Raw genomic sequence first — 57355 nt, 5'->3', positions numbered from 1 at the left:
TGTTTTCGCTTTTCTTTCGGCACCCACTTCGCTAGGAAGCTGGCTCATCAGGCTGGCGTGTTCCGCCGTGCTGGTAGGGGCGCATTATAGGGAGCGGCGCTGCGATGACAAGACTTTTTTTGAAGAAAATCACGAAAATTTCAAATTATTCAATTAGAAACAGCTTATTCAGTGTATATATACAATGTTATCCACAATCCGGTTATTTCACTCCCATTTTAGCGTCATTTATGTCGCCTTCAGTGACCTTGGGAATGCCATACAGGAGCCGATAACCTCTCCCGAGTGGTCCATGGTAGCGCCAATCAGGAAAGCTGGTTACCATGGAGGTGAATATAGTGTTGCACCTTTTTTGCTTTCATTTACAAAAGGTCTTTTAAGATGAATTTATCCAAGTTTCCCGTATATATGCAGGCCGCAATCCTTGCTCTGGTATTGGCAGTGGTTGGCTACCTGGTTGCCCAGGCCCTGCAGTTCTCTTTGAAAGCGGAAGTGATTTTTGCAGCAGGTCTGGCCATCGGCGGTTTCGTGGTACCGCTGTTCCTGAAGCGAACCCCGGCTAATGTCGCCGAGTCGATCGCCAATCAGGAGACTTGCACCTTATATGTAGGCAACCTGCCATATCGCGCCAATGAGATCGCAGTGCGCGAATTGTTTGCCGAACAGGGCCAGGTAATTTCCGTACGGTTGATGAAGGACAAGGCAACCGGCAAGCGCAGAGGTTTCGGTTTCGTGGAGATGCCCGCCGCCGATGCCGCCAAGGCGATTGCCGCTTTGAATGACAAAGAGTATCAGCAGCGCACCCTCAAGGTGCGTGAAGCGAATGACAAACGTGATAAAGAGGAAAGAGAAGGTAGCGAAACTGACGCCTAACCGCTCGTCAGTACTTCACCTCTTCCAGTGATGACAGCCCCCATGCTTGCAAGGGGGCTGTCAGTTTTTGAGCCTCCCCATCCAGCCGGGTACAGTAAGCCCTGGCAATTACCTCTTCTATATGTACAGGCTGCACGATGGCATGCCCGCCATTGTTCAGCAACCAGGCCACCCGTTTGGCAACGGCACTGCCCGAGTCAATAAGCTGACATTGCGGCATCAGTTGCCCAATCTCTTCATTGAGTAGCGGGAAGTGAGTGCAACCAAGCACCAGCGTATCCGGCTTCTCTTCCCCCTCCAGCCAATCGGCCAATACCTCGTGCAGTAGCGCCATATTGACCGGTAGGCCCGCCAGCTTGTGTTCGGCTTCTATGACCAGCTCGGTGGTGCCCTTGAGTAGCACCTGCTTGCCGGGAGCAAACTGGGCGATCAGTTCATGGGTATAGTCGCGGCTGACGGTGCCCGGCGTAGCAAGCAGACCGATACAACCGTTGCGAGTCTGTGCAGCGGCGGGCTTGATGGCTGGCACCACCCCCACCACGGGAATATCCAGTGCCTCACGCAAGGCCGGCAGCGCTATGGTGCTGGCCGTGTTGCAGGCAATCACCACCAGATCGATATGATGACGGGCTACCATGGTGGTCACCAAGCGGGTGCAGGCAGCAATCAGGGCGGGCTCGCTCAATTCACCATAGGGGAAGTTGGCGTTGTCGAAGCAGTAGAAATAGTTGTGTGCCGACAGAACGCGGCGGATCTCGCGGTAGATGGTCAGGCCACCCATACCGGAATCAAACACGAGAATATTGGCCACTTGAGCTCCCCTTTGCTGCAAGGCGGCGATCATACTCCCGCCTGCCGCCAATAGAAAAGGCCCTGCCAATGGCAGGGCCCCTGATTTTTCCGCTTGGCCGGGTCCGGCTTAGAGTGAGTAATCCATTGTCACGTAGTAAGCGCGCTCATCGGCAGGGTAACCCACCGCCGTCTGATAGTCCTTGTCCAGCAGGTTGTTGATCTTGCCAGATACTTTGAGCGCCGGGGTGACCTTGTAGCCGACAGCCAGATTCCACACGCTGTAGCCACCGAGTTTGGTGGTGTTAGCCACATCGCCATAGCGCTCACCCTGATAGATCCAGCTCAATGAACCATCAAACTGCTGCCACTGCGCCTGCGTCACCCACTTGGCCCCTTTGCGGGAGATCAGCTGCAACTGCTTGTCGGTTACCTTGTCTTTGGGATCCTTGTATTCGGCAGAGACCCGATGACTCACCCAGCCGGTATCAAACTCCCCTTCCAGCTCGATCCCTTCAATTCGCGCCTTGCCAACGTTCTGTGGTGTCCACATACCCTGACTGTTGGGTGCCCACTGGATCATCTGTTCGAAGTCGTTGCGATAACCGGTGGCTCGCCACTCCACGCCAGCGGTTTGACCGTCCAGCATCAGCTCGCTGCTCTTCGACTCTTCCGGCTTCAGGGTAGGATTGCCTGACCCCGGATAGTAGAGGTCGTTAAAGGAGGGGGCGCGGAAACCGGTGCCGTAGCGGGCACTCAGGCGGTAATCCTCGACAAAGCGCCAGCCTGCGCCGGTCTGCCAGGTGTTGTGGCGGCCAAACTGCTCGTTGTCATCGCTACGGCCGCTCAGCTCGGCCTGCCAGGTATGGCTGTCGAACTGGGCAAGGGCATAGAGGCCGGTGTTGTCGCGCTCTTTGGCATCGGCTGGGTAAGTCACACCAGAAGAGAGGGAGCGATCATCCAGTCGATCACTCTGCCAATCGGCCCCGCCTCCCAAGGTCCAGCTCTCGTTCAATTTCAAGCTGTTGACCCAGTTCAGGCTGTACTGGCGGGTATAGGTCCGGTTATCAGCCTGATCGCGGCCACTGTTGTCCTGATAGTCGTAAGCATCCTGTTTGGAGAAGGCGCCACGCAACTCACTCAGATAGCGATCATCGTGATAGCGCGACCCCAGCTGATAGCTCTGGTTTTCAGTCCAGGTCTCGTTGCGCTGATGGGTGGCAGGCCCCCAGGCGGAAGCCGCAGAAGAGCGGTCGTACTGGGCCACATTGCGGAACCAGCGGGTTGTACCGAACAGATCCCAATTGCTGCCGAGCGCCTGCTGGTAGTCCAGCATGGCGTTGTAGCCCTGATGCCCGTGACGGTCACCATCGTTGATGCCGGGCAAGGGGTGTACGTTGTAACCCTCTTCATCATCAAAACCGCCAGCCACCTTGAGCTGACCCGCCTCACCTACCTGGCTGGCACTACTGAAAGCGGCCTGACGCTGTTGATGGGAACCAGCACCGATATTGAACTTGTGCTGATTTGTCCCCTTGTCGGGACGGGTAATGATGTTGATCACCCCGCCGATGGCGTCGGAGCCGTAAATGGTGGCGCGCGGGCCGCGGATATACTCGATCCGCTCGACCTGATTGAGTGGCAGATTGTTCAGTTCGGTCATCCCGGCGGTCAGGGAGGCACTGCGCACCCCATCCACCAGCACCAGCGTCTGGGAAGAGGTGCCACCACGCACCCGCAGCGAGCTGAGCTGGCCGCGGCCACCATTGCTGACCACTTCCACACCGGGCAGGGTCTTGACCACATCGGTCACGGTCTGAGCTTGCAGGCGATCGATCTCGTCCCGGGTCACCACATTGACCGGGGCAAGCACGCTGGAGGCAGGTTGGGCGACGCGGGTAGCGGTCACCACCATGGTGGGATTGACGGGAATGGTCAGCTGCTGGGCAAACGCCGCCGTCGGCAACAGGGCAGCCGCCAGAAATTTCTTCGACATGAGAGATCCTTAAGTTCGCGTAAGTATCTACTTCGTGGCCGGTTTCTCTCGGCCCGAAATACGAACTCTGGCAGGTCTTCGGGCTCGGGGGCTGATAGCCTACGGCGACGGCTTCCCGCCTGACGGCAGTGCCCTGATGTCGCTTCGTTCCCCCTTACCGCTGCGCGCCAGCTCCGGATTCTCACCGGATTCCCTATTAAGCATGATGCGCCAAAGCGGGAGGATTATAGGCAGAGCAAAGCTGGATGTATAGCCATCCAGATTTCTATTTATTGCCAGCCAGCGCCGCCAGCCGCTGCTGGGCGCCCTCCATCACCGCCTGTACCCCGGGATGGGAGAGATGGCGCCCTGCCGAGACCAGATAGTAAGAGAGGGTGACCTCGGTGAGGGTCGCAATCCGCTCCACCCCGTAGAGGCGGCCAATCTCGTCGGCCATCGCCAGCGGCGCCGGGAAGATCCCCATCCCCGCCTTGCCGAACGACTTCATCAGGGTGGAGTCATCAAACTGTCCCACCAGATGGGGATGAATGCCCTGCTGGCGATACCACTCCAGCAGCCGATCGTGGGTGGCAGACTTCTCTCCGGGAATAAGCAACGGCAACCCCTCCAGCGAGGCGGGAAAGCCGTCCCGCGCCCGCGCCGCCAGCTCGGGACTGGCAAACAGCGCCAGTGGACTGCGCCCCAGCTCGTGGTTATAGCCACGCACGCCGCTGTCGGGAGGGAGAGGGCGATCGATCAGCACCATATCCAGCTTGTGGCGGGCCAGTTCGCTGAACAGCTGCTCGGCCCGCTCCTCGTGACACACCAGCCGCAACGGGGTCGCCAGCGCCATTGCGGGAGCCAGCAGCTCGAACGCCAGAGTACGGGGTACCGAATCGGCGATCCCCACCTGCATGGTCAGCTCCTGACTGGCGTGGCGCAGGGTGTGCTCCAGCTCGGCACCGAGCGAGAAAATGGCCCCCGCCTGCTCCTGCGCCTGCCGACCCGCAGCAGTCAGCACCAGACGCCGCCCCACCCGGTTGAACAGCGCCACTCCGAGGGACTGCTCCAGCTCGGCCACCTGACCGCTGATGGTCTGCGGCGTGAGATGCAGCTGTTCGGCGGCCTGCGTCACGCTGCCGCTGCGTGCCACATGCCAGAAGTAGTAGAGCTGTTTGTAGTTGAGCATGCCGTTCCCTATCAGTTTTTACCGAACAACCATCAGCGAAAATCTGATTTTATCGAAACATTGCGGGCTCTAGCATGCAACCATTATCTGAACTGCCCTGCGAACCATCATGCTGGACGTTGTTGTACTCTTCTTTCTGTTTGGTCTGCTGGCCGGTCTGGTGCGCTCCGAGCTCAAACTGCCTCCTGCCCTCTACGACACCCTCTCCCTCTTTCTGCTGCTGGCCATCGGCCTCAAGGGCGGCGTCGGTCTGGCCCAGCAATCCCTGCAACCTCTGCTGCCACAACTGGCGCTAGTGATCCTGCTCGGCGTGGTGCAGACCCTGCTCGGCTTTGCCGTGCTACGCCTCAAGATGAACCGGGTCGATGCCGCCGCCACCGCCGCCCACTATGGTTCGGTCAGCGTCGCCACCTTTGCGGTCGGGGTGAACTGGCTCACCGAGCGGGGCATCAGCTTTGAATCACAGCTCTCCATCTTCCTCGCGGTGATGGAGATCCCCGCCATTCTGGTGGGCATAGTGCTGGCCCGCGGCATCAGCCGCGAGACCCGCTGGCGCATGCTGGCCCACGAGACCTTCCTCGGCAAAGGGGTAACCCTGCTTCTCGGCGGTATGGCCATCGGCTATCTGGCCGGGCCGGACGGAATTGCTCCACTCAAACCGCTGTTTGTCGACCTGTTCAAGGGTGCGCTGGCGCTGTTCCTGCTGGAGATGGGCCTGATCGTCGCCCGTCAGTGTCAGGATCTGCGCCGCCACGGCCTGTTCCTGCTCGGCTTCGCCCTGTTGATGCCGCTCGCCTCGGCGGGACTGGGGCTGGCGGCTGGCCAGCTGATGGGCCTCTCTCTCGGCGGCCTGACCTTGCTGGCTACCCTAGCGGCCAGCGCCTCCTATATTGCCGTGCCGGCTACCATGCGCATCGCCGTGCCTCAGGCCAACCCGGGGCTGTCCCTCAGCGCCGTGCTGGGGGTCACCTTCCCGTTCAACATCATGCTGGGGATCCCGCTCTACCACAGCTGGGCCCGCCACTTCACGGAGTAGCCACATGCAGACCGAGACCCGCACCCTGCTGACCGTCATTACGGAAGCCAATCTGGAGCCGACCCTGCTGCGCACCCTCACCCGCGAGGGGCTGCGCGGCTACACCATCACAGATGCCCGCGGCCGGGGGGATCATGGCGAGCGCAACGCCAGCTGGAGCGAGAGCGGCAACATCCGGCTGGAGGCGATCTGCAGTCGGGAGCAAGCAGAGCGGCTGCTGGCCCACCTGCAGAGTCGCTACTACCCCGACTACGCCATGATCGCCTTTCTGCAACCGGTCGAAATCGTGCGACCCGAGAAATTCTGAGCCGGCTTGCCGGCTCTTTTTGTTTACCAAAAGCAAACGTTTAACAGCAAGGAACAAATACACATGAACACCCCTCCGCTGATCGGCCTGGTAATGGGCTCCGACTCCGACTGGCCCGTGCTGCAGGCCGCCGCCCGCATCCTCAAGGAGCACGGCGTGCCCTACGAGGCACAGGTGGTCTCGGCCCATCGCACCCCGGATCTGCTGTTCGAGTATGCCGCCACTGCCCGCGAGCGCGGCCTGCGCGCCATCATCGCCGGGGCCGGTGGTGCCGCCCACCTGCCGGGTATGGTCGCCGCCAAGACCACATTGCCGGTGCTGGGGGTGCCCATCCCCTCCCGTCATCTCAAGGGGATGGACTCCCTGTTCTCCATCGTGCAGATGCCCAAGGGGGTGCCGGTCGCCACCTTCGCCATCGGCGAGGCGGGGGCCGCCAACGCCGCCCTGTTCGCGGTCTCTCTGCTCTCGGTCGCCCGAGATGACGACGCCCCCCGCTACCGGCAGCAGCTCGACGACTTCCGTACCCACGAGCGCGACCGGGTGCTGGCGCTGCAACTGGAGGAGCCGACATGATAGTGCCACCCGCCACCCTCGGCATGCTGGGGGGCGGCCAACTTGGCCGCTACTTCGTGATGGCCGCCCACCGCCTCGGCTACAAGGTGGTGGTACTGGATCCCGATCCGGCCAGCATCGCCGGTGCCGCAGCCGATCACCATATTGTCGCCCCCTATGACGACCAGACCGCCCTGCTCGAGCTGGCCAGCCGCTGCGCCGCCATCAGCTGCGAGTTCGAAAATGTGCCAGCCGCCACCCTCGCGCTGCTCGAAAAACACAAGCCGGTGCGCCCAGGCGCCAGCGCGGTGCGCATCTGTCAGGATCGCCGCGAGGAGAAAGCCTTTCTGCGCGGTGCTGACATCCCGATCGCCCCCTATCTGGCGCTACTGCCGGAAGAGCCCATCCCCGCACAGGCCAGCGAAATCTTCCCCGCCATTCTCAAGACGGCCCGCGAGGGGTACGACGGCAAGGGGCAGTGGCAGGTGAGCGATCTGGATGAGCTGGCGACGGCGCTGGCAGCCAGTGGCGTGCCCTGCGTGCTGGAAAAACGGCTGGCGCTGGAGGGGGAGTTTGCCCTGACCCTGGCCCGCAGCCCGAGCGGCGCCATCAGCTCCCTGCCACTGGTGCAGAACTGGCACTGCGGCGGCATTCTCGATCAGACCCGCTCCCCGGCCAATGTGCCGGTGCTGGAGAGAGAAGCCAAAGGGATCGCTGAGCGACTGATTGCCGCCCTCGATTACGTGGGGGTACTGACGGTGGAGTTCTTTCTGGTGGAAGGCCGACTGCTGGTCAACGAGCTGGCGCCCCGTCCCCACAACTCGGGTCACCCCAGCATCGACAACGCCGCATGCAGCCAGTTCGAGTTGCAGGTGCGGGCCCTGTGCGATCTGCCGCTGCCGGAGCAGATTGCCGTGCGCCCAGCCCTGTTAATCAACCTGCTGGGGGATCTCTGGCAGAACGGCACCCCCGACTGGGCCGCTCTGCTGGCGCTGCCCGACCTGCATCTGCACCTCTACGGCAAGGGCGACCCCCGCCCCGGCCGCAAGATGGGCCATATCACGGTAACCGGTGACGACTGGTCAACGGTGGAAGAGAGCTGCCGTCAGGCCCGCCAGCTGCTGGGGCTAACGCCGCGCTGATCAACCATCGGAAATGCAAAGACCCGGGCAGGGCCCGGGTCTCTGTTTTTGCTTACTGTGGCAGGGAGACTTATCAGGCCCGCTCGACCGCTACCGGTGCCGGCAGGCGGATGGTGAGGGAGAGCACCAGCGCCACCACCAGCAACACCAGGATCAGGTGGAAGGTCGCCATAAAGCCGCCAAACAGGGAGGCTACGATGGAGCCGATGATGCTGCCCAGACCAAAGCCCAGATAGATGACACCGTAGTTCTTGGTCAGGTTGTTGAGACCGAAGAAGTCGCTCACCAGCGAGGGGTAGACGGTGATGGTGCCACCGAAGCTGAAGGCCACACAGGCAACCGCCACGAAGAACAGATTGGCATTGAGCGGCACGAACAGCAGCAGCGCCATGCCCGCCAGGGTAATCAGCTGGGCGATGGTGATGACCCGGATGCGGGACATCTTGTCGGAGAGGATACCCAGCACCAGACGGCCACCCAGGTTGGCCATGGCGATGATGGCGACGGCATTGGCAGCGACCACGGCAGGCAGACCCACCATCTTCTCGCCGATATCCTTGGCCACGCCGATGACATAGAGGCCGCTCATGCAGGCGGTGAGGAACATCAGCGCCAGCATCCAGTACTGCGGCTTGCGCATCGCCTCCGCCAGAGTGAAGTCACGGCTCTCGCTCTGCTGCACGGAGGCGGCCTGCTTGGGCGCATCCTTCATCAGCATGCCGCCCACCAGCACCATGGACATCGCAATCAAGCCCCACAGCTGGAAGGTGGTCTCAAGGCCGGAGCTGGAGAGCAGCAGCAGGTTGATGTATTTGAAACCGAGACTGCCGAGGCCATAGGCCCCGATGGAACAGGCGGAGATCAGCCCCTTGCGCTCCGGGAACCACTTCACGCAGTTGGAGAGGGTCATGAGGTAACCGGTACCGTCGGCAAAACCGACCAGAATGCCCGCGCAGAGGTAGAGCATCGCCAGATTGCTGGCGTGGGCGGTGAGGAAGAAGCCGATGCCGAGCAGCACACCGGCGCCCAGGGTCACGTTGCGCACCCCGAATCGCTCCTGCAGCTTGCCCGCCATGGAGGAGGCGACCGCCAGCGAGAGGCTGAGCAGGCCGAAGGCGAAAGCGACCTGACTCACCGGCTCGTCCAGCTTGTCGGAGAGCTGGGCGTTGAACAGGCTCCAGGTATAGACAGAACCCAGTGCGAACTGGGTGATGATGGTACCGATCAGTGTCAGGTACCGGGTGCGATTCATCTCTTTGGTCATGATGCGTCTCGGTCGATGGCCTTAAGGAAATTGAGGCCACTATAGGCAAGACGCAGCTCGCGCCGATCGATTAAGGCATGAAATGCAGATCGGCGGGAATGAATGACAATCAGAGCCGCATCAGCTGACGGAACGCCTTGATGTTGCTGCGACTGACCGGCACCTCGAACGGCAGATCATGGAGCCGAATGAGGTAGGTGCTGTTAAACCAGGGGACTATTTCGCGGATCTTGTTGATGTTGACGCAGTAGGAGCGGTGGCAGCGAAAGAACCCCTCGGCAGGCAGCCGGCTGACAAACTCGCTGATGGTCATGGTCATCACGTAGCGGTCATCACGGGTGTAGACATAGGTAAGCTTCTCGTCGGCTTCCGCATAGTAGATCTGCTCGCAGGGGGTGACGATGATGCGCTCCCCCTTCACCAGATTGACGGTGCGATTGTGGGAGCTGCTCCCCTCGCCGCTCGCCTCCCCCGTGGAGGCTGGCTGCGACTTGCCCGCATGCTCGAGCTTTTGCAGCAGATTGATGATGCGCGGCTCGTTGTAGGGCTTGAGGATGTAGTCGAACGCCTCCAGCTCGAACGCCTCCACCGCAAACTCCTTGTAGGCAGTGACGAAGACGATGTGGGGCGGGTGACTCGACTTGTGCAGGTTCTTGGCCAGCAGCAGGCCATCGATGGAGGGGATCTGGATATCCAGAAACACCACATCCACCTCGTGATCCTGCAGGTATTTGAACGCCTCCAGCCCATCCTCAAAACTCGCCACTATCTCGATGGTGCTGTGCTGATTCACCAGATAGATCAACTCCTCGCGAGCCAGATACTCGTCTTCCACTATGATCGCTTTCAGCATGACAACACCTCTCGCGGCACACACTTATCCTCAACCATGATGGCTCTCAGCATGGCATCGACTCCTGATCCGGCAGATAGAAACTCACTTCGGTACCCGGCTCCAGCCGCTTGAGATGCAGGCCATCGCCATAGAGCAGCTTGACCCGCTGATGCACGTTCATCAGGCCGATGCTGCGGCTCTCCACCCGACCGGCGGCCACCCCATCGATCACCGCTTGACTGATGCCGTAACCGGTGTCCCGCACCGATACCCGGATGCCGCCCGCCAGCTGCTTCACCTCGATGGTGACCCGACCCGGCGCGCTGCGGGGCTGGATGCCATGCAGGATGGCGTTTTCCACCAGCGGCTGCAACAGCAGGCTCGGCACCTGAATGTGCACGTCGTCCACCTCGAACACCACCTCCAGCTTGTCGCCGAAGCGGGCCTGCTCGATGGCCACGTAGTCGCGCACCTGCTGCAGCTCCTCCTGAATGTCGATGAGTTCATCCCCCTTGTTGAGGTTGTAGCGCAGATAATCCGCCAGATTGGCGATGAGCTGGCGCGCCTGCTGGGGCCGGATGCGGATCAGCGACGAGATGGCGTTGAGGGCATTGAACAGGAAGTGCGGGTTGATCTTGCTCTGCAGCGCGGTGAACTCCGCCTTGCGGGTCATCTCCTTGAGTTGCTCGATGCGCGACACCTCCATCTGGGTGGAGATGAGCTGGGAGAGGCCCACCGCCATCTCCCGCAGGGAACTGGTGATGCTGTGGGTGCGGCGGTAGTAGATCTTGAGGGTGCCGCTGACAGCGCCGTTCTCCCGCAGCGGAATAATGATGACCGAGTGGAAGTCGGCCAGATGGTACTGGCGCAGATCGTTGTTGATGATGATCTGGTCGAGCAGCACCGCCTGCTGGGTCATGCCGCTGATGGCGTGGTGCTCGTCCAGCTCGTAATAGTCCTTGCCCACACCGACATAAGCCAGCACGTCATGGGTATCTGTGATGGCCACCGCATCGGCGCTGATGTCGCGCCGGATCACATCACACACCTGACTGAGGGAGTGGCGATCGATGTTCTGGAAGAAGGGCAGCGTCTTGTTGGCGATATCGAGCGCCAGCTTGGCCTGCTTGGCAGCAATCAGCTCCTTCTCGTCATCCAGATCCTGCACCAGCTTGATGATGAGGCCGATGCAGAGCGCCCCGGCGATCATCGGATAGGCGATATGGTTAACGATCTCCACCCCGACTTCGTGGGGCTCAGTCAGCAGCCAGATCAGCAGCATGGTGAGCCCTTCGCACAGCATCCCAGCCAGAATGCCGTAGAGCCAGAGCCGCGACTTGCGACAGCGCAGGTGCAACCAAGTGGCGAGCAGGCCGGCGATGATGCTGGCGATAAGACAAGGGATGGAGGTGTGACCATCCATGTCGATGAGATAGCGGTGCAGGCCGGAGATGACCCCGGCCGGAATGCCGACCCAGGGGCCGAACAGGATGCCGCCGGAGATGATGGCGATGATCCGCACGTTGATCAGCGCCCCCTCCACCGGAATACCGGTGTAGGTACTGAACACCGCAAACAAGCAGAAGATGGAGGCTACCAGCACCAGCTCGGCCGGGGTGTGATCCCGCTTCTGGAACAGCCGCTGGAACGGCCGGGTGCGGGTCAGAAAGAAGAGGGTCATCAGCATCAGCGCTGCCCGCTCGAACACCGCCAACAACATCATCTGATTCTCAAGCATCTGCGCCCCCTTGCGGCAACCCGACCGATCACCATAACCCTGACCAATAAATCGGGGCCGGATAAACCAGCCCCTGTGACATCAACAGTACTGACCGGCCACCCAGCCGGAGGACCAGGCCCACTGGAAGTTGTAGCCACCGAGCCAGCCGGTCACATCCACCACTTCGCCGATGAAGTAGAGACCGGGCACCTTGCGCGCTTCCATGGTCTTGGAGGAGAGCTCGTTGGTATCGACGCCCCCCAGGGTCACTTCGGCGGTGCGATACCCCTCGGTGCCGTTGGGCAGGATCTGCCAGTCACCCAGCAGGTTGGCCACCGCTTCCAACTCCCGCTCGTTGTATTGGCGCATCGGCTTGCTGACCAGCTGACCCAGCTCCACCAGCTTGTCGACGAAGCGCTTGGGCAGCTCGCGCCCCAGCACGGTTTTCAGCTCCTGCGCCGGGTGAGCCTGCACCCACTCACGCAGGGCGGCCGGAATATCCAGCTCCGGCAGCAGGTTGATATGGATCTTCTCGCCGGCATGCCAGTAGGAGGAGATCTGCAGGATGACGGGGCCGGAGAGGCCGCGATGGGTGAACAGCATCGCCTCCTTGAAGCGAGTGCCATCCTCGGCGGTCACCGCTACCGGCAGGCTGATGCCCGCCAGATCGGCAAACGCCTCTTTCTCCGTCTGATGGAGGGTAAAAGGCACCAGACCGGCGCGGGTCGGCAGCACGTTGAGGCCGAACTGCTCCGCCAACTTGAAGCCGTAAGGGGTGGCCCCCAGCTTGGGCATAGAGAGACCACCGGTCGCCACCACCAGCGAGTGACAGCCGATCTCACCCTTGCTGGTGGTCAGCACGAAGCCCTCATCCTGCTTGCTGACGGTGAGGATCTCGGTCTGGAACTGCAGGGTCACCCCGGCCCAGTCACACTCGGTGAGCAGCACATCGACGATATCCTTGGCGCTCTCGAGACAGAACAGCTGCCCCAGGGTGCGCTCGTGATAGTTGACCCCGTGGCGATCCACCAGATCGATGAAATCCTGCTGGGTGTAGCGGGCCAGCGCCGACTTGCTGAAGTGGGGATTCTCCGACAGGTAGGCGTGAGCGCCCGCCTGATGGTTGGTGAAGTTGCAGCGACCGCCACCACTGATGAGGATCTTGCGGCCCGGTTTCTTGGCGTTGTCGAGCACCAGCACGGAGCGGCCACGGTAGCCCGCCTGCGCCGCACACATCAATCCGGCCGCACCGGCCCCGATCACCACCACATCGACCTGCTTCATCATCACTCACTTATCAAAATAGAAACGGCACCTGGCCAGAACCGAGATTGCCTCTGGCGGAACAGAACCATAGTGGCAGCCCACCAGAATAAACAACGGCCCTTAAAAGGGCCGTTATTGTACTGGCTGAACACTAAGTGTCCACGACTATCAGGCGTTGCTGTCCATGATGCTGGCTGGGGCGCCCTTGGCCAGTTCGGCCAGCTCCTTGTCGATGAAGTAGAGGCCTTTGCCATCTTCACCCACCAGACCGAGACGGTCGACGATGCTCTTGAACAGCTTCTCCTCTTCATGCTGCTCGGCCACATACCACTGCAGAAAGTTGAAAGTGGAGTAGTCCTGAGTAGTGAAGGCTACGTGGGCCAGACCATTGATGCACTTGGTGATGTGGTACTCGTGCTCCAGGGTGGTACGGAACACGTCGCCCAGCGACTTGAACTCGTGGGGAGGGGCATCGATGGCGCCCAGCTTGGGCATGGCGCCGGTCTCGCTCACGTAGGTGAACAGACGCTCCATATGCTGGCGCTCCTCGACGGCGTGCTGGCGCAGGAAGGTGGCAGCCCCCTCGAAACCCTTGTCTTCACACCAGGCGCTCATCTGCAGATAGAGATTGGAGGAGTAGAACTCCAGGTTAATCTGCTCGTTCAACTTCTCGATCATGGCTTTGGCCAACATCTTGTTTCTCCTCAGTGATTTGGTATCGATTGTCGCCACACTCCGGCCATGAATCAACCCGCCAGAGAGAGGGGGATCTCGTTCCTGCCAACTCAGGGTGTCAGCTCGCCAAGGGAGGCGACATCCACCGGCGCACCGTAATCAACGCCCGGCAACTCGAAGCCGTTGAGCTGCATGAAATCCTGCCGCAGCCCGGCAAAATCCCCCAGCCCGTGGAAATTCTCCGGCGTCACCTTGGGCCAGAGCGCCGAAACGGCGGCCTGAATGGCCGGGTCGAGCTCGTGATCATCCATCCGGATCAGCCGGTTGCCATCGGCCACCACCCCATTGGGCCCATACATCTTGGCTGCAAACAGCCGCTGCATCTGCTCGATACAGCCTTCGTGTACACCGCGCTCCTTCATCACCCCCATCAGCAAGCCGAGATAAACCGGCAACACCGGAATATAGGCGCTCGCCTTGGTCACCAGCGCCTTGCAGACCGATACCCAGGCGTGGCCGCCAATCTCGGCCAGCTGCAGGTTGATGGTCTCGGCGGTGGCGTGCAGATGCTCCTTGGCATAACCGATGGTGCCATCCCGATAGAGGGGATAGGTGGATTCGGGGCCGATGTAGGAGTAGGCGACGGTCTGCGCGCCGGGAGCGAGACAACCGGCCTGCTGCAACGCCTGCATCCAGAGCTGCCAATCCTCGCCGCCCATCACGGTGACGGTATCGCGGATCTCCTCCGGCGTGGCGGGCGCCAGCGACTGCTGCACCAGAATATCGCGCTCCAGATCCAATCCCCAACCGCTGAATGGCTGGCCGGTGGTCTTGAGCACCGAGCGCACTTGCGTGCCGTCGGGCAGCACCCGGATGCCGCTCGCGAGCGAATAGATCACCAGATCCACCTGCCCCAGCTGCTGGCGGATGGTGTCGATGGCCTGCTGACGCATGCCGTCGGAGAAGGCATCACCGATCAGGTTGATGGCGATACGCCCCTCCTGCTCCGCCTCCTTGCGAAACCAGATGTTGTTGTACCAGCCGGCGCTGCCCAATCCTTTGTCGGAAGGGCCGCGCTCAAACGAGATACCGATGGTGTCGGCACCGGCACCAAAGGCGAGCGCAATGCGCGACGCCAGTCCAAACCCGGAGGAGGCCCCCAGCACCAGCACCCGCTTGGGACCGTTGAACGGGCCAGCGGCCTTGATCCGTTCGATCTGCTGCTGCACGGCGGCGCGACAGCCGATGGGGTGACAGTTGCGGGCAACACAACCTTGAATCTGGGGATGAATGATCATGGGAAGGCCTCCAAAGAAACTGGCTACAGCATAACCAAATCGAAGGAGATTAACTTGATGCCGGATCGCTATCAGTCAGAAAAGCCGCGGGAAATGAGGCAGAAAAACAAAAGGGAGCACGTGGCTCCCCAAAGCGGTATTCAGATGCTTTTTGTTGTTTTGTGTTCATTGCGAAGCACGGGCCCATCCTATGCCTCTCCCCCCTGATCGGCAAGCCGGGGGGTGTGACCGGCGTCAAACTCTTGTTTAATTTATAGGCAAATAGTGGTTAATAACTGAGTGGCTGACCCTGTGTCACACGTCATTAAACTCATTTAAATCCCAAAACTGTGCCTGAGGCACCATTTTAGTTTCAGCAGAGATTGGTATAGTGGGCTGAAGGATCGGTAAGGAGAACCCCCATGAGTGGAACAACCTATTACAAGCATATTCTGGCCGCGATCGACCTCTCTGAAGACAACCGCAAGGTGATCGACAAGGCGGTGGACAGAGCCCGCTCCAACGGCGCCAAGCTGTCGGTTATCCATGTCGATGTGGACCTCAAGGATCTCTACACCGAGATGATCGATATCGACATCGACAACGTGCAGGATCAGGTGATCGCCGAAGCGAAAGAGAAGCTGGAGGCATTTCTGGCCTCGGTGGACTACCCCATCGAGAAGAAGCTGGTGATCTGCGGCGATCTGAGCGAGCGGGTCAATCAGGCAGTCAAGGAGTACGAGATCGACCTGCTGGTGTGCGGCCATCGCCAGAGCTTCTGGAGCCTGCTCACCTCCAGCGCCCGTCAGCTGATGAATACAGTGCCCTGCGATCTGCTGGTCGTCCCATTGCAGAAGTAATGAAACCGGCGTAGTGTGATTTGCTATGAATATGACCGCATTCAATCACAACTACTGGTGGTGCTGCTCCTAAACAGGCGGCACCGCGTTTCTATTGTAAATTTCCCAAAGAAAACACCGTGACCGCCGAGAGGCGGTCAACTGTTTTTATCCCTTTGTCGCCTCCCGGCTCACCCAACTGGAGAGAGTGACATGCACAACCCCGTAATCCTGACTGGCGATCGTCCCACCGGCAAACTGCACATCGGCCACTATGTCGGCTCCCTGCGCCAGCGCGTCGAAGCCCAGCACCACTACCGTCAATTCGTGATGATCGCCGACTTACAGGCGTTGACCGACAACGGCCACAACCCGGCCAAGGTGACCGACAACGTACTGGAGGTAATGGCCGACTATCTGGCGGTCGGCCTCGACCCGGCCAAGACAACCTTCTGTCTGCAAAGCGCCCTGCCCGCCCTCGCCGAACTCACCTGCTACTACCTCAATCTGGTCAGCGTCGCGCGGCTGGAGCGCAACCCCACCGTCAAGGCGGAGATCCAGCAGAAAGGGTTCGCACGCACACTGCCGGCCGGTTTTCTGGTTTATCCGGTGAGTCAGGCAGCCGACATCACCGCCTTTCGCGCCAGCCATGTGCCGGTCGGGGAAGATCAGCTGCCGATGCTGGAGCAGACCAACGAGATCGTCCGCCGCTTCAACTCTCTGGTAGGCAAAGAGGTGCTGACCGAATGCCAGCCGATCCTGAGCGACACCGGCCGCCTGCCCGGCATCGACGGCAAGGCCAAGATGTCCAAATCCCTCGGCAATACCATAGAGCTCGGCATGTCGGCGGAAGAGATCAAACAGGCGGTGTTCGCCATGTATACCGACCCCAACCACCTCAAGGTGAGCGATCCCGGTCAGGTGGAGGGAAATACGGTGTTCGCCTATCTCGATGCTTTCCACCCCGACAAGGCGCTGGTCGCCGAAATGAAGGCGCACTACCGGCGCGGCGGACTGGGGGACATGCGCTGCAAACAGGTGCTCAATGACTGCCTGCAGACCCTGCTCGCCCCGATGCGGGAGCGCCGGGCCGCGGCCATTGCCGACAAGAAGATGCTGCTGGAACTGCTCTATCAGGGCACCGAGCAGGCCCGCATCATCACCGATGAGGTATTGGCGGAGGTGAAAAGCGCCATGGGGCTGGATTACTTCGCCAGCATCCGCTGAGCGGGAGTCCCGAGCGCATCGTCGCCGTAGAGGTCGAACACCAGCTGGTGCAACAGGCTCTTGAACCAGCCGATCGCCTCGTCGTGGGCGGTGAGCGGGTGCCCCGCCATTAGGTAGACGATGGGGATGGCGGGGTCGAGCTGGTGCATCCGCAGCGGGTAGTAGCGGCAGAAGTGGCGTCCGATCATCTCGGGCACCACCACCAGATAGCGGCCGGTCGCCATCAGCGGCGGCACCGCCATAAAGCTCGGCAACCGCACGCCCAGCTCCCGCTCCACCCCGAAGCGGGCCAGCCAGAGCTCCACCATCGCCTGACTGTGACCCCAACTGGAGGTGTGGATGTGGGGACGGCTCACCAACTCGACCGGAGTCAGCACATCGGGCAATTCGCTGCCAAGCGGCGACAGGCAGACCAGCGGGTTGTTGAACCACTCCTCCCGCCACAAACGGGGTGAGAGGTGATTCGCCCCGGCGAAACCGATCACCAGATCCAGCTCACCCTTTTCCAACTCCCGCTCGTAGTCGCTGTCCGCCAGCTCGCACACCTCAAGCCGACAGTGAGGGGCCTGCCGATGGAGCCTGTCCACCAGCACCGGCACCAGCCCGTGCTCCACCGAGCCCGGGGTGGCGATGCGGAAAATTCGCCGTGCGGTAGCGGGATCAAACCCTTTGGCCTGCCGCAATCCCTGCTCCAGCATTGCCAGCGCCTGGCGCACCGGCCCGGCCAGCGCCTTGGCCCGCTCGGTCGGCATCATCTCGCGCCGACTCATCACGAACAGCGGGTCATCCAGCGCCACCCGCAGCCGCCCCAAGGCGTGACTGACGGTGGATTGGGAGAGATACAGCCGTTCAGCGGCACGGGTGACATTGCGCTCCTGCATCAGCATGTCGAATACGGCAAGCAGGTTGAGGTCGAGACGGGCGAGCGAGCTATCCATCGATATTAGCCATAGTTAAATGCCAACAATTCATTTTTACCATAGTAACAGATTGCCTAGAATGCGCTGGCTTAATACATCGGAGATTCAAATGCGTAGCTATCTGTTATTGCTGGCCATTGGCCTGCTGTGGGGTTCCCAATTCATTTTCATGCACCAGGCCGTTGCCGAGTTGCCCCCCATTCTGGTGGCTGCCGGTCGTGCTCTGTGCGGCAGCCTGACCCTGGGTCTGCTCTGCCTGTTCATGCGGCTCAAGAGTGAGCACACCCCGTGGCGCACCTATATGCTGATCGCCCTGCTGGATGCCACCATCCCCTTCATCATGGTCGCCTGGGGCCAACAGTATGTGGATAGCGCCATCGCCGCCGTGGTCATGGGTTGTATCCCGTTTGTGACCATTCTGGCTGCACCGCTGTTTATTTCTGGTGAAAGAATCACCAAAACCGGTCTGCTTTCCGTGATCATCGGCTTTGCCGGTGTACTCACCCTGTTCTGGCCGAAACTCTCCCAGGGCATGAACGCCGGCCTGCTCGGTGCCATGGCCATCCTGCTGGGTGCCAGCTGTTTCGCCATCGGCCTGCTGATGATCAAGCGCTTCGCCAAGGACCATCCGGTCGTGGTCGCCCGCAATATCCTGATCTCCTCGGCAATCCAGTTGCTGCTGGTCGCCCCCTTCATGGTTGACCTCGGCAGCCTGACCCTGCCGAGCACCCAGGCCCTGAGTGCGATCACCGTGCTGGGTACCCTCTGTACCGGTCTGGTCTACTTCCTCTACATGGCGCTGATCCAGAAGGCCGGCCCGACGTTCGCCTCCTTCAGCAACTATCTGGTGCCGCTGTTCGGCGTGATGCTGGGCGCCCTGTTCCTCGGCGAGCAGATCCACCCCACCACCGGCGTGGCCCTGGCCCTGATCCTCGGCTCGGTCGCCATGAACCAGTGGGCGCAGCAGCGTCGCATGCAGCGCGAGGTCTCCCTATGTCAGGCATCCTGACCACACTGTGCGGTGGTCTGGTACTGATTGCCGGCTGGCAGTATCGCCAGCGACTGGCCGGGATCCTGGGCCTGCTGATGGTACTGCTGCCCTGGTTCTTCGATAGCAAGCTGCAAGCCATGTTGAGCTATGCCCTGAATGCCTGAAGTCCATCTCTGAATGTGTGACGAGAGTCTATCTCTCCTGTTTTGGGACTGTTTTAAAAAACCTCCGATTTGTCCCCCGCTACCGGCGCTCTGCGCCGGTTTTTTTATGCCTGCCAGCCGGCGTCAGATCAGATAGCGATAGCTGAGTCGCTCGTTTTTGCGCGGCCCGGTGATATGCCAGCTCAGCAGAAAACCACCGTCGATCTCGGTCAACTCGGCGCTGTAGTGATCCGCCCCGCACAGATGGGGCTCGGCGGTCAGCCAGTGGCCATCCCCCTGCGGCAGCAGCTCGAACAGCTCAACCGGCGCTTCATAACGCAGGTGAGAAAGGCGGATCCCCCGCTCGCTGCGTTGCCACCAGAAGCGGTTGTGCATGGCGAGTTCCCTGCCATGAGGCGTGATGTAACGGCCCTGCTCGTTAAACAGCCAGCCCCCCTGATGATCGGTCACCTGCACACGCCCCTCGCCCCGACCATTCCAGTCGGTCGCCGACCCCTCGCTATTGCTGGCGGTAAAGGAAAATGCTCCGACCTGTGGCAATCGCGCCCATAAACGCTGGATTGCCGCTTCCATCTCGGCCATCATAGCCCCCTTAAAATTGACAACTGATGATAAATCAAACACATGAACTACTTGATAGGGGTCACCCTGCTCTGGTCATTCTCCTTCAGCCTGATCGGGGTCTACCTCGCTGGCCAGGTCGATGCCTACTTCTCGGTGCTGACCCGCATCGCCCTCGCCAGTCTGGTGTTTCTCCCCTTCCTGCGCCGCCGCTGGCTGCGCCCCGATCTGGCGGCCAAGCTGATGGCGCTGGGCGCCATCCAGCTCGGCATCATGTATCTCTTCTACTACCACTCCTTTCTGCTGCTGACGGTGCCGGAAGTGCTGGTCTTTACCATCTTCACCCCCATCTACGTCACCCTGCTCCACGACCTGCTGGAAGGGCGCTTCAAGCCCACCTATCTGTGGGGCGCCCTGCTGGCGGTGCTCGGGGCTGCCGTCATCCGCTTCGACGGCCTGACCGAAAGCTATGTGCTGGGATTTATGGTGGTGCAGGGGGCCAACCTCTGTTTCGCCCTGGGTCAAGTGGGCTACAAGGTACTGCTGGCACGGGAGGCGGAGCAACCGCCGCAACTGGCGGTGTTCGGCTGCTTCTATCTGGGAGCGCTGGTGATCGCACTGCCCGCCTGGTGGCTGCTGGGCAAGCCGCAATATCCGACGTCAGGGTTGCAGTGGGGCATTCTGCTCTGGCTGGGGGTGGGTGCCTCCGGCCTCGGCTACTTCCTCTGGAACAAGGGGGCGACGCTGGTCACCAGCGGAGTGCTGGCCATTATGAACAATGCGCTCATTCCGGCCGGCTTGCTGGTCAATCTGCTGCTCTGGGGCAAGGATACCGACCTGACCCGACTGACCATCGGCGGCCTGCTGATGCTGGCCTCGCTCTGGGTCTGCCAGCGTGACAAAAGCGGCCAGCCCTGACCTCACTCAGCCGACGACGGTGTTGTGCTGCCGTCTGGCCTGACTGTGACAGCTGGCCAGCCGGGCCAGCAGATGATCGAGCTGCTCGCCAGCCTGACTCTGCACCAGCCCGATGCTGACGGTGACCGGCCGCTGTGACAGCAGGCTGGCATCGGCAATCTCGAGGCGCAGCCGCTCGGCGATCTCCAGCGCACTCATCCGCTCGGTCTGGGAGAGCATCAAAATAAAACCGTCCTCATCCCAGCGGGCGAAGGGATCTTCCCGCCGCAGCTCGTGGCGCACGATACGCGCCAGCTTGGCCAGCATGGCGTCGCAAGCCGCTTCGCCAAACAATTGCTGGATTTTGGCCATGTGATCGACCGAAAACTGCAGCAGACTGAAAGTGCCGCTCTCGGTCGCCAGCCGCTCTTCAAGCAGTTGCTCGAAACGGCCACGGCTCTCCAGACCGGTCAGCGGATCGGTGCCATGTCGCTCCTCCACCAGCACGGCAGCGGGATCGAGGTGACGGACAACCCCCAGCAGATAACCCCGCTCATCGCGACGCATCCGCTCTTCCAGCCGGATGTAGTGACCGTGATGATGCAGAATGCGGTATTCGAGGCGCAGACCGCTGCTGCGGCCGCTCTGGCAGGCGAGCAGGGCATCCTCCAGCCGGGCAACATCGTCGGGATGAACCCGATCCAGCCAGCCGAGATCATCCGGCCAGCACTCTCCCAATCCCAACAGGCGCAGGCAGGAGGGATCACGCTGCAGTCCATGTTGGGCTGACCAGCTCCAGATCCCCGCCTCCAGCAGCGCCATGGCATCAGACAGCAGACCCGGATCAAGCCGGGCAGTCACATCGACCAAAGGTGTCTTGAGCATTTCCATGGGGCGCCTCGAAACAGGATCTGAATACCTGATCAATAAGTAACATTGGCGTTCACGCCGAGCAACAGGGTCAGAGCGCTTTTCCCTGATACCCGTTCATCAAGATCTGCCAGTTCTCCGGTACGAAGTGGAAACTGGTATGCAGTTGAGACTCTTTATTGAATGAACGGAGCAAGCGTTCCAGATTGGCCTTCTGCCATTCGCCGGGGGAGCGGATCGCACCCTTGTCAAAATCGATCACCCACACTTTGCCCTCTTTATCGAGCAGCAGATTGTGGCTATTGAGATCAGCGTGATAGACCCCGGCATCGTGCAGCTGGCGCACCGTCTGGCCTATCTTGTGCCATACCTCGGTCGCCACCGGCCCCTGCTTGAGCAGTGCCACCATATCCTTGGCACCGCGAATTCGCTCAATCAGGATATCGGCACGATAGAATGGGCCCTGTTTGACCATGCGGGCACCAAACGGACGCGGCACCGGCAGCCCCAGCTCGCACAGATTGGCCAGCAGGGTGTATTCGGCCATGGCACGGCTCGACTCGACCCCTTCGAACCAGAAGCGATCCCGCACCACCTTGCCCACCATGCCGCCGCGATAGTAGTGGCGCAGCACCAGATGGCGGGACTCATCCTTGACGAACCAGGTCACTCCCCGTCCGATGGAGGTCCCCACCACCTGACGGTTGTTCTGCCACCAGGCAGGATCGAATAACTGGGGAGAGGGGTCGCGAAAGGCCCCTTCGGCATACCAGCAGATCTGGTTGTGTTCGGTCTGTACTCGCATCGTGGAGATCCCGCTCGGTGGGTCATGGATCGCAATTTTTCAATTGGCGATGAGGCTGCCGCTCTGGCATGCCCGCAATAGTGGCCTTTAATCAACGACGTGCAGAGACAGGTCATGGCGCTGGGCCCGGCCTATCCTGGCTGACGATTGTGCGCAATTTTACAATCCAGAGGGGAGTTTGCATAATGCCATCCACCCTTTTTGCCAGCCGTGCGCCACAACATGCCGCTATTTCAAACGCCCCCCTCCTCCATCTGCATCCTGCGGCTCTCCGCCATCGGGGATTGCTGCCACGCACTGGCGCTGGTGCGCGTCATCCAGCGGGAGTGGCCACAGACCCGCATCACCTGGATCACCGGCAAAATCGAGGCAACCCTGTTTGCCGATCTGCCCGGCGTCGAGGTGATCCCCTTCGACAAGAGCAAGGGATGGCGCGGCTATCGCGATCTCTGGCAGACCCTCAAGGGGCGCAAATTCGATGCCCTGCTCCACCTGCAGGCAGCGATGCGAGCCAGCATCGCCACCCTCGGCATCAGCGCCAAGGTCACACTCGGGTTTGATCGGGAGCGGGCCAACGACGGCCAGTGGCTGTTCACCAACCACAAGGTGCCTTCGCCTGCCTCTCCCCATGTGCTGGACGGTTTCCTCGCTTTCGCCAAAGAGCTCGGCATCAAGGATCTGACCCCGGACTGGCAACTGCCCATCAGCGCCGAACATCAGGCGTGGGCAAGGGAGAAGATTGGCGGCAAACCGACCTTGCTTATCTGCGCCGCAGCCAGCAAGGCCTTCAAGAACTGGACTGCCGCAGGCTATGCCGCGCTGGCGGATCACGCCACCAGCAAGGGCTTTCAGGTTTATCTCTGTGGCGGGCCGGCCAAGCTGGAGCGGGATCTGGCCGCCGAGATCCGGCAACTCAGCCAGAGCAAGCCGGTCGATCTGGTGGGGCAGACCAACCTCAAGCAGCTGCTGGCGCTGATTGGCGAGGCGAGTCTGGTACTGGCCCCCGATACCGGCCCCACCCATATGGCCACCATAGTGGGCACGCCGGTGATCGGCCTCTATGCCCACCACAATCCGGTGCGTACCGGCCCTTATCTGTGCCGCGACTACGTGGTCAGCGTCTATCAGGAGCTGGTCGAGCAGGAGACAGGCAAGCCGCTGGCCGAATTGAGCTGGCGCACCCGCCTCAAGGATCCGGAGGCCATGCGAAAAATCACCAGCGAGCAGGTGATCGCCGCGTTCGATCGGCTCTGTGCAGATCGTCAACTGCCGTAGTAACAGGGCACCTCGGGAATTCCGAGCCATCAGGCAGGGATAACCTGATAGCCTCTGCCCTCAGCCAAAGGCACAATGCAGGCTGATGTGGGTTACGCTCCCGCAGCAAGCTACGAATACTTTGATCGGCTGGAATATGATTCCGGCCGTTTTTTTATTCGCCGCATTCTGGTAAAATTCGCCGCCTTTACATCCTCCTGACTCAAGAATTTTCCGCGTTTTGCGTTTGGCTGTCTCCCTTTCGGGCACAAGACGGCGGTCTCTGCTACAACCAAAACAGCGGTTTCGATTAAAGGTAATAATATGGCGCAACAAGGCACTCTCTATATCATCTCTTCTCCGAGCGGCGCGGGTAAATCCAGTCTGCTCAATGCCTTGCTGACCAACCACAATCAAGCTGGCAAGATGCAGCTGTCGGTTTCCCACACCACTCGCGCCACCCGTCCTGGCGAAGAGCACGGCGTACACTACCACTTCGTTCAGGTGGAAGAATTCAAGGCACTGATCGAACGCGGTGATTTTCTGGAGTGGGCCGAAGTGTTCGGCAACTACTACGGCACCTCACGCGCCGCCATCGAAGCCTGTCTGGCCAAGGGGATCGACGTATTCCTCGACATCGACTGGCAAGGTGCCCGCCAGATCCGCGAGCAGATGCCGACCAAATCCATTTTCATCCTGCCCCCCAGCCGCGAAGAGCTGGAACGCCGCCTGATTGGGCGCGGTCAGGACAGCGCCGAAGTGATTGCCGGCCGGATGGCGAAAGCCATTGCCGAAATGGTGCACTACGACGAGTATGACTATGTCATTATCAATGAAGACTTCGAGCAAGCGCTGTTCCAGCTCAGGTCCATTATTGAGTGCCAACGGCTGGAGATGCGTCACCAGCAACAGGCTCAAAAAAACTTGCTGCAACAGCTACTGGCAGAGTAAGCCAAAAACAAGTAAACTTTTGCGTCATTTTTAAACACTGCTTTTCTAAATACAGAAAGCCCAAACACTGGAGTCCTGCATGGCACGCGTTACTGTAGAAGATGCTGTAAAACAGGTAGGTAACCGTTTTGACCTGGTGCTGGTCGCCGCGCGCCGCGCTCGTCAAATCGCGGTACAAGGCAAAGATCCCCTGGTCGACGAAGAGAACGACAAGCCGACTGTGATCGCCCTGCGTGAGATCGAGCTGGGTCTGGTGAACAATCAAGTGATGGACACCCAGGACCGCTACGAACAGCAAGAGCAGGAAGCCGCTGAGCTGGCTGCCGTTGCTGCCATCGCCGAAGGCCGCGGTTAAGTTATTCCTCCGGTTGGCACCCGCCCGGGTGCCGACTGTTCATCCCCATTTACAACCGCTCGAAAACCTCGCAAACTCAGGGCTATACCCTCAATTCCACGAATTGCCGTTTCACCGCTGCGGGGACTGTCTTGTATTTATTTGAAAACCTTAAAGAAATAGCCAGTTCCTACCTGCCGCCAGAGCAGGTTGAGAAGCTCAAGCAAGCCTATGTGGTGGCCCGTGATGCCCACCAGGGCCAGATGCGTTCCAGTGGCGAACCCTATATCACCCACCCCGTAGCCGTTGCCCGAATCCTGGGTGACATGCGCCTCGATCATGAAACCCTGATGGCCGCCGTACTGCACGACGTCATTGAAGACACCTCTGTCACCAAGGCCGATCTGGCCGAACAATTCGGCAATGCGGTTGCAGAACTGGTGGCCGGGGTCTCCAAGCTCGACAAGCTGAAGTTTCGCGATCGCAAAGAGGCGCAGGCCGAGAACTTCCGCAAGATGGTGATGGCAATGACCCAGGATATCCGGGTCATTCTGATCAAGCTGGCCGACCGCACTCACAACATGCGCACGCTAGGCTCGCTGCGCCCTGACAAGCGCCGCCGCATCGCCCGGGAAACCCTCGAAATCTTCGCCCCCATCGCCAACCGCCTCGGTATTCACACCATGAAGAACGAGCTGGAAGAGCTGGGTTTCGAGGCGCTCTATCCGATGCGATCCCGCGTGCTGCGCGAATCGGTGCGCCGCGCTCGTGGCAATCGCCGCGAGATCGTCGACTCCATCCAGAGCGAAATCAGCGGTCGCCTGAAGGAGGCGGGGATCGAGCATCAGGTCAGTGGCCGCGAGAAGAATCTGTTCTCCATCTACAACAAGATGGAGAAAAAAGAGCTGCAATTTCATGAGGTAATGGATATCTACGCCTTTCGTGTCAAGGTGAAGGACATAGATACCTGTTACCGGGTGCTGGGGCAGATGCACAGCCTCTACAAGCCGCGCCCCGGCCGCTTCAAGGATTACATCGCCATCCCCAAGACCAACGGCTACCAGTCGCTGCACACCTCGCTGGTGGGGCCGCACGGGGTACCGGTCGAGGTGCAAATTCGCACCGAGTTCATGGATCAGATGGCCGATAAAGGGGTTGCCGCCCACTGGGCCTACAAGCAGGATGGCGACAGCTCGGGCACTACCGCCCAGATCCGCGCCCAGCGCTGGATGCAGAGCCTGCTGGAATTGCAGCAGAGCGCCGGCAGCTCGTTTGAATTCATCGAAGGGGTCAAAACCGACCTCTTCCCCGACGAGATCTACGTGTTCACGCCGGAAGGACGCATCATGGAGCTGCCCGCTGGCGCCACGCCGGTGGACTTCGCCTACACGGTGCACACCGACATCGGCCACGCCTGCGTCGGTTCGCGGGTCGACCGCCACCCCTACCCGCTCAGCAGCCCACTGCACTCGGGCCAGACGGTGGAGATCATCACGGCGCCGGGGGCTCGCCCCAACGCGGCCTGGCTCAACTTCGTGGTGACCACCAAGGCTCGCTCCAAGATCCGCCAGTTCCTCAAGAACCTGCGCACTGAAGAGTCGGTGGTGCTGGGTCGCCGCCTGCTCAACCATGCGCTGGGCGCCAAGAATATCGAAGACATCCCCGAGCCGCGCATCAAGCAGGTGCTCGCCGATACCAAGCATGAGAACCTGCAGGGGCTGCTGGCCGATGTGGGCCTTGGCAACGCCATGAGCGTCATGGTGGCGCGCCGCATGCTGGGGGATGAACTGCCGCCGGAAGAGCAGCCCAAAACCAGCAGCAAGAAGATGCCGATCAAGGGTGCCGACGGCATGCTGGTCACCTTCGCCAACTGCTGCCGCCCGATCCCGGGAGATGCCATCATCGCCCATATCAGTCCAGGCAAGGGTCTGGTGATCCATCAGGAAGCCTGCCGCAACATCAAGGGCTACAGCAAGGAGCCGGACAAGTACCTGCCGGTGCAGTGGGAAGTGGACAAGGAGCAGGAACAGGAGTTCCGCACCGGCATCAGCATCGAGATCGTCAACCATCAGGGTGCGCTGGCCGAGCTGGCCAACGTGATTGCCGCCACCGGCGCCAATATTCACGCCATCAGCACCGAAGAGAAGGATGGCCGGGTCTATCAGGTCAGCCTGCTCATCACCACCAAGAGCCGCATCCACCTGGCCAACATCATGCGCAAGATCCGCGTCATGCCCAACGTGCTCAAGGTGAGCCGACAGAAGAACTGAACACAGGCGGCGCAAGCCGCCTGCTGCTTTTATAGAGACAAGCCATGACCCCCGAACGCTTCAAGCGCATCACCGACATGCTGGCCCAGCGTCAGCTCGATTTGACCGTCTGCATGGAAGAGGTCCATAAACCTCACAATCTGGCCGCTATCGTGCGTACCGCCGATGCCATCGGCATCCACCGGGTACACGCGGTCTGGCCCAAAACCTGGATCCACAAGCGCAAAGGCACCGCCCGCGGCAGCCAGAACTGGGTGGATGTAAAACTGCACCCGGATATCGGCACAGCCGTTGCCGAGCTGAAAGCCTCCGGCATGCAGATCCTGGCGACCCACCTCTCCGACAGCTCGGTCGATTTTCGCGCCATCGACTACACCAAACCGACCGCCATTCTGGTGGGTCAGGAGAAGCACGGCATCGGTGAAGAGGCGCTGGCGCTGGCCGACCACCATATCGTCATCCCCATGGTGGGCATGGTGCAGTCCCTCAACGTCTCGGTGGCTGCCGCCGCCATACTCTACGAGGCGCAGCGCCAGCGCGAGCTGGCCGGCTGCTATCAACGCGGCTGCCCGCTCACGCTGGAGGAGCAGAACAGCATCCTGTTCGAAGGTGGATATCCCATCTATGCCCAGCTCTGCAAAGAGAAAGAGATGCCCTACCCCCAGCTCGGCCCGGCCGGTGAAATTCTGGCAGACGAAGAGTGGTGGCAACGGATGCAGCTGACCCGCAAAGGGTGGGCGCAGCAGAGCGAACAGGACGATCCGCAGGAGGAGTGATGGAGAACCCTTTTGGCAGCTGGCTGGAATCGCAAATCATCCGGGATCACCTGACCAACCCGAACATAGAGGCCGGCGACTACAGCTACTACTCCGGCTACTACCACGGCAAGCCGTTCGAGGATCACTGCGTCCGCTACCTGCTCGGCGATGGCTCGACCCGTGACACCTGGGAGAGCGGCCTCTGGGGCGAGGTGGATCGGCTGATTATCGGCAAATTCTGCTCCATCGGCTCGGGCGCCACCTTCATGCTGGCGGGCAATCAGGGCCACCGGCTGGATTGGGTCTCCACCTTCCCGTTCAACCCCGACACCTTTGGCGAAGGGGCCCGCAGCGGCTTTCTGCGCAAGGGGGACACCCGAATTGGCAACGATGTCTGGATCGGCTCGGAAGCGATGATCATGCCCGGCATCACCATCGGTGATGGCGCCGTCATCGCCACCCGCGCCGTGGTGACCAAGGATGTGGCCCCTTACACCATAGTCGGCGGCAACCCGGCCCAACCGATCCGCCGCCGTTTCAGCGATGAGCAGATCCTCATGCTGCAAGAGATGCAGTGGTGGGACTGGCCCTTGCCCCGCTTGCAAGCCAGCATGGCGCTACTCTGCTCGGGGGATATCGCCGCCCTTTATCACCATTGGCAACAGGAGTGTGCCTGATGAACCCCCTCTCTCTTTCCCTGTTGGCCCTGACCCTGTTTTCTGCCGGAGCCCTTGCCGTGACCAATACCTATCAGCTCACCAGCGAAGCCGATGTACCCAGCCTCTACCAGCAAACCCTGCCCGACTTCTGGCGCCAACATGCGGTTGAAGGGGAGTTCAAGGGCAAGGACGGGGTGACCATCCGCTATGCTGCGCTACGGCAAGCCAAGGTTGATCGCGCCATCCTCATCGTCAATGGCCGGGTCGAGAGCTACCTCAAGTATCAGGAGCTGGCGTGGGATCTCTGGCGTCAGGGCTACAGCCTCTACCTTATCGACCATCGCGGTCAGGGGATGTCTGGCCGGATGCTGGATGACCCGCAGAAGGGATATGTCGACCAGTTCGACGATTATGTGGTAGATCTCAAGCAGTTTCACGACCAGATCATCATGGCGGACCAGCCTGCCAAGCTGTTCCTGCTGGCCCACTCCATGGGCGGCGCCATCTCGGCCCGCTATCTGGAACGCTGGCCCGATGATATCAAGGCGGCCGTGCTCTCCTCCCCCATGCTGGGCATCAATCTCGGCGGTCTGCCCAAGTGGCTGGCCAAGGGATTGGCGAGCACCATAGGCACGGTCGGCGGCTGGCTTGGCGAGCCTCCCTACGGCCCCGGTCAGGGCGCCTATCAGGATCACGGCTTTGCTGATAACGAGCTGACTCACAGCCAGCCCCGCTATCAAGCCTTCCGCCAACTCTACGAACAGCACCCGCAGATCAAGCTGGGTGGCGCGACCGCCCACTGGATTTATCAGGGGATCACTGGTGCCGATGCCGCCATCGCCGATGCGGGCGCCATCAAAACCCCGCTGCTGGTGCTGCAAGCTGGCAGCGACAGCGTGGTGGACAATTCCGCGCAGGATCGCTTCTGCACGATTGCCAAGTGCGAAGGGGGCAAACCGCTGCGCATCGAGGGGGCCTGGCACGAACTGTTTATCGAATCCGATGACAAACGCCAGCCCGCCCTGACCGCGATGGTCGACTTTTTCGCCCGCTTCTGAGCTGGCTATTTTTTGTAACCCTAAATAAATGGGGTGACAGTGCGGGCTAAGGTAAACTGCCCCTGTTTTCAATCGATGCCGAGGTAATGATGTTTAAGGTAGTTGTATCCGATCTCGATGGCACTCTGCTCAACAAGCAGCACCAGATCTCTCCCCGTACCCGGGATACCCTGCACCGCCTGGTAGAACAAGGTGTGAAATTCGTGGTCGCCACCGGCCGTCATCATGTTGACGTTCGCAGCTTCCGCGATGCGCTGGGGATGGACATCTACCTTATTACTTCCAATGGTGCCGTGGTCCATGACAAACAGGATCAGCTGATTTTCAACCAGCCGCTGCCGACCGAGATCGCCGCCGAACTGATTGCGCTGGAGCGCGACCCCTCTATCCACCTCAATGTCTATCAGGGTGATGATTGGGTAGTGGAAGAAGAGCTGCCCTGGCTGCTGCAGTTCCACGACGAGTCAGGGTTCACCTACCGCCTGGTCGATGACCTGAAACAGGAACCGAAAGAGCAGATCAACAAGGTGTTCTACATCGGCGACCACGAGAAGCTGCTGAAGATCGAGGCGCACCTCAACCAGCGCTATGGCGATCAGCTCAATGTCACCTTCTCATTGCCGGACTGCCTCGAAGTGATGCACGCCGGGGTGCATAAGGGCAATGCGGTGCGTGCCGTGCTGGAGCAGAACGGGTTCGATATGTCGGAGGCTATCGCCTTCGGCGATGGCATGAACGACTTCGAGATGTTGACCATGGTGGGACGCGGCATCGTGATGGGCAACGCCCATGACCGCCTGAAAATGGCGCTGCCGGAGTATGAGCAGACCCTCACCTCCGATGAAGATGGCGTCGCCGTCTATCTGGAGAAGCTGTTCGAGCTGGAGAACGTCAGCGCAGCCTGATCCTCTTCATTCCGACATCCGATTCAGCAAAGCCTCACCATGTGAGGCTTTGTTTTTTCAGGGTTTCCAGCCAGGGATTGGGCCGCTGCCAGCTGAAGCTCTGGTTCGCGCCACCGTAACATTCGGCCAGCCTCAGCGGCGTGCCGGGGGTATGGCGTCGCCCGGCCACATCGAGGCAGCGGGAAACCTTGCTGTTGAACAGCTTGTCTTTCTGCCACTCCCACTGCGCCTGACCGTCACAGGGTGCCAGCATCACTTCGCTGTCGTTTTTGGCTTGCAAACAGAGATCCTGCAGGCGCAACTCACCCAGATCCCACTCGAACAGTTGATCGTCTTTTCCGCTGCAAGGTTGTGCCAACACCTTCTGTTGGGACACCGCAACGCAAAAATCACCGCTGGTCAGCAAGGGGGAGAGAGAACGCTCCTCCTGCGGTTGTGATGCAATGGAGCCCATCATCACATCGGTGGATGGCGGCTTGATGGTACAGCCACCCAGCAGCAAGGCTGCCAGCATGGCAGGTGAGCAAGCAAAGGAAATTTTGTTATTCATGGAAAAATGCCTGAAATGGGCCGATGACATCCGGTTGTCAGTGACTCGAGGCTGAAGCATAACCGAAAGGCGGGGCGCGCTGCCCAAATAGAGTGTAAACAGACGTAACAGGGAGAGAGTACTGGCACGGCGGAGGCCAGAAAGCAAAAAACCCCGCCGAAGCGAGGTTTTTCTAAATGTGGTCGGTGATAAAGGATTCGAACCTTTGACCCTCTGGTCCCAAACCAGATGCGCTACCGGACTGCGCTAATCACCGAGGCTATTTCTTTCAAAATAGTTTACTTCAAAAAAACAAAGACGACCTGATGGTCATCCTCGTCATACAGCAAGTATGGTGCGAAGAGAGGGACTCGAACCCTCACACCCGGGGGGCACTAACACCTGAAGCTAGCGCGTCTACCAATTCCGCCACCTTCGCGTACCTGACAAGCTGTAAAATGGGGTGGCTGATGGGGCTCGAACCCACGACAACCGGAATCACAATCCGGGACTCTACCAACTGAGCTACAGCCACCACAGCTGTTTTCGTTCCACAACAACGCCCGTTTAACCGACGCACTTTTTGATGGTGCGCCCGACAGGATTCGAACCTGTGACCTCTGCCTCCGGAGGGCAGCGCTCTATCCAGCTGAGCTACGGGCGCTACGCTGTCGAACGGGGCGCATTATTAATGATGGTTGCTGGTTTGTCTACACTTTTCTGTCACCGAAACACTGTTCGTTGTTTTTTCAAGCACATTGCGCACTTTTCTTCCACTATTCCCCTGCTGACAGCCGAAAAGGGGCAGATCGCAGTCGCAAATCGCCTTGCTGCCTTGACTTGATTTGATGCCCATCTAGAATGAATGAACGTTCATTCAATCGAAAGTCACACTGATGATTCTGGATAAAAAAGAGAGCATCTTCAACGCGGCCCATGAGGTGCTGGGTGAACGGGGTTTTCATGGTCTGTCGATTGCAGAAGTCGCCAAGAAGGCCAATGTTGCCACCGGCACCATCTATCGCTACTTCGGCGACAAGGATGATCTGATCCGGCAACTGCACCAGCACACTATCTTGCAGTGTGTGCCCATGGTCATGGCCGATGTAGCAATCGATAAAGTTTCATTTCAACAATTTCGCCAATTATGGCTCAATATTCATGCCATTTTTGTTAACGAACCCAACGCTATCCGGTGCAAATTGCAGTACGAGAGCTCTCCGCTAGGGGCAGAATTGGAAACCAATCCTGTCATTCTGGCCGCCTGGGAGCCTCTGGACCGATTTTTTGAACAGGGCGTTGAACAAGGATTGTTTATTGATTTACCGATACGGGCACTCCAGGTGTTGAGTCTGGACAGTGTCATGCATCTGGCCCTGCAGTGCAGGGTGCACAACATCACGCTGACCGAATCGCAGTTGGAAACCGCGATCCGGGCCAGCTGGAATGCCATTTTATCCCCCAATCTTTCCACCTCAGGAGCCTGTTCATGAAAAAGTGGATGGCCATTATGTTGCTGATAGCGATCGCCTTGTTTGGCAGCGTCATCGGCTTCAATTTGTTCAAACAGAAGATGATTGCCCAATACATGGCCAACCGGCCGGAACCCGAGTTCCCCGTCACCGCCATGGTGACCAAGGCGCAGGATTGGGTACCGACCATCGAAGCGATCGGCTTCATCGAGCCGAATCAGGGGGTGACCCTCTCCACCGAACTGGCAGGTACCATTGACGCCATCACCTTCGAGTCAGGCAAACCGGTCAAGGCAGACCAGCTGCTGCTGAGCCTGGACTCCACCGTAGAGCGGGCTAATCTGCGCGCCTCCCAGGCCAAGCTGCCGGCGGCAAAAGCCAAGTTCGATCGTTTCCAGAACCTCTACAAGACCAGCTCCATCTCCAAAGAGCAGCTGGATGAGGCGGAAGCGGCCTATCGCTCACTGGAAGCAGATATCGAGAGTCTGAAGGCGACCATTGCCCGTCGTGAAGTGCGTGCGCCCTTTAGCGGCGTGGTCGGCCTGCGCAATGTGTTCCTCGGTCAGTATCTGCAGCCGGGCACAGATATCGTGCGCCTGGAGGATACCAGCGTGATGCGCCTGCGCTTCACCGTGCCCCAGACCGATATATCCAAAATCAAGCTGGGCCAGACCATCAAGATCAATGTGGATGCCTATCCGCAAACCCAGTTTGACGGTCATATCACCGCCATCGAGCCTGCGGTCAACTTCCAGAGCGGCCTGATCCAGGTACAGGCAGACATTCCGAACAACGACGGTCAGCTCCGTTCCGGTATGTTCGCCCGCGCCAGCATCATTCTGCCGACGGTGAAAGATCAGATCGTGATCCCGCAGACCGCTATCTCCTTCACCCTTTACGGTCAGAACGTCTACGTGCTCAAAGAGGGCGAAGAGACCGACAAAGAGGGTAACAAGGTGAAAGTGCTGCGAGCCAAGCAGGTTGTGGTCAAGGCCGGTGAGCGCCGTGGCAACGATGTGCATGTGCTCTCCGGCATCCAGGCCGGTGACCAGATCGTACTGTCGGGTCAGGTTCGCCTGAGCAACGACACCAAGGTGCATGTGGTCGAGAACGATGCCCTGGCCGTTCCGGCACAAACCCCGATGCTGTAAGCGCGGAGATCTGCGATGCGATTTACTGACATATTTATAAAACGGCCTGTGCTGGCGATCTCGCTCAGCTTCCTGATCGCCTTGCTGGGCTTTCAGGCCATCTTCAAGATGCAGGTACGGGAATACCCCGAGGTGACCAACACGGTGATCACCGTCAGCACTGGCTACTATGGCGCCAGTTCTGATCTGATCCAGGGGTTCATCACCCAGCCGCTGGAACAGGCGGTCGCGCAAGCCGACAACATCGACTTCATGACCTCCTCCAGCCAGCTGGGTAGCTCAACCATCACTGCGTACATGAAGCTCAACACCGACCCCAACGCCGCGCTGTCCGACATCCTGGCGAAGGTGAACTCGGTGCGCTCCCAGTTGCCGAAAGAGGCGGAAGACCCGTCGGTCACCTCCTCCACCGGTTCAACCACGGCGGTGCTCTACCTCGGCTTTACCAGCCCGGAGCTCAACTCCAGCCAGATCACCGACTATCTGGAGCGGGTTATCAAGCCGCAGCTCTTTACTGTCGGCGGGGTCTCCAAGGTTGACCTCTACGGCGGTGTCGAGTTTGCCCTGCGGGTATGGCTGGATCCGGCCAAGATGGCGGCCTTCAACCTGACGGCCAGTGACGTGATGACGGTGCTCAACAGCAACAACTATCAGTCCGCGACAGGTCAGGCGACCGGTTACTTCACCCTGTTCAACGGCAACGCCGAGACCCAGGTCAAGGATGTCGACGAGCTGAAGCGTCTGGTTGTTGCTACCCGTGACGGCAAGGTGATCCGCCTTTCCGACATTGCCAAGGTAACCCTCGAGAAGAGCCACGACATCTATCGCGCCAGCGCCAATGGCCGCGAAGCAGTGGTCATGGCGGTCAACGCCGCGCCGACAGCCAACCCCATCAACATTGCCCACGATGTGCTGGCGTTGCTGCCGAGCCTTGAGCGCAATATGCCGAGCACCATGCGTCTCAACGTGATGTATGACTCCACCGTGGCGATCAACGAGTCCATCCACGAGGTTATCAAGACCATCCTGGAGGCAGCCGCCATCGTTCTGGTGGTCATCACCCTGTTCCTCGGTTCGTTCCGCGCGGTCATCATCCCGATCATCACCATTCCGCTCAGTCTTATCGGCGTAGTGATGATGATGGATATGTTCGGCTTCTCGATAAACCTGATGACCCTGCTGGCGATGGTGCTGGCGATCGGTCTGGTGGTGGATGACGCCATCGTGGTGCTGGAGAACGTCGACCGTCATATCAAGGAGGGGGAAGAACCGTTCCGGGCCGCCATTATCGGTACCCGTGAAATTGCGGTGCCGGTTATCGCCATGACGGTTACCCTGGCGGCGGTATACGCCCCTATAGCCCTGATGGGGGGTATCACAGGCTCCCTGTTCAAGGAGTTTGCCCTGACGCTGGCTGGCGCCGTGTTCGTCTCGGGCATCATCGCCCTGACTCTGTCACCGATGATGTGTTCCAAGATGCTCAAGGCCAACGAGCAGCCGGGCAAGTTCGAGAGCACAGTCCACCACCTGCTGGAGCGGATGACCGATCGCTACGACAGCATGCTGCACGCCGTGATGAAAAAACGCCCCGTTATCGTGGTGTTCGCCGTCATCGTGTTCGCCAGCCTGCCGCTGCTGTTCAAGTTCATCCCGAGCGAACTGGCACCGTCAGAGGACAAGGGGGTAATGGCCGTGCTGGGTACCGCACCGTCCAACGCCAACCTGGACTACATCGAAAACACCATGGCGGATGTGAACAAGATCCTGGACGACCAGCCCGAGATCGCCTTCTCCCAGGTCTTCTCAGGGGTGTTCAACGCCAACCAGGCGTTCGGTATCGCCTCCATGGTGCCCTGGAGCCAACGTGAAGCGAGCCAGAAAGAGGTGCTGGACCGGGTCGCCAATCTGGTGAAAGACATCCCGGGTATGGCCATCACCACCTTCCAGTTCCCGGAACTGCCGGGTGCATCGAGTGGTCTGCCGATCCAGTTCGTCATCACCACTCCGAACAGCTTCGAAAGCCTGTTCCTGGTGGCCGGTGAAATTCTGGCAGCGGCACAGAGTAACGGTCAGTTCGTCTATTCGGATCTTGATCTGAACTACGACTCCGCCACCATGAAGATCCGCATCGACAAGGACAAGGCGGGTGCCTACGGCATCACCATGCAGGATATCGGAATCACCATGGGCACCATGATGGCGGACGGTTACGTCAACCGTATCGACCTGGATGGCCGCTCCTACGAGGTGATCCCGCAGGTCGAGCGCAAGTACCGTCTCAATCCGGAGTCCATCAAGGGCTACTACGTGCGGGCCGCAGACGGTAAGTCGATCCCGCTCGGCAGCCTGATCAGCATTGAAGTGGTTGGCGAGCCCCGCGCCCTGCCCCACTTCAACCAGCTGAACTCTGCCACCATAGGCGCCGTTCCGGCTCCGGGCGTGGCCATGGGTGATGCGATCAACTGGTTCCAGACCACCGCCGACGAGAAGCTGCCGCAAGGCTATCGTTACGACTTCATGGGTGAAGCCCGTCAGTTCGTCACCGAAGGCAATGCGCTCTATGCAACCTTCGCGCTGGCACTGGCCATCATCTTCCTGGTGCTGGCAATCCAGTTCGAGTCGGTGCGTGACCCGCTGGTCATCATGGTCTCTGTACCACTCGCCATCAGCGGGGCCTTGATTGCCCTGGCATGGGGTATGGCGACCATGAACATCTACTCCCAGGTGGGCCTCATCACCCTGGTGGGTCTGATTACCAAGCACGGTATCCTGATCTGTGAAGTAGCAAAGGAAGAGCAGCTGCTGCGCGGCATGAACCGGATGGAAGCCGTGATGCAAGCCGCCAAGGTGCGTCTGCGTCCGATCCTGATGACCACTGCCGCCATGATTGCCGGTCTGATCCCGCTGCTCTACGCCGCAGGCGCCGGTGCGGCACAGCGTTTCAGTATCGGTATCGTCATCGTGGCAGGTCTTGCCATCGGCACCCTGTTTACCCTGTTCGTGCTGCCGGTGATCTACACCTATCTGGCTTCCGAGCACAAACCCTTGCCGGTATTCGATGAAACAATTCCGCCCAAAGCAAACGGCGGACATTAATCATCAATCACATGCGAAGGCCCCGATACGGGGCCTTTTTTATGCTTCGCAGGAAAGACGACATAAGTGCATGAAGCAGTTAAACTAAAAAACACCACATCCAGACCGCAAGGACGCCATGTCAGGACTCTTCACCAAGACCGCCAGGGCCGTAGGCCGCAACGGACTCTCATATCGCCTGCTCTCCTACATTCTGGTGTGCAGTACCGTATTGGCGATGATCATTACGGCGCTGCAACTCGCGTGGGATTACCGCAAGGATGTCGCCGTCATCGAAGACAGCATCGGCCAGATCGAGGCCTCGTTCCTGCAACCCATCGCCGCCAGCTTGTGGAACCTGGATGAAGAGCAGGTCAAAGTGCAAATTGAAGGGATCATGAACCTGCCCAACATGCAGTTCGTGATGGTCAAGGAGATGCTCGGCAACTCCGAAGTCCCGCTGCTGACCCAGGGGGTCGAGCGGGAAAGCTATGATATCTCCCGCGAATTCAACCTCACCTATCAGGGTGAAATCGTCGGCAAGCTGTTCGTTGCCGCCTCTCTCGAGCAGATCTACCAGCGCCTCATCGAAAAATCGGTGCTGATCATGGTCAGCCAGACCATCAAGACCCTGGTGGTCTCATTTTGCATCCTGATCATCATTTACTATCTGGTGGTCAGGCACATCAACCGCATCGCCAACTACGCCCAGAAGTTCAACCTCGATCGGCTCGACATGGAGCTGGAGCTGGAAGGCCGCCCGCAGCCACGCAAGAAACCCGATGAGCTGGATACCCTGGTCTCCACCCTCAACCAGATGCGTACCCGACTGCGTGACGAGCTGGTTGCTCGCCATCAGGCGGTCGAACAACTGCAAAAGGAACGGGACTTCTCCGCCACCCTGATCAACTCCGCCAACATGGTCATCTGCTGCATGGAACCGGATTTGACCATCGCCAGCATCAACCCGGCAGCCATACTGCTGACCGGCTACCACCAGCAGGAGCTGTTGCAACACAACTGGCTGGATCTCTTTGTCAGCCCGGCGCAGCGGGAAGAGCTGAACGATATTCTGGCGGCGGAAGGTTCACTGGCCGACAAAGAGGTCATCATGCATGACCAGCAGGCCCATGAGCTGGTACTGCAATGGACCTTCGTCCCCTTCTACGATGGCCCCAACCTCAAGTACCAGATCGGCTTCGGCTACGACATCACCCAACTGAAAAAGGTCGAGCGGGAGATTATCCAGCTCAACGAACAGCTGGAAGGCAAGGTGGTAGAGCGCACCCGCAGCCTGAGTGAAGCCAACAACCAGCTGGGCAAGGCGTACGACGACCTGAAACAGGCCCAGCAAACCCTGGTGGAGTCGGAGAAGATGGCCTCCCTCGGCTCGCTGGTGGCCGGGGTGGCACACGAGATCAACACTCCTATCGGCATCAGCGTGACCGCCTCCTCCTACCTGCAGGAGCGGGTCGCCGACTTCAAGTCCCATATCGACTCCAAGCAGCTTTCGCGCTCCTATCTCAACGAGTTCACCGTCAACCTCGACGAATCGATGCAACTTCTGCAGAGCAACCTGCGGCGCGCCTCCGAGCTGATTGCCAGCTTCAAGCAGGTGGCTGTCGACCAATCATCGGAAGCGCGCTACAACTTCAGTCTCGCCGACAACCTCCATCAGGTGGTGGTCTCGCTTGGCCACAAACTGAAGAAGAGCCAGTGCGAAGTGGATATCCAGTGCGATCCCAAGCTGTCGATCTTCTCCTTCCCGGGCAGTTTTACCCAGATCTACTCGAACCTGATCCTCAACTCCATCAACCACGGGTTCGACAGCTGGGACAAACCGAAGAAGATCACCATCAAGGTGGAACAACAGGGAGAAGAGCTGTTGATCGACTACTCGGACAACGGCCGCGGCATCCCGCCCGAAATCTTGCCGCGCATCTTCGATCCCTTCGTCACCTCCAAGCGGGGTCAGGGCGGCAGCGGTCTTGGCACCCACATCATCTACAACCTGGTGGTGCAACTGCTGAAAGGCCGTATCAGCTGTGCCAGCGAACCGGGCCAGGGCGCCCAGTTCCATATTCGCCTGCCGATCCAACATAACTGAGCGCTGGCTCTTGTGAGCCAGCCGCTTTATCCCCATCATGCTGTGATTGCATTCTTAATGAGCGGAGAACCTCGCAATGGCACAGCATTTTGACTATATCGCCATCGGCGGCGGCAGCGGCGGTATCGCCTCTGCCAACCGGGCTGCCATGTACGGTAAGAAAGTTGCCCTGATTGAAGCCAAAGAGTTGGGTGGAACCTGCGTCAACGTAGGCTGCGTCCCGAAGAAAGCCATGTGGTATGCCGGCCAGATTGCCGATGCCCTGAAATATGGCTCCGATTACGGCTTCGACACCACTCTCAACCACTTCGACTGGGCCAAGCTGGTCGAGTCCCGCCAGGCCTACATCGGCCGCATTCACCAGTCCTATCAGAACGTGCTGGGCAAGAACCAGATCACCGTCATCAAGGGCTTCGCCCGCTTCGTCAGCAGCAACACCATCGAGGTTAATGGCGAGCACTACACGGCCGATCATATCCTGATCGCTACCGGTGGCCGCCCGGAAATTCCAGCGATCCCGGGTGCCGAGCTGGGTATCGACTCCGACGGTTTCTTTGACCTGCAAAGCCAACCCAAGCGGGTTGCCGTAGTGGGTGCGGGCTACATCGCAGTCGAGATCGCAGGGGTGATGCAGGCGCTCGGCTCAGAGACCCATCTGGTGGTGCGCAAGCACGCGCCGCTGCGCAACTTCGACCCCATGATCCACGAGACACTGGTCGAAATCATGGCGCAGGAAGGGCCCAAGCTGCACACCCACGCCATTCCCAAAGCCGTGCTCAAGAACGCTGACAACAGCCTGACCCTGCAACTGGAAGATGGTCGCCATCTCACCGTTGACTGCCTGATCTGGGCCATCGGCCGGGTACCGGCTACCGACAACCTGAATCTTGCCGCCGCTGGCATCGCGCTGGACGAGAAGGGCTTTATCCCGACCGACAAGTTCCAGAACACCGCCGTCGCCAACATCTATGCAGTGGGTGACAACACGGGTCGCATCCAGCTCACCCCGGTGGCCGTCGCTGCGGGCCGTCGCCTCTCCGAACGGCTGTTCAACAACAAGCCGAACGAGCACCTCAACTACGATCTGGTGCCGACCGTGGTGTTCAGCCACCCGCCCATTGGCACCATAGGCATGACCGAACCTGAAGCCATCGCCGAATACGGCGAGGACCAGGTGAAGGTCTACCGCAGCCAGTTCACCGCCATGTACTCGGCACTGACCCAGCATCGCCAGCCCACCCGGATGAAGCTGGTCTGTGTCGGCCCGGAAGAGAAGGTGGTCGGTCTGCATGGCATCGGCTTTGCGATGGACGAGATCCTGCAAGGTTTCGGCGTCGCCATGAAGATGGGTGCCACCAAGGCAGATTTCGACAACTGCGTCGCAATCCACCCCACCAGTGCGGAAGAGTTCGTCACTATGCGTTAAGGGCAGATGAAGTTGGCCTGTCACGAGCAGCCAGCCTCTACAGCCATCTAACCCCTTCTCCCAAACCCGGCTCAGGCCGGGTTTTTTGATCCCTCCTCGCTATTTCTCTCGCAAATCCGTCGTTCTTTACGCCGATTTTACGCCTGCCACATGGCGCTTTATGGCGCCTTTACGCCTGTTTTACATACCCTTTCCAGCGTCAATGACACCAACAGAGTCGATATGGTCTTACATCGGCTCTCGCAGCTAATTATCTCAATGGAGTCGATATGAATTGGCTATATCTGCTGCTCGTCCTCGCCTTGATGGCCTATCTGATGCGCGCACTCACGCGCAGTCACGAGTGAGGGACTACCTATATGCAGCAAGAAATTATCTACCCGGTGGCCAGCAAACTGCCGAGCCTCGTGAGCAATCCAATGCGTGCCCTGACGCACCGTGACCACGAGTGAGGAACTAGAACATGTGGCAAGAAATAATCTATCCGGTGGCCTTCGTGCTGCTGGTTCTGCTGCCGGCACCGCTGCTGGGCAACTACATCTACCGGGTATTTGAAGGCAAAATCCACTGGCTGGCACCGGTCGAGCGCGCCACGCTGGCTTGCTGTGGCACCGATGGACGAGAGCAGGACTGGAAGTCCTACGCCCTCAGCCTACTGGCCTTCAACGGCGCCGGTTTCGGTCTGCTGTTCCTGATCCTGATGGCTCAGGGGTTGCTGCCCCTCAACCCGCAGCAACTGCCGGGTCTGAGCTGGCAACTGGCATTCAACACCGCGGTCAGCTTTATGACCAACACCAACTGGCAAGCCTATTCCGGTGAGGCCAGCCTCTCCTACTTCAGCCAGATGGTAGGCCTGACCACCCAGAACTTCGTCTCCGCAGGGACGGGTGCAGCCGTCGCCATTGCCCTGTTCCGCGGTATCGCCCGCCAGCAGACCATCAACCTTGGCAACTTCTGGCAGGATCTGGTGCGTTTCTGCCTCTATGTGCTGCTGCCCATCGCGCTGATCATGGCGCTGGTGCTGGTATGGCAAGGGGTGCCGCAAAGCCTCTCCGCCTATCTGCCGTTCCACGGTGTGGAAGGTCAGGAGCAGCTGCTGCCCCTCGGCCCAGCGGCCTCGCAGATCGCCATCAAGCAGCTTGGCTCCAACGGCGGCGGCTTCTTCGGCATCAACTCGGCACATCCGTTCGAGAACCCGACAGCCCTCTCCAACTGGCTGGAGATGGTCGCCCTGCTCACCATCGCCGCCGCCATGGTCTTTACTCTGGGCCGCTATATGAAAGACATGGCCCACAGCCGCGCCATTCTCGGCGCCATGACCCTCATGCTGGTGTTGGGGCTCTTCGTCTCCCTCTCCCAGGAGCTGAAACCGGATCACGCCCTCGCCCAGCTCACCACTGACGCCAGCAACATGACTGGCAACTGGGAAGGCAAGGAGAGCCGCTTCGGCCCTGTGCTCTCCAGCATCTGGGAAGTGGCGACTACTGCCGCCTCCAACGGTGCCGTCAACGCCATGCACGACAGCTTTACTCCGCTCGGCGGCATGGTGGGCATGATCAACATGCTGCTGGGCGAGGTCATCATCGGCGGGGTCGGCTCCGGTATCTACGGCATGATGCTGTTCGTGCTGCTGACCGTATTCCTGTGCGGTCTGATGGTGGGTCGCACCCCGACCTATCTGGGCAAACGGCTCGGCATCACCGAGATGAAGTGGGTGGTTGCCAGCATGCTGGTCATGCCGGTGGGGGTTTTGGTGATCGGTGGTGTCACCCTGCTGATGCCGAATGCCAGCACCATCATCGGCCATGATGGCCCGCACGGTCTGTCACGCCTCATCTATGCCTACGCCTCGGCTGCCGGCAACAACGGCTCCGCCTTCGCCGGTTTTGCCGCCGGTGACAACTGGCAGTGCATCGCCATCGGTCTGGCCATGCTGCTCGGTCGCTTCGGCTACATCATTCCGGTACTGGCCATCGCCGGTCAGCTGGCCCGTGCGCCCCGTCAGGAGACGAGCGAAGGGGACTTCCCCATCAGCGGCCCGCTGTTCGTTACCCTGCTGATCATCACCGTATTGCTGATTGGTGGCCTCTCCTTCCTGCCGGTGCTGGCACTAGGCCCGGTGGCCGAACATCTGAGCTTGATCGGAGGGGCGTTCTGATGAACCTGACCCTGTCGATCACCATCCGGATGCCAATCGCCAACTATCTGATGCTGGGAGCTTTCCAATGAGCAAGTCCACTGCAATGAGCACCGACACCATGTTGGTGAAGGGCAAAAAACAGAAATCACAGATCATCCAGGCAATGGTTGAGGCCCTTTATCGCTTCAATCCCAAGGCGCTGTTTGGCAGTCCCATCCTGTTCACCCTCTGGCTGGCCGCAGTCATGGCGACCGTGGAGTCCCTGCTGGGGCAGCCTTTCTCCGGCGTCGCCCCCTCGCTGGCCTGGCAGCTGACCGCCTGGCTCTGGCTGACCCTCTGGTTTGCCAACTTCGCGGAAACCCTGGCCGAGGGACGCGGCAAGGCTCGCGCCGACAGCCTGAAGGCGGGCATGAGCCAGCTCAAGGCCCGCCGGGTGGCTAATGCCAAAGATGGCCAGGGCGAATGGGTACCCGCCACCAGCCTGATGAAGGGGGACCTGGTGCTGGTACGCAGCGGCGAGATGATACCGGCCGACGGCGAAGTGGTCGCCGGCATCGCCTCAGTCAACGAGGCGGCCATCACCGGTGAATCCGCCCCCGTCATTCGCGAGTCGGGGACCGACCGCAGCGGCGTGACCGGCAACACGACGGTCGTCTCCGACGAGATCTGGGTGCGCGTCAGCAACAATCCGGGCGAAAGTACGCTGGATCGGATGATCGCACTGGTAGAAGGGGCCAAGCGCCAGAAGACCCCCAACGAGATGGCGCTCGACGCCCTGCTGGTAGGCCTGACCCTGATCTTCCTGCTGGTAGTCGCCACCCTGCCCTGGTTCCTCGACTACAACGGCACCCAGGTCCCGCGCCTCTACCTGATTGCCCTCTTCATCACCCTGATCCCGACCACCATTGGTGGCCTGCTCTCCGCCATCGGTATTGCCGGTATGGATCGACTGGTGAAGCTGAACGTCATCGCCAAGTCTGGCCGTGCCGTCGAAGCGGCCGGTGACGTGCGCACCCTGCTGCTGGACAAGACCGGCACCATCACCTTCGGTAACCGGATGGCGGATGAGTTGATCCCGGCACCGGGCGTCGACCCTGCCCTGCTGGCACAAGCGGCCATGCTGGCCTCGCTGGGTGACAACACCCCGGAGGGCAAATCCATCCTGACTCTGGCCAGCAAGAGCATGGCCAAGCCGAGCCAGCTGGAGAGCGACAAGGTGATCCCCTTCAGCGCCGAGACCCGGCTGAGCGGACTGGATCGCAACGGTCATCAATATCGCAAGGGTGCGGTGGATGCCGTGTTGAACTACCTCAGCCTCGACCGCAAGGCGGTGCCTGAGCTGGTGCTCAAGTCAGTCGACAGCATCGCCCGTCAGGGGGGGACTCCGCTGCTGGTCTGCACTCAGGAGAAACTGCTGGGGGTGGTCTACCTCAAGGACATCATCAAGCCCGGAATCAAAGCCCGCTTCCAGATCCTGCGCCATATGGGGATCCGTACCGTGATGATCACCGGCGACAACCCGAAAACCGCCGCAGCCATCGCCGCCGAAGCCGGGGTGGATGACTTCATCGCCGAAGCAACGCCGGAGAAAAAGCTCGCCTATATCCGGCAGGAGCAGGCTGATGGTCGTCTGGTCGCCATGTGCGGTGACGGCGCCAACGATGCGCCCGCACTGGCACAGGCTGACGTGGGTCTGGCCATGAACGAGGGTACCCAGGCCGCCAAGGAGGCGGGCAACCTGGTGGATCTCGACTCCAACCCCACCAAGCTGCTGGACGTGGTGCTGGTCGGCAAACAGCTGCTGGTGACCCGTGGCGCCCTGACCACCTTCTCCATCGCCAACGACGTGGCCAAGTACTTTGCCATCCTGCCAGCCCTGTTCATCGCCGCCTACCCGCAACTGGGGGCGCTGAACCTGATGCAGCTGGGCAGCCCGCAGAGCGCCATCCTTTCGGCCATCATCTTCAACGCCCTGATCATCGTAGCGCTGGTGCCGCTGGCGCTGCGTGGTGTCGACCTGAAAGGCTCGGCCGCCAGCCTGCTGCGCCGCAACCTGCTGATCTACGGTGTCGGCGGCCTGCTGGTGCCGTTTATCGGTATCAAGCTGATCGATCTGGTCATTACCGGCCTGGGTCTGGTGTAACGACATAACCGGGATGCGGGTCAGACCCGTATCCCCAGCCATCCTTTTGGAGCAAGAGAATCATGATAGCAATCAGAACCCTGTTGACCCTGACCCTGCTGCTGGGAGTGGGTTATCCGCTGACCGTCACCGGACTGGCCCAACTGCTGTTCCCCTGGCAGGCCAACGGCAGCCAGCTGACCGACAGCAAACAGCAACTGATCGGTAGCGCCCTGCTGGGGCAGAGATTCGAGCGGGCTGACTACTTCCATCCCCGCCCCTCAGCCAGCGATTTCAACACCATAGGCGGCAGCGCCAGCAATCTGGGGATGAGCTCACCGCTGCGGGCAGAGTTTGCCGAACAGGCAGCCAAGGCTCAGCCTGGAACCAGCTCCCCCGCCATGCTGACCCGCTCCGCCTCCGGCCTCGATCCCCACCTGCCACTGGATGCGGTGCTGGCTCAGGTCGACCGCGTCGCCAAAGAACGTGGACTGGATCCCGCCCAACTGACGGAGCAGGTCAAGTCGGCCACACAAGCTGGTATCCTTGGCCCGCAGGTGGTCAACATTCTCCAGCTGAATCTGCAACTGGATCATCAAAAGGGCGCCTGATGGTGCCCATTCCGGTTTGGTGATGACCTCGATTTTCGCAACGGGCGGTTGGCTCGATAGGGATAACAATGGCTGATGTAGCAAGCGCTGACGCCCTGCTGACAAGTCTGATGCAGGAGCATGGGGATGCGTGATGAGGTAAGGGCCGACGCCCTGCTGGCGAGCCTGGAACAGGAGCACAAGGGCAAGCTGAAGGTGTTTCTCGGGGCCGCTCCCGGCGTCGGCAAGACCTACGCCATGTTGCAGGCGGTGCGGGAACAGGCCAAAGAGGGGGTCGACATCCTGATCGGCGTGGTGGAGACCCATGGCCGTCAGGAGACCCTGGCTCTGCTCGACAAGCTCGCCATCATGCCGCGCAAGATCCACATGCACCGCCAGCAGCGACTGGAGGAGATGGATCTCGACGGCCTGCTCGCCCGCAAACCGGCCATCGCCGTGGTGGATGAGCTGGCCCACAGCAACGCCCCCGGCAGCCGCCACGAGAAGCGCTGGCAGGATGTGGAGGAGCTGCTCAACGCCGGGATCGACGTCTACACCACCCTCAACGTGCAGCATCTGGAGAGCCTCAACGATCTGGTGTGGCAGCTGACCGGGGTCAGGGTGAAAGAGACCCTGCCCGATCAGGTGCTGCTGGAAGCCGACAGTCTGGTGCTGATCGACCTGCCCCCCAAGGAGCTGCTCGGCCGCCTCAAGGAGGGCAAGGTCTATGTACCCCATCAGGCCAAGGCGGCACTGCAATCCTTCTTCTCCCTCAACAACCTCACCGCATTGCGGGAGCTGGCGATGCAGACCGCCGCCAGCCATGTGGAGGGCGATCTGCAACTGCAGTGGCAGGCAGCAGGCAAGAGCACCTTGCCGCTGCGGGGCAAGCTGATGGTCTGCCTCGGTGACCAGCACGGCTCGGCGCTGGTGCGCTACGGCCACCGCTTTGCCCAGCGCCGCCAGCTTCCGTGGCTGGTGGTGCATGTCGACAGCAATGGCCGCCGCTCTGCTGATGTGGAGCAGGCGCTGGCGCTCGCCTCCCACCTCGGCGCCAAGGTGCTGACGCTATCCAGCCCGGCGGTCGCCAACACCCTGCTGGAGACCGCCGAACAGCAGCAGGTCTCCCAACTGCTGCTCGGCAAACCCCACAAGGCGCCGTGGCGTCGCTCGCTGGTGCAACACCTGCTCAAACAGGCGCAGGGGCTCGAAATCACGCTGGTCGATACCGAGAAGCAGAAGCCCGAAGTGGGAATGCGCGTCCCGACCCCGAAGGATATACACCACAGCATGCTGGCAGTGGTGATCATGGGGATCACCTCGGCCGCCGCCTGGGGGCTCTCCTACTGGCTGCCGCCCGCAGCGTTGCCACTCATCTTTGTACTGGGGGTGCTGGCGACCGCCCTCACCACCAGTCTGGTGCCCGCCACGCTGGCAGCGGTGTTGGGCTTTATCGCCCACAATCTGCTGTTCACCGCCCCCTACTTCTCCCTGAGCGTCGCCAACCACAGCGACCTGCTCACCCTGTTTGTGCTGCTTATCGTCGGCATGACCGCGGGACGGCTCGCCTCCCGCCAGCGGCAACAGCTGATCGGTCTGCGCGAAACCCAGCAGCTGGGCAATGCATTGCTCTCCCTCAGTCAGGGGCTGGCCACCGCCAGCAGCCCGGAGGAGGTGCTCAGACAAGGTGCCCAGGCCATTTCACTGGCGCTAGGCCAGCCAACCGTGGTGATCGACAAGGAGTTCAACGATCGGCTCGGCAACGAGAAACACAGGCCCGGCCAGACCGACAAGGCGGCCATCGACTGGTGTCTGGCCCAGAAGCAGAGCGCCGGGGCCCACACCGCCACCCTCAATGCCGCCGAGGCCCAGTATCATCATCTCAGCGACGATCTGGTGATCGGCATAACGCTGGCCAATCCGCTCTCCTCCTCCGCCGAGCATCAGCTGCAGGCGCTGCTCACCGATATTCGCGCCGCGCTGGCGCGGATCGACCTCAACGAGCGGCTGGCCGACAGCCAGTTGCAGGCAGAGACAGACCGGATGCGCGCGGCCCTGCTCTCCTCGGTCTCCCACGATTTGAAGACGCCGCTGGCGACCATCATGGGCGCCGGCAGCACCCTGCTGGAATATGGTGACCGGATCCCCGCCGAAGACCGTGACGAACTGCTCCACTCGGTGCAGGAGGAGGCGCGCCGCCTGCACAGCTATGTGCAGAATCTGCTGGATATGACCCGCATCGGCTCCCCCGACTTCCAGCTGAAACGGGACTGGGTCGATCTGGCGGATCTGGTGGAGAGCGCCCGCAAGCGGCTCGACTCCTCCTGGCGCCAGCACAAGCTGCTGGTCCATTTCGATCAGCATGTGCCCCAGCTCTATGTCCATGGCGCCCTGATCGAGCAGGTGCTGGTCAACATTCTCGACAACGCCTCCCGCTACTCGCCGGCTGGCACCCCCATCGAGTTCAAGGTGATGGTGGCCGAACCCGACCTCATCATCGACATCATCGATATCGGGGTCGGTATCGCCGAGTCGGATCGGGAGAAGATCTTCAATCTCTTCTACACCCAGCCGGTGGGCGATTGCGGTAGCCGTGGCACCGGGCTTGGCCTCGCCATTTCCCGCGCTATGATAGAGGCCCACGGCGGCAAGATTTGGGCCTTCTCCGGCCCCAATGGCAACGGAACCTGCATGCGCATCTCCCTGCCGCTCGCCCTCAATTCACCGGAGGTATGATGGCTGACCGCCAGCTTGGGTCACTCAGCCCCTCCCACCATTCGCCTCTGGAGGTTCGATGGCGCACATTCTGGTCATAGATGATGAAGCGGCGATCCGTCGCTTTCTGCGGATCAGCCTGATTGCCGAAGGGCATCAGGTGAGTGAGGCGGTGGGGGTCAATGAAGGGCTGGAGCAATACCGCCACCTCAATCCCGATCTGGTGATCCTCGATCTTGGTCTGCCGGATGGCGATGGTATTCAGGTGTTGCAGGCCATTCGCGAACACCACCCCAACCCGGTGCTGGTGTTGTCGGCCCGCGATTCGGAGCAGGAGAAGGTGCGGCTGCTGGATGCCGGTGCCAACGACTACATGAGCAAACCGTTCGGCATTGGCGAGATGATGGCTCGCATTCGCGTGCTGTTGCGCCAGCGGGCTGGCGTCAGCAGCGGCGAGCGGCGCCACTTCCCCCAATGCGGCCTGACGCTCGATATCAGCAGCCACAAGGTGACCATGAAAGAGGAGGAGATCCCTCTCTCCCGCAAGGAGTTCGCCCTGCTGCAGGCGCTGGTGTGCCACCCCGGCAAGCTGGTGATGCAGACCCAGCTGCTCAATGACATCTGGGGGCCGAGCCACAAGGAGGACACCCACTACCTGCGCATCGTCATCGCCAGCCTGCGCAAAAAGCTGGGGGATAACCCCCAGCAACCGACGCTTATCGAGACCGAATCCGGTATTGGCTACCGCTTTATCGGCAACTGACGTTTCACGTGGAACGACGCCCGCAGCAAATCAGCGCCAACAGACCGCAGCTACTCAGCAACAGGCCGAGATCCTGCAATCCGGCCGCTACTGCCAACCCCAGACTGAGCAGCAGGTAGTAGCCAAGCCCGAACAGGGCGCCAGCACTGCCTGCCACTTCGCGATAGGCCAACAGCGCCTGACTCAGCACGTTGGGGATCGCCAGCCCAAAAGCGATGACTACACCCATCATGGGCAACAGGAACCAGAGATTGCCCTGAGTCGCCCAGACCAGCAGCCCGGCAATCAACGCCAGCACGCTAGCCAGTCGGGTCAGAGATGACGGCAGCCACCCCCTCCCCAGCAGATGCTTGTTGAGCAGACTGCCAAGCAGAGTCGCCAGTGCCAACAAGATCCCTGAGTAACCAAACTCGCCGGAGCTCAATCCCAATCCGGCAAACAGGAAGGGGGCCAGACTGTAGTAACCAAACAGCATGGTGTTGAACAGGGCGACCAACATGGCACTGCGCCAGAGCCCACCATCTTTTATCATCCGGCACGCCAGCGGCCAGAGTGCGACTCGCTGGCTGGTGGCCGGACGGGTTTCCGGCAACTGCCAGCAGGTCACCAGCAGCAAACCTACCGCCAGTACCAGCAGACCGCTGAACACTCCGAGATAGCCGAACCCACTCGCCAGCTGGCCACCACTTAGCAACCCCAGCACCGGACTGAGTGAGAGCGCAATGCCCATCACCGAGAAGACCCGCACCAGATCGCTCCCCTGATAGCTATCGCGCAGCATGGTCTGGGTCACTACGGATCCCACGGCGGCGCCAAAGGCCGAGATGATCCGGGCCAGCAGCAGGGTTTCAAACTGATTGGCCAGCAGCGCCAGCAAGGTGCCGACACCATAGGTGAGCAGACCCGCCAGCATGGCGGGACGCCGCCCAATCAGATCGCAGAGCCGTCCCCAGCAGACCACACCCACCGCAAACGCCAGAAAATAGACCGACAGGGTCTGGGATGCCTGCCCTTCGCTCACCCGAAACTGGCTGGCGATGTGGGTCAGTACCGGGCTGTAGATGGTCTCCACAATTTGGGGAAACATCATCAATCCCACCACCAGCCAGAGCGGTGGCAACTTGTTGTTCATGACAAACCTCCTTCACAAGAGGTCGCCATTCTAGAGAGATGCCGATTGTCTGATTACAATAAGCAGGACTATAAACATCAAAAATCGGACATATGGCCTTTATTCTTCCCGATCACCCTTTTGACCCCGACCAGCTGACGAGCAGCGTGATCGGCATCGCCTCCGCCCTCGGTTGGCACGACTCGGGCATGCATCAGCATCAGCGCCACCAGCTTTTGTTCGCCCAATCCGGCTGCATGACCATGGAGCTGGAAGGTCGGGTCTGCCTGCTGCCGCCCACCCGCGCCGCCTGGCTGCCAGCGGGCACTACCCACCGGGTACTGATGCGCGGTGTGGTGGCCTACCGCTCACTCTACTTCCAGCCGCACCCCGAGTTGCCCGGCACGGTGGAGGTGCTGGCTGTCAATCCGCTGCTGCACGAACTGATCGAGCGGATGGCGCTCTGGCCATGGGACAAACCGCAAGAGCAGCAGCAACGGACGGTTGCACTGTTTATGGAGGAGTTGGGGCAGGCGCCGCGGGAGTCGTGGCAGTTGCCGCTGCCGACCGATCCCAGACTGGGCGACTGGCTACAGCAGTTGAAGCGGGAGGATGTCCTGCCCGATCGGCTCAACCGGCTGGCCGAACGGGTGGGTGCCAGTGACAAGACCATTGGCCGCATCTTCATGCGGGAGACCGGCATGAGCTATCAGGCGTGGCGTCAGCAGTGGCGGCTGTTGCGCGCCATGGAGCTGCTGGCCGAAAGCGAGTCCATCAGCCGGATTGCCGCTGCGCTGGAGTTCTCCAGCGACAGTGCCTTCATCAGCTTCTTCAAACAACATACGGGGCAGACTCCCTTGCGCTATCTCAGCTCTCGGGGTGAGTCGCCACTGCCTGACTCGCCTCCACCACCAGGGTATCCAGCGCCAGTGGCTTGAGGTTGTGCAGCGCATCCTGCACCACGGCATGGGATGCCTGCTGCAGCTCGCTCTGCACATCCTGCTCCAGCTGGGCACTCTCCAGCTCGGGCCGCGGGTTTTCGTTGGCCATCACGTTCAGGCTCAGGGCACTCACAATCAGGGTAGCGATCAGGCTTTTCATCTGGTTTGCTCCGGTATGGTTGAGATGACCAGATAGCTATTCCAATAGTTGTGCCAATCCTCATGCAATTCATAACATGATGATTTTGTTTAAATTAACTATCTCGCGATACCAAATTGAGTCGCAAAATGCATCCCGCCCAGTCATTTTTAAACCAACAGTTGGTGATTTTAACCACGCTTGATTTTTGCACCATGTTCCACGTGGAACGTCCCGTTATTTTGATCGACACCCGCTTTTAAACTGAGCTATGGTGCTACATCTTCGTAACTGACTCTGGATCTGTCACCGAATGGAATTTTCCTTGTTCGGCGAGAAGTTCACTCGCCATGCCGGTATTACCCAACTCATGGATGACCTCAATCAGGGGCTGACCAATCCGGACGCCATCATGCTGGGTGGCGGCAATCCGGCCCCGATCCCCGCCATGCTGGAGCGCTTTCAGGCCGAGGCCAAAACCCTGCTCGACAACGGCGAACTGGTGAAAGCGATGGCCAACTACGATGGCCCGCAAGGCAAAGACAGGTTCACCAGGGCGCTAGCCGGACTGCTCAGCAAGGAGCTGGGCTGGGATATCTCAGCCCGCAATATCGCCCTGACCAACGGCAGCCAGAATGCCTTCTTCTACCTGTTCAACCTGCTGGCCGGTGAATTTGCCGATGGCCGCAAGAAGAAGGTGCTGTTCCCGCTCGCCCCCGAGTACATCGGCTATGCCGACTCGGCGCTGGCCGACGACTACTTCGTGGCCTACAAGCCCACCATTGAGAAGCTACCCGATGGCCAGTTCAAATACCATGTGGACTTCGAGAGCCTGCAGGTGGGTGACGATATTGGGGTGATCTGCGTCTCCCGCCCGACCAACCCCACCGGCAACGTACTGACCGACGAAGAGATCGAACACCTCGACCAGATTGCCCGCGACAAGGGGATTCCGCTGCTGATCGACAACGCTTACGGCGTCCCCTTCCCGGGCATCATCTTCAGCGAGGCCAAGCCGTTCTGGAACGCCAACACCATCCTCTGCATGAGCCTCTCCAAACTCGGCCTGCCGGGCACTCGCTGCGGCATCGTCATCGCCGACGAGAAGATCATTCAGGCCATCACCAACCTGAGCGGCATCATCAATCTGGCGCCGGGCAGTCTGGGCCCTGCCATCACCATCCCGATGATCGAGAGCGGCGAGATCATCGCCCTCAGCGAACAGGTGGTGAAGCCCTTCTATCAGCAGAAGGCTGAGCTGGCGGTGCAGCTGTTGCGCGAAGCGATCCCCGATCCGCGCTTCCACATCCACAAGCCGGAAGGCGCCCTCTTCCTCTGGCTCTGGTTCGAGGGTTTACCGATCCACTGTCAGGAGCTGTACGAGCGATTGAAGGCGAAGAACCTGCTGATCGTGCCGGGTCACTACTTCTTCCCCGGTATCGATGACCCCGAGTGGCGCCACAGCCAGGAGTGCATTCGCCTCAACTACTCCCAGAGCGAGGAGCTGGTGCGCCGTGGCATAGCCATTCTGGCCGACGAGATAAACGCCCTCTACGCCGGCTAAGTCAGTCCGGCCAGCCAAAAACAGAAAGGCCTGCAGATGCAGGCCTTTATTGTTTATCGCGATCCGGTTTGCTTAGCCGGGCAGCGCCAGCTGCTCGGGTTTACCGATGGGGATGGCGCGGGGCTTGAGCGCCTCCGGCAGTTCGCGAGCCAGGTCGATGGTCAACAAACCATGCTCCAGCTTGGCGCCCTGCACTTCCACGTGCTGGCTCAGCTTGAAGGCGAGCTCGAAGTCACGCTCGGCAATCCCCTGATGGAGGAACTGACGCTCACCAGCCGCAACCCCTTTGCGCCCCTTCACCTTGAGGGTGCCGTTTTCGGTCTCCAGCTCCAGCTCTTCGCGCTCGAAGCCAGCCACGGCGACCGTGATGCGATAGCCATCCTGATCGCGCTTTTCAATATTGTACGGGGGGTAAGCGGCGGTCTTCTGCTCGAACAGACCTTCCAGCTCACGGGCCATCCGCTCGAAGCCGACGGCGTTGGAATAGAGATGAGAAAAATCGAGGTTACGCATAATCCTATCCTTCTAATAAGCAACAGGTTCAACTCTCCACAGGCCCGTCATCGGCACCCGGGAAATTTTAAAATCGCTGTGAATTCAGGCTATCAGCCGTTGATCTCGATCTTGCGCGGCTTCATAGCCTCGGGCACTTCACGCACCAGCTCGATGTGCAGCAAGCCGTTTTTCAGATCGGCCCCTTTCACCCGCACATAGTCGGCCAGCTGGAAGCGGCGCTCGAAACCACGTTCGGCGATCCCCTGATAGAGATAGTTGCGTCCGGTGTCGGCCTGCTTGTTGCCTTTCACCGTCAGCAGATTTTCCTGGAAGCTCAGCTCCAGCTCTTCCTGGGTAAAGCCTGCCACCGCCATGCTGATGCGGTAGTCGTTGTCACCCAGCTGCTCGATGTTGTAGGGGGGATAACCGGCATTGCCATTGCTGGCCGCAGATTCGATGAGATTGGCCAGACGATCGAAACCGATGGCAGAACGATAGAGCGGAGAAAAGTCGATAGAACGCATAGTATTACCCTCTTGTGAGCGATAACGGATTGTTTGCCCTCCTTATGGACGGGCGCCTGGTCGAAACCTCTGTCGAGCGTTCCGGCCTTGTTACCTATATAGGGGCTCACTTTTTCCTTTCAAGGGGATTTTTTCAAATTTTTTAAATGGCCGCACCGACCTATAGAACATCAACCTGTTGGCCCGATAGTGATGATAATCGACCCGTGGGCCACTGATGGCAATGCGCTCCGCACCCCATAATTGGTTGCATATCCACCAGCCAACATGGAGCCATCCCATGAAGATTACCCAGGTTCGCAACGCCACCTTGCTGCTCGACTATGCCGGCACCCGCTTTCTGATCGACCCCATGCTCTCGGCCAAGGGGGCCTTCCCCGGCTTTGAGGGCACCGCCAACAGCCATCTGCGCAATCCGCTGGTCGAGCTGCCGCTGCCGATCGATGAGCTGGTCGATGTGGACGCCGTTATCGTCACCCACGACCATCCCGACCACTGGGATGATGCCGCCAGAGCCCTGATCCCCAAGCATCTGCCGCTCTTGGTGCAACATCAGAAAGATGCCGATGCCATTCGTGCCAGTGGCTTTGAGGATGTGCGGCTGCTGAGCGACCAGCCCGAGTTTGCCGGCATTCGCCTGCAACAGACCGGTGGCCAGCACGGCAGCGACCAGTTGATGGCGGTACTGGGCGAGCGCATGGGAGAGGTATGCGGCGTGGTCTTCTCCCATCCCGATGAACAGAGCCTCTATCTGGCCGGTGATACCATCTGGCATCCCTCGGTCGAGCAAGCCCTGCAACAGCATCAACCCGAGGTCATCATCCTCAACTGTGGCGATGCACAGGTGCCCGGACTCGGTTCAATCATCATGGGCAAGGAAGATGTCGCCGCCGTTTATCAGGCCGCACCGCAAGCCACGCTGATCGCCAGCCATATGGAGGCGGTCAACCACGCCGTGCTGTCACGCCAGGAGCTGCGCAACTATCTGGCGAAACGGGGCATGACGGATCGGGTACGGGTGCCGCAAGATGGCGAGGCGATATCACTGTGACCCGCAGGAGGGCCATGTCTGGCATGGCCCTTCGGCTTTCACAGCCTGACGTTTATGATGAGTGGTCTGCGCACAGAGAGGAGCCAACATAATGCCCACCCCGATCGTTGCCGTGGTGACCTTCGATCACTTCAGCCCTTTTCACTGCGCCGTTCCCTGCCTCATCTTCGGCGATATCCTGCCGGGCCAGCCGCTGTTCGAGCTCAAGATCTGCTGCGGTGATGGCAACCCTCATTCACACTCGGCGCAAGGCTTCACCATTCAGGCGCCCCATGGGCTGGAGGTGCTGGCCGAGGCGGAGATCATCGTCATTCCCTTCTGGCACGACCCGGCAGCACGACCACCAGCACAGCTGCTCGATGCCCTGATTGCCGCCAGAGCCAGAGGTGCCCGACTGGTCGGGCTCTGTCTCGGCACCTATGTGCTCGCCTACGCCGGGCTGCTCAATGGTCGCAAGGCATCGACCCACTGGGAGTATGAGCAGGATTTCTGCCACCGCTTTCCCTGCGTGCAGCTCGATACCAACGCCCTCTATGTGGATGACGAAGGGCTGGTCACCTCGGCAGGCACCGCTGCCGGGCTGGACTGCTGCCTCTATCTGGTGCGCCAGTACCACGGCTCAACCATCGCCAACAAGGTGGCGCGGCGGCTGGTGATCCCGCCCCACCGGGAAGGGGGTCAGGCCCAGTTTATCGAGCAGCCGGTGCCCGCCTCCACCCGCGATGTCCGGATGAACCAGTTGCTCGACCATCTGCGTGCCCATCTGGCCGCCCCCCATACCCTGGATTCTCTGGCAGATCTCACCCTGATGAGTCGACGCACCTTTACCCGCCGCTTTCATCAGGCTACCGGCCTCTCGGTGGGTGAATGGCTGCTGGCGGAGCGGCTCAGGCGCAGTCAGGAGCTGCTGGAGGTAAGCGGCCATTCCATCGATCGCATCGCCGAGCTGGTCGGCTTCAAAAGTGCCACCTCTCTGCGCAATCACTTCCGCTCCCGCTTTACCATCTCCCCCAGCGAGTGGCGACGATCTTTTCGTGGCAACAATGTCTGATGACATCCTCTATACCCGCTCACTCCGCTATGGCAGGCTAACCAGAAATCCCGAGGAGTCATCCCATGTCCCGTTCCGAACGCCTGCTGGCCCTGCTCCAGCTGCTGCGCGGCCACCGTTACGCCATCACTGGCGCGGAACTGGCCAGCCAGCTTGGCATCAGCCTGCGCACCCTCTATCGGGATATCGCCACCTTGCAGGCGCAAGGTGCCCATATCGAGGGTGAACCCGGGATCGGCTATGTGCTGCGTCCCGGCTTCATGCTGCCGCCATTGATGTTCAGTGAAGAGGAGCTGGATGCGCTGGTGCTGGGGTCGCGTTGGGTCGTCGCCCACGGTGATGGAGCCTTGAGTGCATCGGCCAGCAGTGCGCTGGCCAAGATAGAAGCCGTGCTGCCCGCCGACTATCGCCAGCAGCTCCAGAGCAATGCCCTGCTGATCGGCACCTCCCGCAGCGACAGCCTCACCGATGAAGCCCCCCTGCGCAGTGCCATCCGCCAGCAACGCAAGGTGACCCTGATCTATCGGGATCTCAAGGATGAGGCCTCTGAGCGCACCGTCTGGCCCTTTGCTCTAGGCTACTTCGAACAGGTACGGGTACTGGTGGCCTGGTGCGAACTGCGTCAGGGCTTTCGCCACTTTCGGGTCGATCGCATCACCCGGATGCAGCCACAAGATTGCCGCTATCCAAAAAGCAGAGAGAGCCTGCTGAAGGAGTGGCGCGCCACCCAGCAAATCCCGCAGCCGAAATTCATTGCTGACAGAAACTGACAGCAGGTAGCGCCATCCTGAGGGGGTCGGCGCAGATGTGCTATTTCATCTGTTAGGTTGTATGGAGATGGTATTCACCTGACAGTTGCCCACAAAAGGGAGTGGTCATACGGCTTCAAACCGGATAACAAAACGGTACCCCTACCGTGTTATCTGGAGTCACCGTATGACCACCAACGAGAAAGTAGCACGTCGCAAACTCAGCCTGCTAGAGCTCGCCAAAGAGCTCAATAACGTCAGTAAAGCCTGCAAGCTCATTGGCTACAGCCGCCAGCAGTTCTACGAAATTCGCCGTAATTACCAGACCTATGGCGCCGAGGGCTTGCTCGACAAATTGCCGGGCTGTAAAGGGGCTCATCCCAATCGGGTTGCGCCCGAGATTGAACAGGCCATCCTCGATTACTCCCTCACCAGACCAACTCAAGGCCCGCTGCGGGTCGCGCAAGAACTGGCTCTGCAAGGCATCAATGTCAGTGCGGGCGGTGTGCGTGGCGTGTGGCAACGGCACGACTTGCTCTCTAAACACGACCGCTTGCTGCGCCTTGAGAAAACTCACCGTGAGCAGACCATTGAGCTCAATGACGAGCAAATTCGCCTGTTAGAACGATTCAGTCCCGAGTTCCGAGAACGCCAGATTGAGGTTCATTACACCGGAGAACTGGTGGCGGTCGACACCTTCTTCGTCGGCGCGCTCAAGGGGGTTGGCAAGGTGTATCTACAAACCGTGCTGGACTGCTACAGTCGCCACGCCTGGGGACGGCTCTACACCAGCAAGCTGCCGGTGACCTCGGTTCATGTGCTCAATGAAACGGTGCTGCCGTTTTTCGAGGCCCACGAGGCGCGGGTCTATACCATCCTGTCGGACAACGGGCGCGAGTTCTGTGGGCGCCCAGACCACCATCCCTACGAGCTGTTCCTGCAACTGGAGGGGATTGAGCACCGAACCACCAAGGTGCGCAGGCCGCAGAGCAACGGCTTTATCGAGCGGCTGCATCGAACCTTGCTGGATGAACACTTCCGCATCAAGGGGAGGACGACCTGGTATGAGTCGGTAGAGCAGATGCAGACAGACCTGGATAGCTATCTGGTGCACTACAACACCCAGCGGCCACATCAGGGCAGGATGATGGAGGGTCAAACCCCCTACAGCATGTTCAAGAAGGGTCTGAAATTGATACCGAAGGAAGTGCGCTCTAAAGTAGCGTAAACAAGACACCGGTTTGAGGCCGGTGTCAGGTGATAACTAGATCTGTACA

The 57355-nt window shown here is 60.1% G+C and carries 52 protein-coding genes, 4 tRNA genes and 1 riboswitch; of the genes, 34 read left to right on the top strand and 22 right to left on the bottom strand.

Annotated features, from left to right (window positions below; genetic code table 11):
- Positions 1-381: 381 nt before the first annotated feature.
- On the top strand, positions 382-873 hold the full coding sequence (locus AB5Z05_RS07710) for an RNA-binding protein (protein WP_005339200.1): 492 nt from the start codon (positions 382-384) through the stop codon (positions 871-873).
- A 7-nt stretch (positions 874-880) separates the two neighbouring features.
- On the opposite strand, the gene murI is transcribed toward AB5Z05_RS07710, so the two are convergent.
- The 3 genes from murI to AB5Z05_RS07695 form a co-directional block, all read right to left on the bottom strand.
- Positions 881-1684 carry a glutamate racemase gene (murI, locus tag AB5Z05_RS07705; protein WP_368150880.1) on the bottom strand — a complete coding sequence of 268 codons (804 nt, stop codon included), beginning with the start codon at positions 1682-1684 and terminating at the stop codon, positions 881-883.
- Between the two features lie 108 nt (positions 1685-1792).
- On the bottom strand, positions 1793-3658 hold the full coding sequence (locus AB5Z05_RS07700) for a TonB-dependent receptor (protein WP_368150878.1): 1866 nt from the start codon (positions 3656-3658) through the stop codon (positions 1793-1795).
- Between the two features lie 51 nt (positions 3659-3709).
- Positions 3710-3888: riboswitch (cobalamin riboswitch) on the bottom strand.
- 35 nt (positions 3889-3923) lie between these two features.
- Entirely contained in the window at positions 3924-4826 is a 903-nt protein-coding gene (locus AB5Z05_RS07695; RefSeq protein ID WP_139743165.1) for a LysR family transcriptional regulator, read from the bottom strand.
- A 109-nt stretch (positions 4827-4935) separates the two neighbouring features.
- Between AB5Z05_RS07695 and AB5Z05_RS07690 the strand changes: the two genes are divergently transcribed.
- From AB5Z05_RS07690 to AB5Z05_RS07675, 4 genes are all read left to right on the top strand, one after another.
- Positions 4936-5862, top strand: coding sequence for a sodium-dependent bicarbonate transport family permease (locus AB5Z05_RS07690; RefSeq protein ID WP_005342109.1), 927 nt, complete (start codon positions 4936-4938; stop codon positions 5860-5862).
- A 4-nt stretch (positions 5863-5866) separates the two neighbouring features.
- Positions 5867-6169 (top strand): hypothetical protein, encoded by a 303-nt coding sequence (locus AB5Z05_RS07685; protein WP_005321666.1) that lies wholly within the window; start codon positions 5867-5869, stop codon positions 6167-6169.
- Between the two features lie 63 nt (positions 6170-6232).
- Positions 6233-6742: a 5-(carboxyamino)imidazole ribonucleotide mutase gene (gene purE / locus AB5Z05_RS07680; protein ID WP_042054387.1), complete on the top strand. Its 510-nt coding sequence runs from the start codon at positions 6233-6235 to the stop codon at positions 6740-6742.
- Positions 6739-7863, top strand: coding sequence for a 5-(carboxyamino)imidazole ribonucleotide synthase (locus AB5Z05_RS07675; protein WP_368150874.1), 1125 nt, complete (start codon positions 6739-6741; stop codon positions 7861-7863). Before purE ends, AB5Z05_RS07675 begins: the two co-directional genes overlap by 4 nt.
- 73 nt (positions 7864-7936) lie before the next feature.
- On the opposite strand, the gene AB5Z05_RS07670 is transcribed toward AB5Z05_RS07675, so the two are convergent.
- The 6 genes from AB5Z05_RS07670 to fabV all read right to left on the bottom strand — a co-directional run bounded on the left by AB5Z05_RS07670 (position 7937) and on the right by fabV (position 14921).
- Entirely contained in the window at positions 7937-9127 is a 1191-nt protein-coding gene (locus tag AB5Z05_RS07670) for an MFS transporter (protein ID WP_040069602.1), read from the bottom strand.
- Positions 9128-9236: 109 nt separating this feature from the next.
- Complete coding sequence (locus AB5Z05_RS07665) at positions 9237-9980, bottom strand: LytR/AlgR family response regulator transcription factor (protein ID WP_368150871.1); 744 nt, start codon at positions 9978-9980, stop codon at positions 9237-9239.
- Positions 9981-10026: 46 nt separating this feature from the next.
- On the bottom strand, positions 10027-11700 hold the full coding sequence (locus tag AB5Z05_RS07660) for a sensor histidine kinase (protein ID WP_164461915.1): 1674 nt from the start codon (positions 11698-11700) through the stop codon (positions 10027-10029).
- A gap of 81 nt (positions 11701-11781) precedes the next feature.
- A complete protein-coding gene (locus AB5Z05_RS07655) occupies positions 11782-12966 on the bottom strand; it encodes an NAD(P)/FAD-dependent oxidoreductase (RefSeq protein ID WP_368150883.1) in 1185 nt (394 codons plus the stop codon).
- A gap of 150 nt (positions 12967-13116) precedes the next feature.
- Positions 13117-13641, bottom strand: coding sequence for a non-heme ferritin (gene ftnA / locus AB5Z05_RS07650; RefSeq protein ID WP_041210835.1), 525 nt, complete (start codon positions 13639-13641; stop codon positions 13117-13119).
- A 92-nt stretch (positions 13642-13733) separates the two neighbouring features.
- Positions 13734-14921 (bottom strand): enoyl-ACP reductase FabV, encoded by a 1188-nt coding sequence (gene fabV, locus AB5Z05_RS07645; RefSeq protein ID WP_368150867.1) that lies wholly within the window; start codon positions 14919-14921, stop codon positions 13734-13736.
- A gap of 401 nt (positions 14922-15322) precedes the next feature.
- Here fabV and AB5Z05_RS07640 point away from each other — a divergent pair, with 401 nt between their 5' ends.
- Positions 15323-15760: a universal stress protein gene (locus tag AB5Z05_RS07640; protein WP_005339229.1), complete on the top strand. Its 438-nt coding sequence runs from the start codon at positions 15323-15325 to the stop codon at positions 15758-15760.
- Between the two features lie 192 nt (positions 15761-15952).
- Positions 15953-16966 (top strand): tryptophan--tRNA ligase, encoded by a 1014-nt coding sequence (gene trpS / locus AB5Z05_RS07635; RefSeq protein WP_368150865.1) that lies wholly within the window; start codon positions 15953-15955, stop codon positions 16964-16966.
- Here the strand turns inward: trpS and AB5Z05_RS07630 are convergent.
- Positions 16945-17904, bottom strand: coding sequence for a LysR substrate-binding domain-containing protein (locus AB5Z05_RS07630; protein ID WP_368150863.1), 960 nt, complete (start codon positions 17902-17904; stop codon positions 16945-16947). The genes trpS and AB5Z05_RS07630 overlap by 22 nt on opposite strands.
- 91 nt (positions 17905-17995) lie before the next feature.
- Here AB5Z05_RS07630 and AB5Z05_RS07625 point away from each other — a divergent pair, with 91 nt between their 5' ends.
- The gene (locus AB5Z05_RS07625) at positions 17996-18895 is read left to right on the top strand and encodes a DMT family transporter (protein ID WP_005357113.1); all 900 of its coding nucleotides are present in this window, start codon (positions 17996-17998) and stop codon (positions 18893-18895) included.
- Positions 18880-19041 carry a hypothetical protein gene (locus AB5Z05_RS07620; protein WP_005339236.1) on the top strand — a complete coding sequence of 54 codons (162 nt, stop codon included), beginning with the start codon at positions 18880-18882 and terminating at the stop codon, positions 19039-19041. Before AB5Z05_RS07625 ends, AB5Z05_RS07620 begins: the two co-directional genes overlap by 16 nt.
- A 123-nt stretch (positions 19042-19164) precedes the next feature.
- Here the strand turns inward: AB5Z05_RS07620 and AB5Z05_RS07615 are convergent, their stop codons facing one another.
- Complete coding sequence (locus tag AB5Z05_RS07615; RefSeq protein WP_368150860.1) at positions 19165-19626, bottom strand: DUF6314 family protein; 462 nt, start codon at positions 19624-19626, stop codon at positions 19165-19167.
- 39 nt (positions 19627-19665) lie between these two features.
- On the opposite strand from AB5Z05_RS07615, the gene AB5Z05_RS07610 reads away from it, so the two are divergent.
- A complete protein-coding gene (locus AB5Z05_RS07610; RefSeq protein WP_151286414.1) occupies positions 19666-20520 on the top strand; it encodes a carboxylate/amino acid/amine transporter in 855 nt (284 codons plus the stop codon).
- 6 nt (positions 20521-20526) lie between these two features.
- Here the strand turns inward: AB5Z05_RS07610 and AB5Z05_RS07605 are convergent, their stop codons facing one another.
- Both AB5Z05_RS07605 and AB5Z05_RS07600 read right to left on the bottom strand, forming a co-directional pair.
- Complete coding sequence (locus AB5Z05_RS07605; protein WP_368150857.1) at positions 20527-21390, bottom strand: GGDEF domain-containing protein; 864 nt, start codon at positions 21388-21390, stop codon at positions 20527-20529.
- A gap of 70 nt (positions 21391-21460) precedes the next feature.
- The gene (locus tag AB5Z05_RS07600; RefSeq protein ID WP_368150855.1) at positions 21461-22174 is read right to left on the bottom strand and encodes a 3-deoxy-D-manno-octulosonic acid kinase; all 714 of its coding nucleotides are present in this window, start codon (positions 22172-22174) and stop codon (positions 21461-21463) included.
- Between the two features lie 222 nt (positions 22175-22396).
- Here AB5Z05_RS07600 and AB5Z05_RS07595 point away from each other — a divergent pair, with 222 nt between their 5' ends.
- From AB5Z05_RS07595 to AB5Z05_RS07560, 8 genes are all read left to right on the top strand, one after another.
- On the top strand, positions 22397-23449 hold the full coding sequence (locus AB5Z05_RS07595) for a glycosyltransferase family 9 protein (RefSeq protein ID WP_159162643.1): 1053 nt from the start codon (positions 22397-22399) through the stop codon (positions 23447-23449).
- A 303-nt stretch (positions 23450-23752) separates the two neighbouring features.
- Positions 23753-24379, top strand: a complete 627-nt coding sequence (gene gmk, locus AB5Z05_RS07590; RefSeq protein ID WP_005339253.1) for a guanylate kinase — start codon at positions 23753-23755, stop codon at positions 24377-24379.
- A gap of 79 nt (positions 24380-24458) precedes the next feature.
- Positions 24459-24734: a DNA-directed RNA polymerase subunit omega gene (gene rpoZ, locus AB5Z05_RS07585; protein ID WP_005307060.1), complete on the top strand. Its 276-nt coding sequence runs from the start codon at positions 24459-24461 to the stop codon at positions 24732-24734.
- A 131-nt stretch (positions 24735-24865) separates the two neighbouring features.
- Positions 24866-26983 (top strand): bifunctional GTP diphosphokinase/guanosine-3',5'-bis pyrophosphate 3'-pyrophosphohydrolase, encoded by a 2118-nt coding sequence (spoT, locus tag AB5Z05_RS07580; RefSeq protein WP_368150851.1) that lies wholly within the window; start codon positions 24866-24868, stop codon positions 26981-26983.
- A 44-nt stretch (positions 26984-27027) separates the two neighbouring features.
- Positions 27028-27759 (top strand): tRNA (guanosine(18)-2'-O)-methyltransferase TrmH, encoded by a 732-nt coding sequence (trmH, locus tag AB5Z05_RS07575; protein ID WP_021230464.1) that lies wholly within the window; start codon positions 27028-27030, stop codon positions 27757-27759.
- Positions 27759-28418, top strand: a complete 660-nt coding sequence (locus tag AB5Z05_RS07570; protein ID WP_005355745.1) for a CatB-related O-acetyltransferase — start codon at positions 27759-27761, stop codon at positions 28416-28418. Before trmH ends, AB5Z05_RS07570 begins: the two co-directional genes overlap by 1 nt.
- Entirely contained in the window at positions 28418-29458 is a 1041-nt protein-coding gene (locus tag AB5Z05_RS07565; protein ID WP_368150848.1) for an alpha/beta fold hydrolase, read from the top strand. Before AB5Z05_RS07570 ends, AB5Z05_RS07565 begins: the two co-directional genes overlap by 1 nt.
- An 89-nt stretch (positions 29459-29547) precedes the next feature.
- Positions 29548-30363, top strand: coding sequence for a Cof-type HAD-IIB family hydrolase (locus AB5Z05_RS07560; protein WP_040069618.1), 816 nt, complete (start codon positions 29548-29550; stop codon positions 30361-30363).
- Between the two features lie 34 nt (positions 30364-30397).
- Here AB5Z05_RS07560 and AB5Z05_RS07555 read toward each other — a convergent pair whose 3' ends face one another.
- The 5 genes from AB5Z05_RS07555 to AB5Z05_RS07535 form a co-directional block, all read right to left on the bottom strand.
- Positions 30398-30913, bottom strand: coding sequence for a ricin-type beta-trefoil lectin domain protein (locus AB5Z05_RS07555; protein WP_088868071.1), 516 nt, complete (start codon positions 30911-30913; stop codon positions 30398-30400).
- A gap of 179 nt (positions 30914-31092) precedes the next feature.
- Positions 31093-31169: transfer RNA gene (locus AB5Z05_RS07550), tRNA-Pro, on the bottom strand.
- Positions 31170-31245: 76 nt separating this feature from the next.
- A tRNA-Leu gene (locus AB5Z05_RS07545) sits at positions 31246-31331 on the bottom strand.
- Between the two features lie 20 nt (positions 31332-31351).
- A tRNA-His gene (locus AB5Z05_RS07540) sits at positions 31352-31427 on the bottom strand.
- A gap of 52 nt (positions 31428-31479) precedes the next feature.
- Positions 31480-31556, bottom strand: a tRNA-Arg gene (locus AB5Z05_RS07535).
- Between the two features lie 232 nt (positions 31557-31788).
- Between AB5Z05_RS07535 and AB5Z05_RS07530 the strand changes: the two genes are divergently transcribed.
- From AB5Z05_RS07530 to AB5Z05_RS07485, 10 genes are all read left to right on the top strand, one after another.
- A complete protein-coding gene (locus tag AB5Z05_RS07530) occupies positions 31789-32385 on the top strand; it encodes a TetR/AcrR family transcriptional regulator (RefSeq protein ID WP_005339267.1) in 597 nt (198 codons plus the stop codon).
- Positions 32382-33515, top strand: coding sequence for an efflux RND transporter periplasmic adaptor subunit (locus AB5Z05_RS07525; protein ID WP_005355753.1), 1134 nt, complete (start codon positions 32382-32384; stop codon positions 33513-33515). Before AB5Z05_RS07530 ends, AB5Z05_RS07525 begins: the two co-directional genes overlap by 4 nt.
- A gap of 15 nt (positions 33516-33530) precedes the next feature.
- On the top strand, positions 33531-36611 hold the full coding sequence (locus AB5Z05_RS07520; protein WP_005355755.1) for a multidrug efflux RND transporter permease subunit: 3081 nt from the start codon (positions 33531-33533) through the stop codon (positions 36609-36611).
- Positions 36612-36729: 118 nt separating this feature from the next.
- Positions 36730-38697, top strand: a complete 1968-nt coding sequence (locus tag AB5Z05_RS07515; RefSeq protein WP_368150844.1) for an ATP-binding protein — start codon at positions 36730-36732, stop codon at positions 38695-38697.
- A gap of 76 nt (positions 38698-38773) precedes the next feature.
- Entirely contained in the window at positions 38774-40123 is a 1350-nt protein-coding gene (gene gorA / locus AB5Z05_RS07510; RefSeq protein WP_368150842.1) for a glutathione-disulfide reductase, read from the top strand.
- A gap of 463 nt (positions 40124-40586) precedes the next feature.
- Positions 40587-42281, top strand: a complete 1695-nt coding sequence (gene kdpA, locus AB5Z05_RS07505) for a potassium-transporting ATPase subunit KdpA (protein WP_368150839.1) — start codon at positions 40587-40589, stop codon at positions 42279-42281.
- 67 nt (positions 42282-42348) lie between these two features.
- On the top strand, positions 42349-44406 hold the full coding sequence (kdpB, locus tag AB5Z05_RS07500) for a potassium-transporting ATPase subunit KdpB (protein WP_047439857.1): 2058 nt from the start codon (positions 42349-42351) through the stop codon (positions 44404-44406).
- 62 nt (positions 44407-44468) lie between these two features.
- Positions 44469-44996 carry a potassium-transporting ATPase subunit C gene (locus AB5Z05_RS07495; protein WP_043820735.1) on the top strand — a complete coding sequence of 176 codons (528 nt, stop codon included), beginning with the start codon at positions 44469-44471 and terminating at the stop codon, positions 44994-44996.
- 126 nt (positions 44997-45122) lie between these two features.
- Positions 45123-47711, top strand: coding sequence for a DUF4118 domain-containing protein (locus tag AB5Z05_RS07490; protein WP_368150835.1), 2589 nt, complete (start codon positions 45123-45125; stop codon positions 47709-47711).
- A gap of 58 nt (positions 47712-47769) precedes the next feature.
- Positions 47770-48453 carry a response regulator gene (locus tag AB5Z05_RS07485; RefSeq protein ID WP_005355774.1) on the top strand — a complete coding sequence of 228 codons (684 nt, stop codon included), beginning with the start codon at positions 47770-47772 and terminating at the stop codon, positions 48451-48453.
- Positions 48454-48457: 4 nt separating this feature from the next.
- Here the strand turns inward: AB5Z05_RS07485 and AB5Z05_RS07480 are convergent, their stop codons facing one another.
- Positions 48458-49585, bottom strand: coding sequence for a multidrug effflux MFS transporter (locus AB5Z05_RS07480; protein ID WP_368150832.1), 1128 nt, complete (start codon positions 49583-49585; stop codon positions 48458-48460).
- Positions 49586-49677: 92 nt separating this feature from the next.
- Between AB5Z05_RS07480 and AB5Z05_RS07475 the strand changes: the two genes are divergently transcribed.
- The gene (locus AB5Z05_RS07475; protein WP_368150829.1) at positions 49678-50502 is read left to right on the top strand and encodes a helix-turn-helix domain-containing protein; all 825 of its coding nucleotides are present in this window, start codon (positions 49678-49680) and stop codon (positions 50500-50502) included.
- On the opposite strand, the gene AB5Z05_RS07470 is transcribed toward AB5Z05_RS07475, so the two are convergent.
- Positions 50432-50665, bottom strand: coding sequence for a hypothetical protein (locus AB5Z05_RS07470; RefSeq protein WP_005342304.1), 234 nt, complete (start codon positions 50663-50665; stop codon positions 50432-50434). The two genes, AB5Z05_RS07475 and AB5Z05_RS07470, sit on opposite strands and share 71 nt — an antisense overlap.
- Positions 50666-50957: 292 nt before the next feature.
- Here AB5Z05_RS07470 and AB5Z05_RS07465 point away from each other — a divergent pair, with 292 nt between their 5' ends.
- Positions 50958-52208 carry a valine--pyruvate transaminase gene (locus AB5Z05_RS07465; RefSeq protein ID WP_215806358.1) on the top strand — a complete coding sequence of 417 codons (1251 nt, stop codon included), beginning with the start codon at positions 50958-50960 and terminating at the stop codon, positions 52206-52208.
- Positions 52209-52280: 72 nt separating this feature from the next.
- Here the strand turns inward: AB5Z05_RS07465 and AB5Z05_RS07460 are convergent, their stop codons facing one another.
- Positions 52281-52721 (bottom strand): Hsp20 family protein, encoded by a 441-nt coding sequence (locus AB5Z05_RS07460; protein ID WP_258721664.1) that lies wholly within the window; start codon positions 52719-52721, stop codon positions 52281-52283.
- Positions 52722-52813: 92 nt separating this feature from the next.
- A complete protein-coding gene (locus tag AB5Z05_RS07455; protein ID WP_005339298.1) occupies positions 52814-53227 on the bottom strand; it encodes an Hsp20 family protein in 414 nt (137 codons plus the stop codon).
- 280 nt (positions 53228-53507) lie between these two features.
- Between AB5Z05_RS07455 and AB5Z05_RS07450 the strand changes: the two genes are divergently transcribed.
- The 4 genes from AB5Z05_RS07450 to AB5Z05_RS07435 all read left to right on the top strand — a co-directional run bounded on the left by AB5Z05_RS07450 (position 53508) and on the right by AB5Z05_RS07435 (position 57306).
- Entirely contained in the window at positions 53508-54278 is a 771-nt protein-coding gene (locus AB5Z05_RS07450) for an MBL fold metallo-hydrolase (RefSeq protein WP_368150825.1), read from the top strand.
- 91 nt (positions 54279-54369) lie between these two features.
- Positions 54370-55329, top strand: a complete 960-nt coding sequence (locus AB5Z05_RS07445) for a helix-turn-helix domain-containing protein (RefSeq protein WP_368150823.1) — start codon at positions 54370-54372, stop codon at positions 55327-55329.
- 65 nt (positions 55330-55394) lie between these two features.
- A complete protein-coding gene (locus AB5Z05_RS07440; protein WP_127007981.1) occupies positions 55395-56099 on the top strand; it encodes a YafY family protein in 705 nt (234 codons plus the stop codon).
- A gap of 166 nt (positions 56100-56265) precedes the next feature.
- The gene (locus AB5Z05_RS07435) at positions 56266-57306 is read left to right on the top strand and encodes an IS481-like element ISAs19 family transposase (RefSeq protein ID WP_279460456.1); all 1041 of its coding nucleotides are present in this window, start codon (positions 56266-56268) and stop codon (positions 57304-57306) included.
- Positions 57307-57355: the final 49 nt, after the last annotated feature.

Source organism: Aeromonas sp. R2-4, assembly GCF_040908365.1.
In the GTDB taxonomy this organism is placed as follows: domain Bacteria; phylum Pseudomonadota; class Gammaproteobacteria; order Enterobacterales; family Aeromonadaceae; genus Aeromonas; species Aeromonas veronii.
Note: the sequence above shows the minus strand (reverse complement) of the source record. Positions and strands in the feature narration are given on the sequence as shown.

Coding starts and splice junctions, on each gene's coding strand:
- AB5Z05_RS07630 (WP_368150863.1), bottom strand. CDS start 17,904: ATGGATAGCTCGCTCGCCCGTCTCGACCTCAACCTGCTTGCCGTATTC.
- fabV (WP_368150867.1), bottom strand. CDS start 14,921: ATGATCATTCATCCCCAGATTCAAGGTTGTGTTGCCCGCAACTGTCAC.
- AB5Z05_RS07695 (WP_139743165.1), bottom strand. CDS start 4,826: ATGCTCAACTACAAACAGCTCTACTACTTCTGGCATGTGGCACGCAGC.
- AB5Z05_RS07615 (WP_368150860.1), bottom strand. CDS start 19,626: ATGATGGCCGAGATGGAAGCGGCAATCCAGCGTTTATGGGCGCGATTG.
- AB5Z05_RS07495 (WP_043820735.1), top strand. CDS start 44,469: ATGATAGCAATCAGAACCCTGTTGACCCTGACCCTGCTGCTGGGAGTG.
- AB5Z05_RS07440 (WP_127007981.1), top strand. CDS start 55,395: ATGTCCCGTTCCGAACGCCTGCTGGCCCTGCTCCAGCTGCTGCGCGGC.
- AB5Z05_RS07520 (WP_005355755.1), top strand. CDS start 33,531: ATGCGATTTACTGACATATTTATAAAACGGCCTGTGCTGGCGATCTCG.
- AB5Z05_RS07480 (WP_368150832.1), bottom strand. CDS start 49,585: ATGAACAACAAGTTGCCACCGCTCTGGCTGGTGGTGGGATTGATGATG.
- AB5Z05_RS07435 (WP_279460456.1), top strand. CDS start 56,266: ATGACCACCAACGAGAAAGTAGCACGTCGCAAACTCAGCCTGCTAGAG.
- kdpB (WP_047439857.1), top strand. CDS start 42,349: ATGAGCAAGTCCACTGCAATGAGCACCGACACCATGTTGGTGAAGGGC.
- ftnA (WP_041210835.1), bottom strand. CDS start 13,641: ATGTTGGCCAAAGCCATGATCGAGAAGTTGAACGAGCAGATTAACCTG.
- AB5Z05_RS07530 (WP_005339267.1), top strand. CDS start 31,789: ATGATTCTGGATAAAAAAGAGAGCATCTTCAACGCGGCCCATGAGGTG.
- AB5Z05_RS07655 (WP_368150883.1), bottom strand. CDS start 12,966: ATGAAGCAGGTCGATGTGGTGGTGATCGGGGCCGGTGCGGCCGGATTG.
- AB5Z05_RS07455 (WP_005339298.1), bottom strand. CDS start 53,227: ATGCGTTCTATCGACTTTTCTCCGCTCTATCGTTCTGCCATCGGTTTC.
- AB5Z05_RS07465 (WP_215806358.1), top strand. CDS start 50,958: ATGGAATTTTCCTTGTTCGGCGAGAAGTTCACTCGCCATGCCGGTATT.
- rpoZ (WP_005307060.1), top strand. CDS start 24,459: ATGGCACGCGTTACTGTAGAAGATGCTGTAAAACAGGTAGGTAACCGT.
- AB5Z05_RS07670 (WP_040069602.1), bottom strand. CDS start 9,127: ATGACCAAAGAGATGAATCGCACCCGGTACCTGACACTGATCGGTACC.
- AB5Z05_RS07450 (WP_368150825.1), top strand. CDS start 53,508: ATGAAGATTACCCAGGTTCGCAACGCCACCTTGCTGCTCGACTATGCC.
- AB5Z05_RS07625 (WP_005357113.1), top strand. CDS start 17,996: ATGCGTAGCTATCTGTTATTGCTGGCCATTGGCCTGCTGTGGGGTTCC.
- AB5Z05_RS07475 (WP_368150829.1), top strand. CDS start 49,678: ATGGCCTTTATTCTTCCCGATCACCCTTTTGACCCCGACCAGCTGACG.
- AB5Z05_RS07595 (WP_159162643.1), top strand. CDS start 22,397: ATGCCGCTATTTCAAACGCCCCCCTCCTCCATCTGCATCCTGCGGCTC.
- AB5Z05_RS07700 (WP_368150878.1), bottom strand. CDS start 3,658: ATGTCGAAGAAATTTCTGGCGGCTGCCCTGTTGCCGACGGCGGCGTTT.
- AB5Z05_RS07610 (WP_151286414.1), top strand. CDS start 19,666: ATGAACTACTTGATAGGGGTCACCCTGCTCTGGTCATTCTCCTTCAGC.
- AB5Z05_RS07525 (WP_005355753.1), top strand. CDS start 32,382: ATGAAAAAGTGGATGGCCATTATGTTGCTGATAGCGATCGCCTTGTTT.
- AB5Z05_RS07485 (WP_005355774.1), top strand. CDS start 47,770: ATGGCGCACATTCTGGTCATAGATGATGAAGCGGCGATCCGTCGCTTT.
- purE (WP_042054387.1), top strand. CDS start 6,233: ATGAACACCCCTCCGCTGATCGGCCTGGTAATGGGCTCCGACTCCGAC.
- AB5Z05_RS07490 (WP_368150835.1), top strand. CDS start 45,123: ATGCGTGATGAGGTAAGGGCCGACGCCCTGCTGGCGAGCCTGGAACAG.
- AB5Z05_RS07460 (WP_258721664.1), bottom strand. CDS start 52,721: ATGCGTAACCTCGATTTTTCTCATCTCTATTCCAACGCCGTCGGCTTC.
- AB5Z05_RS07690 (WP_005342109.1), top strand. CDS start 4,936: ATGCTGGACGTTGTTGTACTCTTCTTTCTGTTTGGTCTGCTGGCCGGT.
- AB5Z05_RS07710 (WP_005339200.1), top strand. CDS start 382: ATGAATTTATCCAAGTTTCCCGTATATATGCAGGCCGCAATCCTTGCT.
- AB5Z05_RS07675 (WP_368150874.1), top strand. CDS start 6,739: ATGATAGTGCCACCCGCCACCCTCGGCATGCTGGGGGGCGGCCAACTT.
- AB5Z05_RS07605 (WP_368150857.1), bottom strand. CDS start 21,390: ATGGAAATGCTCAAGACACCTTTGGTCGATGTGACTGCCCGGCTTGAT.
- AB5Z05_RS07600 (WP_368150855.1), bottom strand. CDS start 22,174: ATGCGAGTACAGACCGAACACAACCAGATCTGCTGGTATGCCGAAGGG.
- gmk (WP_005339253.1), top strand. CDS start 23,753: ATGGCGCAACAAGGCACTCTCTATATCATCTCTTCTCCGAGCGGCGCG.
- AB5Z05_RS07665 (WP_368150871.1), bottom strand. CDS start 9,980: ATGCTGAAAGCGATCATAGTGGAAGACGAGTATCTGGCTCGCGAGGAG.
- AB5Z05_RS07560 (WP_040069618.1), top strand. CDS start 29,548: ATGTTTAAGGTAGTTGTATCCGATCTCGATGGCACTCTGCTCAACAAG.
- AB5Z05_RS07660 (WP_164461915.1), bottom strand. CDS start 11,700: ATGCTTGAGAATCAGATGATGTTGTTGGCGGTGTTCGAGCGGGCAGCG.
- AB5Z05_RS07555 (WP_088868071.1), bottom strand. CDS start 30,913: ATGAATAACAAAATTTCCTTTGCTTGCTCACCTGCCATGCTGGCAGCC.
- trpS (WP_368150865.1), top strand. CDS start 15,953: ATGCACAACCCCGTAATCCTGACTGGCGATCGTCCCACCGGCAAACTG.
- AB5Z05_RS07445 (WP_368150823.1), top strand. CDS start 54,370: ATGCCCACCCCGATCGTTGCCGTGGTGACCTTCGATCACTTCAGCCCT.
- AB5Z05_RS07570 (WP_005355745.1), top strand. CDS start 27,759: ATGGAGAACCCTTTTGGCAGCTGGCTGGAATCGCAAATCATCCGGGAT.
- gorA (WP_368150842.1), top strand. CDS start 38,774: ATGGCACAGCATTTTGACTATATCGCCATCGGCGGCGGCAGCGGCGGT.
- AB5Z05_RS07685 (WP_005321666.1), top strand. CDS start 5,867: ATGCAGACCGAGACCCGCACCCTGCTGACCGTCATTACGGAAGCCAAT.
- trmH (WP_021230464.1), top strand. CDS start 27,028: ATGACCCCCGAACGCTTCAAGCGCATCACCGACATGCTGGCCCAGCGT.
- AB5Z05_RS07565 (WP_368150848.1), top strand. CDS start 28,418: ATGAACCCCCTCTCTCTTTCCCTGTTGGCCCTGACCCTGTTTTCTGCC.
- AB5Z05_RS07640 (WP_005339229.1), top strand. CDS start 15,323: ATGAGTGGAACAACCTATTACAAGCATATTCTGGCCGCGATCGACCTC.
- AB5Z05_RS07470 (WP_005342304.1), bottom strand. CDS start 50,665: ATGAAAAGCCTGATCGCTACCCTGATTGTGAGTGCCCTGAGCCTGAAC.
- AB5Z05_RS07515 (WP_368150844.1), top strand. CDS start 36,730: ATGTCAGGACTCTTCACCAAGACCGCCAGGGCCGTAGGCCGCAACGGA.
- AB5Z05_RS07620 (WP_005339236.1), top strand. CDS start 18,880: ATGTCAGGCATCCTGACCACACTGTGCGGTGGTCTGGTACTGATTGCC.
- kdpA (WP_368150839.1), top strand. CDS start 40,587: ATGTGGCAAGAAATAATCTATCCGGTGGCCTTCGTGCTGCTGGTTCTG.